At 64.3% G+C, this 56,756-nt stretch carries 52 protein-coding genes, 2 tRNA genes, 2 pseudogenes and 1 riboswitch (1 of these 57 running past the window's edge); of the genes and pseudogenes, 12 read left to right on the top strand and 44 right to left on the bottom strand.

Annotated elements, in window-relative coordinates; all coding sequences use genetic code 11:
* Positions 1–91, top strand: a 91-nt coding sequence (locus PQU96_RS04815) for an IS3 family transposase (protein WP_272771416.1), incomplete at its 5' end; no start/stop codon positions are given.
* Positions 92–159: 68 nt separating this feature from the next.
* Here PQU96_RS04815 and PQU96_RS15935 read toward each other — a convergent pair.
* Positions 160–276, bottom strand: a pseudogene (locus tag PQU96_RS15935) (type I restriction-modification system subunit M N-terminal domain-containing protein); the annotation flags it as partial.
* Positions 277–491: 215 nt separating this feature from the next.
* Here PQU96_RS15935 and PQU96_RS04820 point away from each other — a divergent pair.
* Positions 492–926 (top strand): KilA-N domain-containing protein, encoded by a 435-nt coding sequence (locus PQU96_RS04820; RefSeq protein ID WP_272771119.1) that lies wholly within the window; start codon positions 492–494, stop codon positions 924–926.
* A gap of 141 nt (positions 927–1,067) precedes the next feature.
* Here the strand turns inward: PQU96_RS04820 and PQU96_RS04825 are convergent.
* Both PQU96_RS04825 and PQU96_RS04830 read right to left on the bottom strand, forming a co-directional pair.
* A tRNA-Ser gene (locus PQU96_RS04825) sits at positions 1,068–1,158 on the bottom strand.
* A gap of 48 nt (positions 1,159–1,206) precedes the next feature.
* Positions 1,207–1,297 (bottom strand) — tRNA-Ser (locus PQU96_RS04830).
* A 145-nt stretch (positions 1,298–1,442) separates the two neighbouring features.
* Between PQU96_RS04830 and PQU96_RS04835 the strand changes: the two genes are divergently transcribed.
* The gene (locus PQU96_RS04835; protein WP_272771120.1) at positions 1,443–3,035 is read left to right on the top strand and encodes an NAD+ synthase; all 1,593 of its coding nucleotides are present in this window, start codon (positions 1,443–1,445) and stop codon (positions 3,033–3,035) included.
* Between the two features lie 64 nt (positions 3,036–3,099).
* Positions 3,100–3,702, top strand: coding sequence for an outer membrane lipoprotein periplasmic chaperone LolA (gene lolA / locus PQU96_RS04840; RefSeq protein WP_120811147.1), 603 nt, complete (start codon positions 3,100–3,102; stop codon positions 3,700–3,702).
* Between the two features lie 74 nt (positions 3,703–3,776).
* Here lolA and rraA read toward each other — a convergent pair whose 3' ends face one another.
* From rraA to pcnB, 7 genes are all read right to left on the bottom strand, one after another.
* On the bottom strand, positions 3,777–4,256 hold the full coding sequence (gene rraA, locus PQU96_RS04845; RefSeq protein WP_255908459.1) for a ribonuclease E activity regulator RraA: 480 nt from the start codon (positions 4,254–4,256) through the stop codon (positions 3,777–3,779).
* Positions 4,257–4,339: 83 nt separating this feature from the next.
* Entirely contained in the window at positions 4,340–4,720 is a 381-nt protein-coding gene (gene panD, locus PQU96_RS04850; RefSeq protein WP_120811143.1) for an aspartate 1-decarboxylase, read from the bottom strand.
* 37 nt (positions 4,721–4,757) lie between these two features.
* Positions 4,758–5,591 carry a pantoate--beta-alanine ligase gene (panC, locus tag PQU96_RS04855; RefSeq protein ID WP_272771121.1) on the bottom strand — a complete coding sequence of 278 codons (834 nt, stop codon included), beginning with the start codon at positions 5,589–5,591 and terminating at the stop codon, positions 4,758–4,760.
* 7 nt (positions 5,592–5,598) lie between these two features.
* Positions 5,599–6,390, bottom strand: coding sequence for a 3-methyl-2-oxobutanoate hydroxymethyltransferase (gene panB / locus PQU96_RS04860; RefSeq protein ID WP_272771122.1), 792 nt, complete (start codon positions 6,388–6,390; stop codon positions 5,599–5,601).
* Between the two features lie 113 nt (positions 6,391–6,503).
* A complete protein-coding gene (locus PQU96_RS04865; RefSeq protein ID WP_272771123.1) occupies positions 6,504–7,142 on the bottom strand; it encodes a deoxynucleoside kinase in 639 nt (212 codons plus the stop codon).
* A gap of 37 nt (positions 7,143–7,179) precedes the next feature.
* Positions 7,180–7,665 carry a 2-amino-4-hydroxy-6-hydroxymethyldihydropteridine diphosphokinase gene (gene folK / locus PQU96_RS04870; protein WP_272771124.1) on the bottom strand — a complete coding sequence of 162 codons (486 nt, stop codon included), beginning with the start codon at positions 7,663–7,665 and terminating at the stop codon, positions 7,180–7,182.
* A complete protein-coding gene (pcnB, locus tag PQU96_RS04875; protein WP_272771125.1) occupies positions 7,662–9,020 on the bottom strand; it encodes a polynucleotide adenylyltransferase PcnB in 1,359 nt (452 codons plus the stop codon). Before pcnB ends, folK begins: the two co-directional genes overlap by 4 nt.
* A gap of 154 nt (positions 9,021–9,174) precedes the next feature.
* A riboswitch (SAM riboswitch) is annotated at positions 9,175–9,251 on the top strand.
* 167 nt (positions 9,252–9,418) lie between these two features.
* On the opposite strand from pcnB, the gene PQU96_RS04880 reads away from it, so the two are divergent.
* The 3 genes from PQU96_RS04880 to murB all read left to right on the top strand — a co-directional run bounded on the left by PQU96_RS04880 (position 9,419) and on the right by murB (position 12,195).
* On the top strand, positions 9,419–9,706 hold the full coding sequence (locus tag PQU96_RS04880) for a hypothetical protein (protein WP_272771126.1): 288 nt from the start codon (positions 9,419–9,421) through the stop codon (positions 9,704–9,706).
* A gap of 73 nt (positions 9,707–9,779) precedes the next feature.
* Positions 9,780–11,168 (top strand): MATE family efflux transporter, encoded by a 1,389-nt coding sequence (locus tag PQU96_RS04885; protein WP_272771127.1) that lies wholly within the window; start codon positions 9,780–9,782, stop codon positions 11,166–11,168.
* A 10-nt stretch (positions 11,169–11,178) separates the two neighbouring features.
* Positions 11,179–12,195: a UDP-N-acetylmuramate dehydrogenase gene (gene murB, locus PQU96_RS04890; RefSeq protein WP_272771128.1), complete on the top strand. Its 1,017-nt coding sequence runs from the start codon at positions 11,179–11,181 to the stop codon at positions 12,193–12,195.
* A 76-nt stretch (positions 12,196–12,271) separates the two neighbouring features.
* Here murB and PQU96_RS04895 read toward each other — a convergent pair whose 3' ends face one another.
* Positions 12,272–12,652 carry an MAPEG family protein gene (locus PQU96_RS04895; RefSeq protein ID WP_272771129.1) on the bottom strand — a complete coding sequence of 127 codons (381 nt, stop codon included), beginning with the start codon at positions 12,650–12,652 and terminating at the stop codon, positions 12,272–12,274.
* Between the two features lie 16 nt (positions 12,653–12,668).
* A complete protein-coding gene (locus PQU96_RS04900; RefSeq protein WP_272771130.1) occupies positions 12,669–13,328 on the bottom strand; it encodes an energy-coupling factor ABC transporter permease in 660 nt (219 codons plus the stop codon).
* A gap of 102 nt (positions 13,329–13,430) precedes the next feature.
* Between PQU96_RS04900 and nadC the strand changes: the two genes are divergently transcribed.
* A complete protein-coding gene (gene nadC, locus PQU96_RS04905; protein WP_272771131.1) occupies positions 13,431–14,270 on the top strand; it encodes a carboxylating nicotinate-nucleotide diphosphorylase in 840 nt (279 codons plus the stop codon).
* A gap of 105 nt (positions 14,271–14,375) precedes the next feature.
* Here nadC and PQU96_RS04910 read toward each other — a convergent pair whose 3' ends face one another.
* The 12 genes from PQU96_RS04910 to PQU96_RS04965 all read right to left on the bottom strand — a co-directional run bounded on the left by PQU96_RS04910 (position 14,376) and on the right by PQU96_RS04965 (position 26,182).
* On the bottom strand, positions 14,376–15,134 hold the full coding sequence (locus PQU96_RS04910) for a competence/damage-inducible protein A (protein ID WP_272771132.1): 759 nt from the start codon (positions 15,132–15,134) through the stop codon (positions 14,376–14,378).
* Positions 15,131–15,913: a YdcF family protein gene (locus PQU96_RS04915; protein ID WP_272771133.1), complete on the bottom strand. Its 783-nt coding sequence runs from the start codon at positions 15,911–15,913 to the stop codon at positions 15,131–15,133. The genes PQU96_RS04910 and PQU96_RS04915 overlap by 4 nt, the downstream gene beginning before the upstream one ends.
* Before the next feature lie 56 nt (positions 15,914–15,969).
* Complete coding sequence (locus PQU96_RS04920; RefSeq protein ID WP_272771134.1) at positions 15,970–16,680, bottom strand: ABC transporter ATP-binding protein; 711 nt, start codon at positions 16,678–16,680, stop codon at positions 15,970–15,972.
* Entirely contained in the window at positions 16,677–17,447 is a 771-nt protein-coding gene (locus PQU96_RS04925) for an ABC transporter ATP-binding protein (protein ID WP_272771135.1), read from the bottom strand. The genes PQU96_RS04920 and PQU96_RS04925 overlap by 4 nt, the downstream gene beginning before the upstream one ends.
* A gap of 3 nt (positions 17,448–17,450) precedes the next feature.
* Entirely contained in the window at positions 17,451–18,515 is a 1,065-nt protein-coding gene (locus tag PQU96_RS04930) for an ABC transporter permease subunit (RefSeq protein ID WP_272771136.1), read from the bottom strand.
* Positions 18,516–18,534: 19 nt separating this feature from the next.
* A complete protein-coding gene (locus PQU96_RS04935; RefSeq protein WP_272771137.1) occupies positions 18,535–19,464 on the bottom strand; it encodes a branched-chain amino acid ABC transporter permease in 930 nt (309 codons plus the stop codon).
* A gap of 240 nt (positions 19,465–19,704) precedes the next feature.
* On the bottom strand, positions 19,705–19,926 hold the full coding sequence (locus tag PQU96_RS04940; RefSeq protein ID WP_272771138.1) for a hypothetical protein: 222 nt from the start codon (positions 19,924–19,926) through the stop codon (positions 19,705–19,707).
* Between the two features lie 46 nt (positions 19,927–19,972).
* A complete protein-coding gene (gene astB, locus PQU96_RS04945; RefSeq protein WP_272771139.1) occupies positions 19,973–21,322 on the bottom strand; it encodes an N-succinylarginine dihydrolase in 1,350 nt (449 codons plus the stop codon).
* Positions 21,319–22,779, bottom strand: coding sequence for a succinylglutamate-semialdehyde dehydrogenase (gene astD / locus PQU96_RS04950; RefSeq protein WP_272771140.1), 1,461 nt, complete (start codon positions 22,777–22,779; stop codon positions 21,319–21,321). Before astD ends, astB begins: the two co-directional genes overlap by 4 nt.
* Positions 22,780–23,811: an arginine N-succinyltransferase gene (astA, locus tag PQU96_RS04955; protein ID WP_272771141.1), complete on the bottom strand. Its 1,032-nt coding sequence runs from the start codon at positions 23,809–23,811 to the stop codon at positions 22,780–22,782.
* Positions 23,808–24,848 carry an arginine/ornithine succinyltransferase subunit alpha gene (aruF, locus tag PQU96_RS04960; protein ID WP_272771142.1) on the bottom strand — a complete coding sequence of 347 codons (1,041 nt, stop codon included), beginning with the start codon at positions 24,846–24,848 and terminating at the stop codon, positions 23,808–23,810. The genes astA and aruF overlap by 4 nt, the downstream gene beginning before the upstream one ends.
* Before the next feature lie 113 nt (positions 24,849–24,961).
* The gene (locus PQU96_RS04965) at positions 24,962–26,182 is read right to left on the bottom strand and encodes an aspartate aminotransferase family protein (protein WP_272771143.1); all 1,221 of its coding nucleotides are present in this window, start codon (positions 26,180–26,182) and stop codon (positions 24,962–24,964) included.
* Positions 26,183–26,516: 334 nt separating this feature from the next.
* Between PQU96_RS04965 and PQU96_RS04970 the strand changes: the two genes are divergently transcribed.
* Complete coding sequence (locus PQU96_RS04970; RefSeq protein ID WP_272771144.1) at positions 26,517–27,707, top strand: NnrS family protein; 1,191 nt, start codon at positions 26,517–26,519, stop codon at positions 27,705–27,707.
* 277 nt (positions 27,708–27,984) lie between these two features.
* On the opposite strand, the pseudogene PQU96_RS04975 reads toward PQU96_RS04970, so the two are convergent.
* From PQU96_RS04975 to PQU96_RS05005, 7 genes and pseudogenes are all read right to left on the bottom strand, one after another.
* Positions 27,985–29,028, bottom strand: a pseudogene (locus tag PQU96_RS04975) (IS110 family RNA-guided transposase).
* 163 nt (positions 29,029–29,191) lie between these two features.
* Complete coding sequence (gene speA / locus PQU96_RS04980) at positions 29,192–31,072, bottom strand: arginine decarboxylase (RefSeq protein WP_272771145.1); 1,881 nt, start codon at positions 31,070–31,072, stop codon at positions 29,192–29,194.
* 451 nt (positions 31,073–31,523) lie between these two features.
* Entirely contained in the window at positions 31,524–32,825 is a 1,302-nt protein-coding gene (locus PQU96_RS04985; RefSeq protein WP_272771146.1) for an NAD(P)/FAD-dependent oxidoreductase, read from the bottom strand.
* 145 nt (positions 32,826–32,970) lie between these two features.
* A complete protein-coding gene (locus PQU96_RS04990) occupies positions 32,971–33,825 on the bottom strand; it encodes an ABC transporter permease subunit (RefSeq protein WP_272771147.1) in 855 nt (284 codons plus the stop codon).
* Complete coding sequence (locus tag PQU96_RS04995) at positions 33,818–34,735, bottom strand: ABC transporter permease subunit (protein ID WP_272771148.1); 918 nt, start codon at positions 34,733–34,735, stop codon at positions 33,818–33,820. The genes PQU96_RS04990 and PQU96_RS04995 overlap by 8 nt, the downstream gene beginning before the upstream one ends.
* An 11-nt stretch (positions 34,736–34,746) precedes the next feature.
* A complete protein-coding gene (locus PQU96_RS05000) occupies positions 34,747–35,871 on the bottom strand; it encodes an ABC transporter ATP-binding protein (protein ID WP_272771149.1) in 1,125 nt (374 codons plus the stop codon).
* Between the two features lie 485 nt (positions 35,872–36,356).
* Positions 36,357–38,162: a GGDEF domain-containing protein gene (locus tag PQU96_RS05005; protein WP_272771150.1), complete on the bottom strand. Its 1,806-nt coding sequence runs from the start codon at positions 38,160–38,162 to the stop codon at positions 36,357–36,359.
* A gap of 136 nt (positions 38,163–38,298) precedes the next feature.
* On the opposite strand from PQU96_RS05005, the gene PQU96_RS05010 reads away from it, so the two are divergent.
* The gene (locus tag PQU96_RS05010; protein ID WP_272771151.1) at positions 38,299–39,087 is read left to right on the top strand and encodes an alpha/beta fold hydrolase; all 789 of its coding nucleotides are present in this window, start codon (positions 38,299–38,301) and stop codon (positions 39,085–39,087) included.
* Positions 39,088–39,350: 263 nt separating this feature from the next.
* The gene (gene astE / locus PQU96_RS05015; RefSeq protein ID WP_272771152.1) at positions 39,351–40,364 is read left to right on the top strand and encodes a succinylglutamate desuccinylase; all 1,014 of its coding nucleotides are present in this window, start codon (positions 39,351–39,353) and stop codon (positions 40,362–40,364) included.
* Positions 40,365–40,481: 117 nt separating this feature from the next.
* Here astE and PQU96_RS05020 read toward each other — a convergent pair whose 3' ends face one another.
* The gene (locus tag PQU96_RS05020) at positions 40,482–41,870 is read right to left on the bottom strand and encodes a D-2-hydroxyglutarate dehydrogenase (RefSeq protein WP_272771153.1); all 1,389 of its coding nucleotides are present in this window, start codon (positions 41,868–41,870) and stop codon (positions 40,482–40,484) included.
* A gap of 79 nt (positions 41,871–41,949) precedes the next feature.
* Between PQU96_RS05020 and serA the strand changes: the two genes are divergently transcribed.
* Positions 41,950–43,179 carry a phosphoglycerate dehydrogenase gene (gene serA, locus PQU96_RS05025; protein WP_272771154.1) on the top strand — a complete coding sequence of 410 codons (1,230 nt, stop codon included), beginning with the start codon at positions 41,950–41,952 and terminating at the stop codon, positions 43,177–43,179.
* 82 nt (positions 43,180–43,261) lie between these two features.
* Here the strand turns inward: serA and accD are convergent, their stop codons facing one another.
* The 12 genes from accD to leuD all read right to left on the bottom strand — a co-directional run.
* Positions 43,262–44,137 carry an acetyl-CoA carboxylase, carboxyltransferase subunit beta gene (accD, locus tag PQU96_RS05030; RefSeq protein ID WP_272771155.1) on the bottom strand — a complete coding sequence of 292 codons (876 nt, stop codon included), beginning with the start codon at positions 44,135–44,137 and terminating at the stop codon, positions 43,262–43,264.
* A 79-nt stretch (positions 44,138–44,216) separates the two neighbouring features.
* Positions 44,217–45,011: a tryptophan synthase subunit alpha gene (gene trpA, locus PQU96_RS05035; protein ID WP_272771156.1), complete on the bottom strand. Its 795-nt coding sequence runs from the start codon at positions 45,009–45,011 to the stop codon at positions 44,217–44,219.
* A gap of 96 nt (positions 45,012–45,107) precedes the next feature.
* Positions 45,108–46,307, bottom strand: coding sequence for a tryptophan synthase subunit beta (trpB, locus tag PQU96_RS05040; protein ID WP_272771157.1), 1,200 nt, complete (start codon positions 46,305–46,307; stop codon positions 45,108–45,110).
* 52 nt (positions 46,308–46,359) lie between these two features.
* Entirely contained in the window at positions 46,360–46,983 is a 624-nt protein-coding gene (locus PQU96_RS05045) for a phosphoribosylanthranilate isomerase (protein ID WP_272771158.1), read from the bottom strand.
* Between the two features lies 1 nt (position 46,984).
* Positions 46,985–47,773 carry a tRNA pseudouridine(38-40) synthase TruA gene (gene truA, locus PQU96_RS05050; protein ID WP_272771159.1) on the bottom strand — a complete coding sequence of 263 codons (789 nt, stop codon included), beginning with the start codon at positions 47,771–47,773 and terminating at the stop codon, positions 46,985–46,987.
* A complete protein-coding gene (locus tag PQU96_RS05055) occupies positions 47,770–48,381 on the bottom strand; it encodes a hypothetical protein (RefSeq protein WP_272771160.1) in 612 nt (203 codons plus the stop codon). Before PQU96_RS05055 ends, truA begins: the two co-directional genes overlap by 4 nt.
* 2 nt (positions 48,382–48,383) lie before the next feature.
* A complete protein-coding gene (locus PQU96_RS05060; protein WP_272771161.1) occupies positions 48,384–50,471 on the bottom strand; it encodes a type IV pilus assembly protein FimV in 2,088 nt (695 codons plus the stop codon).
* Positions 50,472–50,490: 19 nt separating this feature from the next.
* Positions 50,491–52,620 carry a motility hub landmark protein FimV gene (locus tag PQU96_RS05065; RefSeq protein ID WP_272771162.1) on the bottom strand — a complete coding sequence of 710 codons (2,130 nt, stop codon included), beginning with the start codon at positions 52,618–52,620 and terminating at the stop codon, positions 50,491–50,493.
* A gap of 194 nt (positions 52,621–52,814) precedes the next feature.
* Positions 52,815–53,831 (bottom strand): aspartate-semialdehyde dehydrogenase, encoded by a 1,017-nt coding sequence (locus PQU96_RS05070; RefSeq protein ID WP_272771163.1) that lies wholly within the window; start codon positions 53,829–53,831, stop codon positions 52,815–52,817.
* 68 nt (positions 53,832–53,899) lie between these two features.
* Positions 53,900–55,006, bottom strand: coding sequence for an aspartate-semialdehyde dehydrogenase (asd, locus tag PQU96_RS05075; RefSeq protein WP_272771164.1), 1,107 nt, complete (start codon positions 55,004–55,006; stop codon positions 53,900–53,902).
* Between the two features lie 156 nt (positions 55,007–55,162).
* Complete coding sequence (gene leuB / locus PQU96_RS05080) at positions 55,163–56,227, bottom strand: 3-isopropylmalate dehydrogenase (protein WP_272771165.1); 1,065 nt, start codon at positions 56,225–56,227, stop codon at positions 55,163–55,165.
* Between the two features lie 64 nt (positions 56,228–56,291).
* Positions 56,292–56,756, bottom strand: partial view of a 3-isopropylmalate dehydratase small subunit gene (leuD, locus tag PQU96_RS05085; RefSeq protein ID WP_272771166.1) — the 3' portion only. 174 nt of this gene lie beyond the right edge of the window; 465 of the gene's 639 nt are visible here — the last part of the coding sequence; its start codon lies off the right edge, out of view; its stop codon occupies positions 56,292–56,294.

Below are 56,756 nucleotides of genomic sequence, written 5' to 3' on the forward strand. Positions count from 1 at the left end.
CATTCGCTGGTACAACGAAAAGCGAATCAAGCTTTCCCTAGGGGCACGCAGCCCCCTAGAGTATCGGGAAAGTCTTGGTTTGGCAGCATAAACAAGTCCAAGATTTTGTCCGCACCCCCACCTGGTCACTTTTGCACGCTGTTTTACAGCATAACGAAGGAAAATCAGCCCGAGTACTGGATTCGAGAACTCGGAAGGCTTCAGGCCGGTGTTGGCCCAAAGTTGATCTGCGGCAGACCACAGACGGGATTCAATCTGGCTTAGGTTCGATGACATGTTTGCTGTTACTTCTAGCGCAAGGCCGTAAATATTTATATGGGATTCTAATGGTTCTTGGTTATCTCAGGTAGCTATCTGAAAGTTCGATCCACTCCGAGCTGCGTAAGGACGAACCGGCCAGAGTCCGTCAGGACGTACAACGCTACGCCTTCTACTCCATGCCGACCACCGAGCGTGTGAAGTTCAAGCATCTGAGCCGCTAAGGGGGTGTCATGGAGAATCTGATCACCAAGGAATACCAAGGGATGCCGTTCGTCTTCCGTGAGGACGGCTACTTCAACATGACCAAGGCGGCTGAGAAGTTCGGTAAGCGTCTGGACAAGTTCTTCTCTACCGACGAGACCCGTGAATACATCGAGGCTCTGGATTCGATCTCAAATACCACCGAAAGGGGGGAATTGATCCAGACCCGCCGTGGGAACGGTGGCACTTGGGCACACCCCAAGCTGGCTATCCGCTTCGTCCAATGGCTGGACGTTCGCTTTGCCGTCTGGTGCGACTCGATCATCGAAGACATCCTGACCAAGAAAGCAGACCTGACCATCACCAAACCTCAAGAGTCGGCCACCGTTGCCGCGAGTCAAGCAGGGTTTGGTCTGGAAAGTGCCGTCTATGTGGTCGTTTTCCTGTGGGAGTCACCGCGTTAAGCAGCGAAAGGACAGGCAGGAAGAGTCAGAATTGGCAAAAACACCACTGATCATACGTGTGGTAAAAGCGTGTGGTAAATGGAAAAAGCCAGAATTCTGTAACCCATTGATTAGGTTAAGAATTCTGGCTTTTTTGAATGCTGGCGGAGAGGGGGGGATTCGAACCCCCGTTAGGGTATTACCCTAAACACGCTTTCCAGGCGTGCGACTTAAACCACTCATCCACCTCTCCGTGAGGTGTACTGCAACATCACGTCGCGCTGGCGACACAATGAAAATCTGGCGGAGAGGGGGGGATTCGAACCCCCGTTAGGGTATTACCCTAAACACGCTTTCCAGGCGTGCGACTTAAACCACTCATCCACCTCTCCAGATGGCCCGTTTGCCTGCGTTTGATCTCAAGCAATCGAGGAGGCGCATTGTATAAGCGAGTCGGCCGTTACGCAAGTTTTTTATGCGACATGTACGAGACGACGTTAAAATCGGCCGATCGATTCTCTACTGGTGGTTCTCCCGATGCGCATTGCACTTGCCCAGTTCAACCCGGTTGTCGGCGACATTGCCGGCAACACCCGCAAAATCCTCGAGCTGGCCAGAACGGCCATGGCGCAGGGTGCCGACGTGCTGGTCACGCCGGAGCTGGCGCTGACCGGCTACAGCCCGGAAGACCTGCTGCTGCGCGAACACTTCTACCGCGCCATTGCCACCGGCCTCGACGAACTGGAAATGCTGGACGGCATCACGCTGGTGATCGGCCACCCTGCCCGCCTCGGCAACGAGCGCTTCAATGCCGCCACCGTGCTGCGCGACGGCAACCGCTTGGGCCAGTACCACAAGATGCTGCTGCCCAACAACGAAGTGTTCGACGAGTGCCGCTACTTCACCCCCGGCGCCGCGCCGCTGGTGTTCGAGCAGAACGGCGTCAGGGTCGGCATCATCATCTGCGAGGACGGCTGGTCGATTGAGCCCGCGGCCGAAGCCGCCGATGCCGGCGCCGAGGTGATCGTGTCGCTGAACGCGTCGCCGTTCCACCGCAACAAGATCGCCACCCGTCACGAGGTGATGCGCTACCGGGTACAGGAAACCGGCCTGCCGATGGCCTACGTCAACCTCACCGGCGGCCAGGACGAACTGGTGTTCGACGGCGCCTCGTTCGCGCTGAACAAGGCCGGCCAAGTGGTGGCGCAGGCCGCCGCCTACGATGACGAACTGCTGCTGCTCGACGTGGTGGATGGCGACATCGTTGCGGCCAACCTTGCGTCGCTGCCGGATGAACTGGAGAGCGCGTACCGCGCGCTGGTGGTCGGCGTGCGCGACTACATTACCAAGAACGGCTTCCCCGGCGCGCTGCTGGGTCTGTCCGGCGGCATCGACTCCGCGCTGACGCTGGCCATTGCGGTGGATGCGCTGGGCGCCGACAAGGTGCACGCGGTGATGATGCCCTCACGCTACACCGCCGACATCAGCGTCGACGACAGCCGCGACATGGTGCAGCGCGTCGGCGTGAAGTACGACGAGATCGAGATCTGGCCGATGTACGAGAGCTTCATGAACGCGCTGGCGCCGTCGTTCGCCGGCCTGCCGATGGACACCACCGAGGAAAACCTGCAGGCGCGCATCCGCGGCACCCTGCTGATGGCGCTGTCCAACAAGTCCGGCAAGCTGGTGCTGACCACCGGCAACAAGTCGGAGATGACCACCGGCTACTGCACGCTGTACGGCGACATGGCCGGCGGCTTTGCCGTGCTGAAAGACGTGGCCAAGACGCTGGTCTTCGCGCTGTGCCGCTGGCGCAACACCCAGGGCGAGATCATCCCCGAGCGCATCATCACCCGGCCGCCGTCGGCGGAGCTGCGCCCGGACCAGAAAGACCAGGACAGCCTGCCGCCGTACGACGTGCTGGACGCGATCATGGAGCGCTACGTCGAGCACAACCAGTCCGCCGCCGACATCGTCAAGGCCGGCTTTGCCGAGGCCGACGTAGCCAAGGTGGTGCGCCTGCTGAAGATCAACGAGTACAAGCGCCGCCAGGCGCCGGTCGGCCCGCGCATCACCCATCGCGGCTTTGGCAAGGACTGGCGCTACCCGATTACCAACCGCTTCAGTTGAACGCGACCGCGACGCGGCGGTCCTAGCACTGCTGACGACCGTCCGCGCCTGTCAAAGGAATCACATGAAGAAAGCCCTACTCGGCCTGCTGCTGGCCGCCACGCTGCCGGTACACGCCGCCGCGCTGCCCCAGTTCAAGGCCTTTATCGCCGGCACCAGGACCCTGGCCGCCGATTTCACCCAGACGGTGAGCGGCAAGCAGCGCCAGGAAACCGCACACGGCACCATGCAGATCCAGCGCCCCGGCAAGCTGCGCTGGACCTACGCCCAGCCGTTCGAGCAGCTGATCGTCGGTGACGGCAAGACGCTGTGGCTGTACGACAAGGAGCTGGCCCAGGTCACCCGCCGCGACCAGGCCGGTGCGCTGGGCAACTCGCCAGCGGCACTGCTGGCCGGCAGCAATGCCATCGAGCGCGACTACCAGCTGCGCGAAGTCGGCAAGACCGGCAAGGTGGAATGGCTGGCCGCCAGCCCGAAAAAGGCCGACAACACGTTTGAATCGATCAAGATGGGTTTCAGCGCCAACCAGCTGGTGGAAATGGAGCTGGCCGACAGTTTCGGCAATGTCACCCGCATCCAGTTCAAGAACCTGCAGCGCAACGTCAAGGTCAACCCGGCGCAGTTCCGCTTCACCCCGCCCGCCGGCGTCGACGTGGTCGGCGAATAAGTCGCCCATTGCAAGAAAGCCGGGCCCGCGGTCCGGCTTTTTTACGCCTTGCGGCCAACGTTGGCCGCAAGGGCTTACAGCAGCGGCGTCGCCGACAGCAGCAGCCCGTCCTCGTCGACGTACAGCCAGTGGCCGGGTACGAATTCCACCGCACCGAAGGCCAGCACCAGGTCGCGCTGCCCTTCGTTGCGCTTCACGGTTTTCTTCGGGTTGGTATCCAGCGCGCGCACGCCGATGTCGAGCGCGTTGATGGCCACCGAATCGCGGATGCAGCCGTAAATCACCACGCCCTCCCAGCCGTTCTTCACCGCCAGCTCGGCAATCTGGTCGCCCAGCAACGCGCAGCGTTTGGAGCCGCCGCCATCGACCACCAGGATCTTGCCCTGCCCCGGCTCGGCCAGCACTTCGCGCACGCGGGTATTGTCCTCGTACACCTTCAGCGTCACCACCTGGCCGGCAAAGCGGGCGCGGCCGCCGTAGGCGCGGAACATCGGCTCCACCACCGCCACGCGGCCCTCGTTGGCATCGTAGAGGTCGGTTGTCAGGAAACTCATGCTTTCTCCTTTTCTCGTTTGTGTTCAGACAATAAAAAGCCGCCTCTACGGGCGGCTTGGTTCGAACGAGTCACACGGCAGCATCAGGCCGGCTGCACCGGCGTCAGCGACGCCAGCTCGGTCATCTGGTTGCGCTCGTCGACGAACACCAGCTTCGGCGTGTGATTCGCCAGCTCGCTGTCTTCGTAGGCAGCGAACGAGGCGATGATCAGCAGGTCGCCGGGCGCGGCGCGACGCGCGGCGGAACCGTTGACCGAGATCACGCCGGAGCCGCGCTCGGCACGGATGGCGTAGGTGGCGAAACGCTCGCCGTTGGTCACGTTCCAGATCTGCACTTCTTCGTATTCCTTGATGTCGGCCGCTTCCAGCAGGTTTTCATCGATGGCGCAGGAGCCGATGTAGTGCAGTTCGGCGTGGGTGGTGGTGACGCGGTGAAGCTTGGATTTCAGCATGGAGCGCTGCATGGTTCGGTCTTCCTGTTGTTGCTTGCGGCGCGGCGGGTCAGCGCGCCACTTCGATATTGTCAATCAGCCGGGTGCGACCCAGACGGGCCGCCGCCAGCACCACCAGCCGCGCCTCGCCGACATGGGCGATCTCCAGCGTGTCGGCCTGGCGGATCTCGACGTAGTCCACGCGCCAGCCGTGGCCATTCAGCTCGTCGCAGGCGGCCTTCTCCAGCGCCGCGTAATTGCTGTCGCCGGCCTGCAGCGCCGCGCGGATGGCGGACAGCTGGCGGTACAGTCGCGGCGCCTCGGCGCGTTCTTCGGCGCTGAGGTAGCCGTTGCGCGACGACAGCGCCAGGCCGTCATCGGCACGGCCGGTGTCTACCGGCACAATCTCGATCGGCATGTTGAGGTCGTCGACCATGGCACGGATCACGTGTAGTTGCTGGAAGTCCTTCTTGCCGAAGCAGGCGACGTCCGGCTGCACGATGTTGAACAGCTTGGCGACCACAGTGGCCACACCTCGGAAGTGCCCCGGACGGAAGGCGCCGCACAGCTCGTTCTGGATATGCGGCGGCTCGACGTTGAAGTCCTGCTTGATGCGCGGATACAGCTCGCGCTCGTCCGGGAAGAACAGCACCGCAACACCGGCGGCGCGCAGCTTGTCGCCGTCGGCTTCGAAGGTGCGCGGGTAGGCGTCGAAATCCTCGCCCTGGCCGAACTGCAGGCGGTTGACGAAGATGCTGACCACCACCTGTTCCGCGTGCTGATGCGCGGCGGCGACCAGTGCCAGATGGCCTTCGTGCAGGTTGCCCATGGTCGGGACGAAGGCGACACGGCCGGCGGTTTTGCGCCAGGCACGCAGTTCGGCGATGCTACGGATGATTTGCATGCTGACCTCAGAAACAGTGTTCGGGAGCCGGAAAGGAACCATCCTTCACCGCGCTGACGTAGCCGGCCACCGCACCCTGGATGCTTTGTGCCTCGGCCATGAAATTCTTCACGAAACGGGCTTTCTTGCCCGGGTACACGCCCAGCACGTCGTACAGCACCAGCACCTGGCCGGAGACATCGCGGCCGGCGCCGATACCGATGGTCGGCACCCCGCACTCCTGACTGATGCGTGCTGCCAACGTTGCCGGCACGCACTCCATCAGCACCAGCGTGGCGCCGGCTTCGGCCAGCGCGCGGGCATCGGCCAGCACGCGCTCGGCGTCGCTCTCGCTCTTGCCCTGCACCTTGTAACCGCCAAAGGTGTTCACGAACTGCGGCGTCAGGCCGATGTGCGCGCACACCGGCACGCCGCGCTGCACCAGAAAGCGCACGGTGTCCGCCATGAAGGCGCCACCCTCGATCTTGACCATGTGCGCGCCGGCCTGCATCAGGCGCGCGGCATTGGCAAACGCCTGGGCCGGGCTTTCCTGGTAGCTGCCGAACGGCATGTCGGCCAGCACCATGGCGCGCTTGGCGCCGCGTGCCACGCAACGGGTGTGATACTCCATTTCCGGCATGGACACCGGCAGGGTCGAGTCTTCACCCTGCATCACCATGCCCAGCGAATCCCCTACCAGCAGGATGTCGACACCGGCTTCGTCCAGCAGGGTGGCGAAGCTCGCGTCGTAGCAGGTCAGCATGCTGATCTTGTGACCCTCGGCCGCCATGGCCTGCAAAGTATTAACGGTTATTTTCATGTTCTGTATTTCCTCGTTGCGTGCAGCTGCGACCGGGGTGCGGGTGACCACCCGGGTACGCAGGGACGGCCGCGGCGCGGAACTGATGGCTCCGCCTTCCGGCCTGACAGGGTTCAGATACCCTTGTTGAAGTAACTGCGTTGGCCTCGCATCTCGCTGATGCAGCGCAACAATAGCCCGAAATCATCATCACCTTCAACCAAATCAAGATGATCGGTGTTGACGATCAACAGCGGCGCGCCCTCGTAGCCATGGAAAAACGTGCTGTAGGCGGCGTGGACACGCTGGACATAGCCCTCCGGCAATGGCGGCAGCGTCCCGCTGGCCACCGCGCGATCAAGCCGCTGCTGCACCGTTTCCGGCGACGCCTGCAGGTAGATCACCAGGTCCGGCACCGGATGGGAGCGCAACACCGCCGGCGCGATGCGGCGGTACAGCGCCAGCTCGTCGTCTTCCAGCGTCAGCTCGGCAAACAGCGCGTCCTTCTCGAACAGGAAGTCGGACACCAGCGGTGTCGCCAGCAAGTCACCGTTGAGCATGTCATGGGCGGCATCGGCACGCTGCAACAGGAAGGACAGCTGGGTGGCGAGGCCGTGATGCGGAGGGTTGCGGTAGAAACGTTCGAGAAACGGGTTCTGTGCCGCACTCTCCGTCAGCAGGCGCACCGACCAGTGCTCCGCCAGCCGGCGCGCCAGGTCGGCCTTGCCGGAAGCGATGGGGCCTTCCACCACGACATAGCGCAGTTGCGTCATCACATACTCCTTGGAGGGGCAGCCCTGCTGCCGGGGTTCAGTTACTGCGCGGCAGGCGACTGACGCCGCTACCGTCGAGCGCGGCGGCGATGTCGCCGACCCGGCCCTGCGGCAACAGCCGCTCTGGCGCCATTTCCGCCAGCGGCAGCATCACGAAGGCACGCTCGTGCATGCGCGGATGTGGCAGGGTCAAAAACTCGCTGTCACGCGTGACGCCGTCCATCAGCAGCAGGTCAAGGTCCAGCACTCGCGGCGCATTGCGGAAGCTGCGCACGCGGCCGAAGTCCTGCTCCAGCTGCAGCAGCTGCGCCAGCAGCGCGTCGGCATCCAGCGCGGTGTCCACCTCGCACACCGCGTTGATGAAATCGGGTTGATCGGCGTAGCCGACCGGCGCGGTGCGATAGCAGGCGGAACGGCGCACCAGCCGCGTGGACGGCAATGCGGCCAACCTTTGCAGTGCCGCCTCCACCTGTTGCACCGGATTTTCCAGATTGCTGCCCAGCGCAATCACCGCCAGGGTCACGCCGGCTCCCCGCCACCGGCGGCGGCAGACGGCTTGCGACGGCGACGGCGCTTCTTGCGCTCCGGATTGGCCGCTTCACCGCCGCTGTTGCGCACGTCGTCGACCAGCTGCTGGCGCTCGGCGGTATCGCCGTTCTGGAAGTCTTCCCACCACTGCTGCAGCTCGCGCGGCACCTCGCCGGCATCGGCGCGCAGGCAGAAGAAATCATAGGCGGCACGGAAGCGCGGCTGCTCGACGAAGCGGAACGGGCGCTGGCCGGCGCGGCTCTCGAAGCGCGGCTGCAGGAACCAGATCTCGCGCATGGTGGCGGAGAAGCGCTTCGGAATGGCAAAGTCGTTGTCCTGCAAGGTTTCCACCTCCGCCATCGCCTCGACCAGCGCCGCGATGTCGCGCTCACCTTGCTGCAGCCGCTGCTGCCAGCGGTTCCGCACCTGCGCCCACAGCATCGCTGCCAGCATGAAGCCGACCGAAACCGGCTTGTCGGCGCGCACGCGCTCGTCGGTGTTGGCCAGCGCGTTCTTGAGGAAGGTCTCGCCACCCGGCTCGTCCATCACCGCGTCCAGCAGCGGGAAGGTACCCTGCGACAGGCCTTCGTCGCGCAGCATCTTCAGGCAGGCGTAGGCGTGGCCGGAGTGCAGCAGCTTCAGCAGCTCGTCGAACAGGCGCGCCGGCGGCTCGTTGCGCAGCAGCGCAGCGTTGGCCGCAATCGGCTTGCGGGTATGCTCGTCGATGGTGAAGTCCAGCTTGGCGGCCAGACGGACCGCGCGCAGCATGCGCACCGGGTCTTCCTGGTAACGGCGTGCCGGCTGGCCGATCATCACCAGCTTCCGCGCGCGCAAGTCCTTCACGCCGTGGTGATAGTCGATGATGGTTTCGTCGGTCGGGTTATAGAACAGCGCATTGACGGTGAAGTCGCGACGCAGCGCGTCCTCGACCTGGTTGCCGTAGGTGTTGTCCGCCATCACGCGACCGGTTTCGTTCTTGTTGGCGACTTCGCCGCCACGGAAGGTGGTCACCTCGATGGTTTCCGGTCCCATCATCACGTGCACGATGCGGAAGCGGCGGCCGATGATGCGCGAGCGACGGAACAGGTGGTGCACCTGCTCCGGCGTGGCATTGGTGGCCACGTCGAAATCCTTGGGCGTGACGCCGAGCAACAGGTCCCGCACCGCGCCACCAACGACAAAGGCGGAGAAACCGGCATCCTGCAACCGCGAGACCACGCGCAGCGCGGCATGGCTGAGTGCGTCACGGCGCACGCCGTGCTGGGCCAGGGCAAGCACACGCGGCTTGCTCTTGTTGCCGGCCAGGCTGGCAGGCAAGTCGAAGATTCGACTGATGAGTTTACGGATCATCGGGGCTACACAGAAAAAGAAAAAAAGGACACAAAGTCCGCGTTCAGGCGGCGGATTATAGCGCGATTCGCAAAACTGGCTCCAGCGGCCTGCCAATACCGCCGCCGGCCGCGCACACCGCGGCGGCTTGACAAGCGGCGGCGGCATGCCGTAACGTTGCTCTTGCGCCGATTTGATATCAGCTTGCGGGCGCGTTAAAAATGCCAGCTAAAGCGCCAGATCAAACGATCCGCTGCAGCCACTGGCCAGCGGATTTTTTGTTTTCTGCTGCCGCAAAGCCGTACCCCGCGTGAAAACGCATGGCGCCGAGTTAATCGACAACTTGCAGGGCGCCGTTAAACCAACTCTGCTAAAGCGTCGCTCGGGTAGTCCGGGCGACCGACAAGGAAACCGAGACCATGTACGACTGCGAACAAGACCGTTACACCGAGTTTGCCACCTCCCCTGCCCGCACCACCCCATCGCTGCGCGGCGAATTGCGCGCCATCCACCTCGGCGACCACGCCGGCGCCCGCCAGCTGACCACGCTGCTGGCCTGGGCCAGCGAACGCGGCCTTGCCGCCAGCCTGCAACAGGGCAAGCTGCTGCTGCAGGATGTCGATGTCGAGCAGGCGCTGCAGATCAACCGCCTGTTCGGCAACGCGCTGATCATCAGCTGCCACCTGCGCCGTCCGGGCGTCGCCTGAGCCCGCTGCGCGGCACGGGCGCCGCGCACCCGATCCGGCTATAATCGGCGGTTTGCTCCCGAGCTGGATTCACATGCTGTTTAACCTTGACCAGGCCGGCTGGCCGCGCCTCCGCGCAGAAAGCCGCGCGCTGAGCCACCTGGCGCTACCGATGATGGTGGCGCAAATCGCCCAGGTCGCGACCGGATTTGTCGACACGGTGATGGCCGGCCGCGTCAGCACCGACGATCTGGCGGCGGTGTCGCTGGGCGCCAGCATCTTCATTACCGTCTACGTCACGCTGATGGGCGTCGTCAGCGCACTGAACCCGATCCTGTCGCACCAGTTCGGCGCCGGCGAGACCCGCAGCATCGGCGAAACCACGCGCCAGGGGCTGTGGTTCGGGCTGTTGCTCGGCTGCCTCGGCGTGATCCTGATGCTGGCGATCCAGCCGCTGCTGCGCCAGTGGCTGAACCTGCCGGAGGCGGTGGAAGACAAGGTGATGCTGTACATCGACGGCGCCGCTTTCGGCATGCCGGCGGCGACGATGCACCGCGCACTGCACGCCTTCGCCTCCAGCCTCAACCGCCCGCGCCCGATCATGGTGGTGAGCCTGATCGCGCTGCTGCTGAACATCCCGCTCAACTACATGCTGATCCATGGTCTGTACGGCCTGCCGCAACTGGGCGGCGCCGGCTGCGGCTGGGCCACCGGCATGGTGATGTGGTTCAACGCCATCACGCTGTTCGTCTACCTGGCCCGCAACCGGGCACTGGCCGGCTACGGCCTGACGCAGCGATTCAGCTGGCCGCAATGGTCGCGCTTTCCGGCGATGCTGAAGCTGGGGCTGCCGATCGGGCTGTCGTTCTTCGTCGAGGTCAGCCTGTTTTCCTTCATCGCGCTGCTAATCGCGCAGCTGGGCACCCTGGTGGTGGCCAGCCACCAGGCGGTACTGAACTTCTCCAGCCTGATCTACATGATTCCGCAGAGCATCGCCACCGCGCTGACCATCCGCGTCGGCCAGAGCATCGGCCGTGGCGACTACCAGCAGGCACGACTGATCAGCGGCCTCGGCATCGCGCTCAGCATCGCCGCCGCCACGCTGACCATGCTGCTGGTGCTGCTGTTTCGCCACCAGATCATGGCCATGTACAGCCCGGACCCGGCGGTGGTGGCGCTGGGCAGCACGCTGATGCTGTTCGCCGCCTTCTACCAGCTAACCGACGCGATGCAGACGGTGGCCTCCGGTGCGCTGCGCGGCTACAAGATCACCACCCTGCCGATGGTGATCCACATCGTGTCGTTCTGGGGCCTCGGCCTTGGGCTTGGCATGGTACTGGGCCTGACCGACTGGCTGGTGCCGCGCATGGGCGTACACGGCTTCTGGACGGCGCTGGTAGTCAGCCTCAGCGTGGCTGGACTGGCACTGGTCAGCTACCTTTCCCATACCAGCAGGCAGCGCCTGCATCGTCAAACCTTGTGAGGCCCGCTTCGTGACCATCACCTTCCAGCAGCACGTTTCGCTGCAAGCGTTCAATACCTTCGGCATTGCCGCCAGCGCACACCGCTACACCCAACTCCAGCAGCTGGACCAGCTGCCGGCCCTGCTGGCCGAACTGGACGGCCCGGTGCTGTGGCTGGGCGGCGGCAGCAACCTCCTGCTGCGCGACGACTACCCCGGCACCGTAGTGCGCATCCTGCTCAAGGGCATCCGCCTGCTGGCCGACGACGGCGACAGCGTGATCGTCGAGGCCGCCGCCGGCGAAAACTGGCACGACTTCGTCTGTCACACCCTGCAGCAGGGCTGGTGCGGGCTGGAAAACCTCAGCCTGATCCCCGGCACCGTCGGCGCCAGCCCGATCCAAAACATCGGCGCCTACGGCGTGGAAGTGAAGGACTGCATCACGGAAGTGGTGTGCGCCGACCTGCAGCACGGCGGCGCGGCGGTGACGCTGGCCAATGCCGACTGCCGCTTCGCCTACCGCGACAGCGTGTTCAAGCAGCACGCCGGCCGCTATCTGGTGACCGCAGTGCGCTTTCGCCTGTCGCGCCATGCGCACAGCAAGACCGGCTACGGCGACATCGCGCAGCAACTGCAGGCGATGGGCATCAGCGGCACGCCGACGGCGCAGGAAGTCAGCCGCGCGGTGATCGCCATCCGCCAGAGCAAGCTGCCGGACCCGGCGCAGCTGGGTAATGCCGGCAGCTTCTTCAAGAATCCGATCGTCGACAGCGAGCAGGCCGCGGCGCTGCTGGCGCGCTTCCCGGCGCTGCCGCACTACCCGGCCGGCGAGGGCAAGGTGAAGCTGGCGGCCGGCTGGCTGATCGACCAGGCCGGACTGAAGGGCTACCGCGACGGCGACGCCGGCGTACACGCCAAGCAGGCGCTGGTACTGGTCAACTACGGCCACGCCAGCGGCCGGCAAATCGCCGCCTTGGCGGCCAAGGTGCAGGCCACGGTGCTGGCCCGCTACGGCGTGGCGCTGGAAGCCGAACCGATCATGCTGTAACTGGCAACAGGCCATCGCCAAAGCAATGCGGCCAACCTTGGACAAGGTTGGCCGCATTGCTTTCCAGCCACCGGCTTCACAGCAAATGCGCGGCCGCCAGGAACAGGTACACCACCGCGCCAAAGCCCGCCGTCCAGCACAGCGAGCGCAGCGTGGCCCAGTCGGCGACGTAGCACACGCCGTAGCCGAGGCGCGCCACGATGAACACCGCGGCCGCCGCATCCAGCTGCTGCGGCGTCACCATCATCAGGTAGGCGACGATGACGGCGGCGGCAAACGGCGCGAACGCCTCCCAGGAATTCTGCTGCGCCCACTGCGCACGCTGGCGCCAGCCATGCAGGCCGGCGAGATACAGCCGCGGCTGGTGATTGTCGAAACCCGGCCCGCTTTTGGCCAGCACCGCCCACAACAACGGCATCGTCGCGGCCAGCAGGATGGCCCAGAACGCAAACTGCATCACACTCCCCTTTCAGTCATCGCGCCAGATAGCGCGCGTCATCGAAACTGCTTACCCACTGCGGCCGGTACACCACCATGATCGACAGCACCAGACCGCTGGTAAACGCCTCCGACCACGACAGCAGGAAATAGAACGGCAGCGCGTTGTCCAGCAGGTAGGGCCCGTCGTACACCCCCAGCAGCCACAGCAGCGCCATGCCGCTGGCGGCGGCGACAATCAGGCTCAGCCCGCCGGCGAGAAAGGCGTTGACGAACACATAGACGAACAGGTGCGCCGGCAGATAACGCTGCGCCAGACGCAGCGCGAGCGTCGTCACCGCCACCGCCGGCAGCAGCGTGACGCAAAAATTCAGCCCCACTGCCAGCCAGTCGAGCTGCCCCGCCACCACCTGCAACAGCAGCACCAGCGCCAATGCCAGCAGCGCCAGCGCCGGCCCCATCAGCAGGGTGAAGATCACCGCGCCCAGCAGGTGAAACGACAGACCCGGCTGCAGGCCGGCCTTGACCAGCCACATCATGGCCAGCAGCACGCAGGCCGCCGACCAGGCGCTAACCGCGCCGTGTGGCAGCGTGCGCCACGGCACTCGCCACGCCGCCCATGACAGCAGCAGCAACATCAGGCCGGTGGCAGCCCACAACAGCGGCGGGGAAAACAGCGTATCGGGAAAATTCATCGGCGGATCAGGACGGGCGACAGAACTGCATCATAGCAGAGCGCCCCACCGCCACGCCAAAGCGGGGTAAAATCGCGCTCTTTGCCCCGGACCCAGACCATCATGCCGACCTTGCCCGCCCAGCACCTGATCGCCCACTCCGTCAGCCTTGCCCTAGCCGAAGACATCGGCGACAAGGACTGGACCGCCGCCCTGTGCCCGAACCTGCCGGGCGAGGCGCGCATCGTGGCGCGCGAGACGGCGATACTGTGCGGCCAGGCGTGGCTGGAAGAGTGCTATCGCCAGATCGACGCGCGCTGCCAGGTGCAGTGGCACGTCGCCGAAGGCGCCAGCATCGCCAATGGTGACGTGGTGTGCACCCTCAGTGGCCCGGCGCAGGCGCTGCTCACCGCCGAGCGCAGCGGTCTGAACTTCCTGCAGACGCTGTCCGGCGTGGCCACCGAAACGCGCCGTTATGTCGACACCGTCGCCGGCACCCGCGCCATGATCCACGACACCCGCAAGACGGTGCCCGGCCTGCGCCTCGCGCAGAAGTACGCCGTCACCGTCGGCGGCGGCGCCAACCAGCGCGTCGGCCTCTACGACGGCATCCTGATCAAGGAAAACCACATCATCGCCAACGGCAGCATCACCGCGGCGATCGCCGCCGCGCGCGCCATCGCACCGCCGCACGTAACGCTGCAGGTGGAAGTGGAAAACCTGGCCGAGCTGGACGAGGCGCTGGCCGCCGCCTGCCCGCTGATCCTTCTCGACAACATGTCGCTGGACGAGATGCGCGAAGCCGTGCGCCGCAGCGCCGGCCGCGCGCAGCTGGAAGCCTCCGGCGGCGTCGACCTGGACAGCGTGCGCGCCATCGCCGAGACCGGCGTCGACCGCATTTCCGTCGGCAAGCTGACCAAGGACGTGCGCGCGATCGACTTCTCGATGCGCTTCGTCAACTAGACCCCGGCTGCCGGCGGCATCCGGCAAGGTCGCGCACAAGAACAAAAGGTTGGCCGCAAGCATTGCTGCTTGCGGCCAACCTTTTTCCTGTACCGATGCCGGCGGCTAGGCGGCCGGCTTGTCGCGCACCTCGTAGCCCTTGGCCAGCAGCGCCTTGCGCCACTCGTCCAGCGCGATCGCCACCAGCGCCGGCTGGCCACTGAAGCCGAACTCGATGTGCATCTGAGGGATGGCGTCGGTGCCGAAGTTGGGCAGGCTGGAGAAGCGCAGCGCCGGATAACGCGCGACGAACTCCTGCATCAGCGTGATCAGGTCGCCCTCGCGCGCATCGATGGCGATGCAGCCCTGCTCCACGTCCGGGTGATCAGAAAACAGCGCGCGGTACTGCGAATCCAGCACCCACGCCACCATCGGCCACGCCATATTGGGGAAGCCCGGCACGAAGTGCACATCGCCGCAGGAGAAGCCGGGCATCTGGTTGACCGGATTGGGGATCAGCCGCGCGCTGGCCGGCAGCGTGCCCATATTGATGCGGTGCGGATAGGCGTCGGCGCCAAAGCGGCCCTCGATCAGCAGCTTCGCCTCGGGATGCACCTGCAGCGGCTCGTCCAGCGCTCGCGCGGCGCAGGCGCGGGTGTGGTCGTCCGGCGTCGCGCCGATACCGCCGAAGCTGAACACCAGGTCACCGCTGGCGAAGGCACGCCGCAGCGCCGCCTCGATGCGTGCCGGATCGTCGCCGAGATACTCGGCCCAGGCCAGCTTCATGCCGCGTTCCGCCAGCAGGCGGATCAGCGCCTGCATGTGCTTGTCCTGGCGTTTGCCGGACAAAAGTTCGTCTCCGATGATCAGTGCGCCGGTCTTCATATCGTCAATCCTGTGATGAGGGAACGCAGGCGATAATACAACAGCCCCAGCCATTCGCGCTCCGCCTGGTAAACCTCCTGCATCGCGCGCCCGCTCGGCAGCCAGTGCTGAAGCCAGATGCCGTCATAACGGCTGTAGCCGGTCGGCGCCGCCACCACCTGCAGGCCGGCGGCGCTAAATGCAGGCAGTGCACGCGGCATGTGCCAGGCCTGCGTCACCAGCGTAATGCGGCCAACCCTGGCCTCGCGCAGCAGCGCGGCGGACAGGCGGGCATTGTCGGCGGTGGTTTCTGCGGCGGCTTCCACCCAGCGCGCGGTGATGCCGTAATCCTGCTGCAGCGTACGCGCCATCACCACGGCCTCGGCCTCGCCGCCATTGGGCGCGCCGCCGGTCAGCAGCAGCGGCAGGCCGCTGGCCCGCGCCAGATAGGCGCCATAGCGCAAGCGCGCCAGGCTGTCGCCGGACGGCACGTTGGCCGCATACTCAGGCGCCGGCCGCTGGCCGCCACCGAGCACCACGATGGCGCCGGTAGTGCGTACCTGTGCCAGCGTGGCCGGCGCAAACGTTTCCAGCGCGCCGTTAAGCCGCATCGCCAGCCACGGCGTCGCCTGCAGATAACTCAACAGCAGCGCCAGCAGCAACAGATAACGGCCGGCCACCGGCGCACGCCGCTGCCAGCCGAGACCGGCCAGCAGCAGCAACAGCCCGTTGAGCGGCGGAAAAAACAAAGCCCCGAGCGCCTGCCGGAGCAGGACATCGGGGCTGAGGGTGTCAAGCATGGTTATTGTTCTCGCGACACGGGGTGGCCGGCTGGCCGCCCCGTGTCCGGACGGAGTTAACCGCCGAGGTAGGCGTTACGCACGCGCTCGTCGTCCAGCAGTTCCTTGGCCGGGCCGCTCATGCTGATCTTGCCGCTTTCCATCACGTAGCCGCGCTGCGATACCTGCAGCGCCAGCTTGGCGTTCTGTTCCACCAGCAGCATGGTCACGCCTTCGGCGGCCACCATCTGGATGATCTCGAAGATCTTTTCCACGATCAGCGGTGCCAGACCCATCGACGGTTCGTCCAGCAACAGCAGTTTCGGCTGCGAGATGATCGCACGCGCCATCGCCACCATCTGCTGTTCGCCACCGGACAGGGTGCCGGCCAGCTGCTTCTGGCGCTCTTTCAGACGCGGGAACAGCTCGTAGCCGCGCTCGATGTCGCGCTGGATGCCATCCCTGTCGTTACGATGGAAACCGCCCATTTGCAGGTTTTCTTCCACCGTCAGCTTGCCGAAAATGCCGCGGCCTTCCGGCACCATCACCAGACCGTTACGCACGAAATCGTGGGTGGCGATGCTGGTGGTGTCCTTGCCGTCAAAGCTGATGCTGCCGCCGGCGATCTTGACCATGCCGACCAGGGTTTTCAGCGTGGTGGTCTTGCCGGCGCCGTTGGCACCGATCAGGGTCACCAGCTCGCCCTTGTTGATGTGGAAGTCGATGCCCTTGACGGCCTGGATGCCGCCGTAGGAAACCTGCAGGTTCTTGACGTCTAGAATGCTCATTCGTGTGCCACTCCCAGATAAGCCTCGATCACTTTCGGATCTTTACGTACCACTTCGGGCACACCTTCCGCAATTTTCTTGCCATAGTCGAGCACGGCGATACGGTCGCACAGGCCCATCATCAGCTTCACGTCATGCTCGATCAGCAGCACGGTGACGCCACCGTCGCGGATCTTTTCCATCAACGCCTTCAGCGATTCGGTCTCGCTCGGGTTCATGCCGGCGGCCGGTTCGTCCAGTGCCAGCAGCTTCGGCTCGGTAGCCAGCGCACGGGCGATTTCCAGACGACGCTGGTGACCGTAGGACAGGTTCTTGGCACGCTCGTAGGCGACATCGTCGATGCCGACATAGCGCAGCAGCTCCCAGGCCTTGGCCTCGATCGCCGCTTCCTCGTCGCGGGTGGACTTGTTGCGCAGCACCGCGCCCAGCGCGTTGGCACTGGAGCGGATGTGGCGGCCAACCATCACGTTTTCCAGCGCCGTCATCTCGTGGAACAGACGGATGTTCTGGAAGGTACGCGCGATACCGGTCTTCACCACCACGTGCGGAGGCGCGCGGAACAGGTCGTTGCCGTCGAAGGTGAAGCTGCCCTCGTCCGGGGTGTACAGGCCGGTCAGCACGTTGAACATGGTGGTCTTGCCGGCGCCGTTAGGACCGATCAGGCCGTAAATCTCACCCTTGTTGATGTGCAGGCTGACATTACTCAGTGCGTGAAGGCCGCCAAAACGCTTGTTGATGCCTTCGATTTTCAGCAAAACTTCAGACATGGCTTAACCTTTCTTCGCATCTTTGAATTCAGCAGCACGACGCTTGGACGGCCACATCCCTTCCGGACGAACCAGCATCATGATCACCATCGCTGCGCCGAACAGCAGCATCCGTGCGTTTTCCGGGTCGACAATCATTTTGCCGAAGGTATGCATCTGCAGCGGGCCGATCACGTCACGCAGGACTTCCGGCGCAATGGTCAGTACCACGGCACCCAGGATCACGCCAGGGATGTGACCCATGCCGCCCAGTACCACCATGGCCAGGATCATGATCGATTCCAGCAGGCCGAACGATTCCGGCGAGATGAAGCCCTGGAAGGTTGCGAACAGGCCACCGGCCACACCACCGGACAGCGCACCCAGCGCAAAGGCCAGCAGCTTGATGTTGCGGATGTTCAGGCCCATTGCCGCCGCCGCGATCGAGTCTTCACGCATCGCCACCCAGGCACGACCGATACGGGAGTGCTGCAGGCGGTAAACCATGATCACCACCACCACGGTCAGGAACAGGAACACGTAGTAGTACATGTGAACCGGGTTCAGGCTGAAACCGAATACCTCGATGGCCTTGCCCAGCGACACGCCGCCGACCTGGATCGGATCGATCAGGTTGATACCCTGCGGCCCGTTGGTGATGTTCACCGGGGCGTTCAGGTTGTTCATGAAGATCCGTACGATTTCACCGAAGCCCAGCGTCACGATCGCCAGATAGTCGCCCTTCAGCTTCAGCACCGGGGTGCCCAGCAGCAAGCCGAACATCGCGGCCAGACCGGCGCCCAGCGGGATCGAGATGTAGAACGGCAGGTGAATGTCGAAGTGCGGCGAGCCCAGCAGCGCGAAGGTGTAGGCACCGACGGCGTAGAAGGCGATGAAACCCAGGTCCAGCAGACCGGCAAAGCCGACCACGATGTTCAGACCCAGCGCCAGCATTACATACAGCAGCGCGAAGTCGATGGTGCGCACCCAGGAGTTACCCAGGGTATTGCCGACCACGAACGGCAGCACGGCCAGCACGATGGCGGAGGCAATAAAGACCGCCAGTTTTTTGTTGGTATCCATAGTCATGCTCACTTGTCTCTCCCTATTAGGCGCGATCGGCCATTTTCTCGCCCAGCAGGCCAGAAGGACGGAAGATCAGAACGACGATCAGCACAGCGAAGGCAAAGATGTCCTGATAGTGCGAACCCAGGAAACCACCGGTCAGGTCACCAATATAGCCGGCACCCAGACTTTCGATAATGCCCAGCAGGATGCCACCGGCTACCGCACCACCCAGGTTGCCGATACCGCCCAGCACCGCGGCGGTAAACGCCTTCAGGCCGATCATGAAGCCCATGTAGTAGTGAGCCTGGTCATAGTTGGTGGCGACCATCACACCGGCGATGGCACCCAGCGCCGAACCCATTACGAAGGTCGCGGAGATGATGGTGTTGACGTTGACACCCATCAGGCTGGCAACGGCCGGGTTCTGGCTGGTGGCGCGCATCGCGCGGCCCAGCTTGGTCTTCTCGACCACAACCAGCAGGCCGATCATCAGCAGCAGACACAGGGCAACGATACCCAGTTGCAGCTTGGTGATGGTGGCACCGAAGATCTCGATGGTTTCGTGATCCAGGATGGCAGGGAACGGAATGTAGTTACGACCCCAGATCAGGATGGCAACCTGCTGCAGCACGATGGACAGGCCGATCGCGGTGATCAGCGGCGCCAGCTTGGGAGCATTGCGCAGCGGGCGGTAAGCCACGCGCTCAATGGTATAGCCCAGCAGCATGCAGGCGGGGATGGCGACCAGCAGACCGATCAGCACCAGCATCGGTCCCGGCAGCGCAACACCGGCATTCATCAGGGTAGTAACAACGGTGATGGTAACCATGGCGCCAAACATCACGACTTCGCCGTGGGCGAAGTTGATGAGGCCCATGATCCCGTACACCATGGTGTAGCCAAGTGCGATCAGGGCATAAATACTACCCAGCACGAGGCCGTTCAGGATCTGTTGCAGAAAAATGTCCACGGTGGGATCTCCTAAGGATGGTTGTCCCGACGATTTATATGGGGTTTAGCCTCTTTTACCGTCTTCTGTGCAAAGGTTGGCAGTTGGTTTCAATCCGACAAGCCGAGCGGATTATGATAGCGTATCCAATCGACTGTCAATCCGAAAAACTTGAGAAATTCAGGTTTTTTCACTGTTTTTATAACAAACTCCAAGTTATTGATTTTATTGAAAAAAACAGCAAAAAATCTTGCCTGCAAATCAATGTTGCGTTGCAACCAAAGGCTTTTTTTGATGTTCTTTTTCGCGCGCATTACTTTTAAAAATTTTCCTTTCTTTTCGCAAACGAACCATTTTTGTTTCAATTCGAATCACAACCGCATCACCCGCACACCAAATTCGCGCAAATAGAAAAAAGTGATTATGTATACAATCGATTTTATTTGTTTTTGCACTCACACATAAAAAAACCGCCTGCGACATGATCGCAGGCGGCCTGTATGCAAATGAGTTTTCCAGATGGATTTAATTACACCAACTGGAAGGGATATACCGAACCCAGCTTCAGGATGCCGCTCAATTCGTCCAGCGCGGTACGGCACTCGACGAGCAGTTGCGGATCGGCCAGATCGTCCGGCGACAGGCGGTCGCGATAATGACGGTCTACCCAAGCATTAAGCGTGCCAAATAATGCATCGCTCATCATCACGTTCGGATTGACCGCCGCAATCTCCGCCGCCGACAGCGCCACGCGCAGGCGCAGGCAGGCCGGGCCGCCGCCATTCTGCATGCTCTGCTTCAGGTCGAACACGCGCACCTCGTCGATCGGACCACCGGCACTGCTCATCTTCTGCAGGTAAGCCCACACCCGCTCGATATTGCGGCACTCTTCCGGCACCACGATGATCATCTTGCCATCCGGCTTGGACAGCAGCTGGCTGTTGAACAGATAGCTCTTCACCGCCTCTTCTACCGTCACTTCCGCCTCCGGCACCTCGATGGCGATGAAGTTGCCGCCGGCCGCGGCCAGCTTGCGATCCAGCTCGGCCAGCACCTCGGCCTGATGCAGGAAAGACTTCTCATGGTGGAACAGCACGTTGCGGTTACCGACCGAGATCACGTCGTTGTGGAACACGCCGGCGTCGATGGTATCCGGGTCCTGCTGCGCGTAGACCACACCCTCTTCTTTCAGACCGTGCAGGCGGGCCACCGCCTGGCAGGCTTCCAGCGTCTGTCGCGCGGGGAAGCGCGCCGGCTTGGGATAGCGGCTATCGAAGGCAGCAGCACCGAACACGAAGAACTCCACGCCTGCGCCGTCGTACTCATGGCAGAAACGGGTATGGTTGGCAGCGCCTTCGTCACCGAAGTGCATCTGCGCCGGCAGTGCCGGGTGCACCGCGAAGCGCGACTCGTCGGCAAACATCGCCTGCAGGATGCGACGGGTGGTCGGATGCTCGATGGAGCGGTGGAACTTGTTGTTCAGGTTGGCCGGCGTGAAGTGCACACGGCCGTCGGCGGTGTCGCCGGACGGGCTGACGGTGGCCGCGTTGGCGGTCCACATGCACGACGCAGAGGTAGCGGCCGCCAGGATTGCCGGTGCTTCCTTCGCGGCGCGGGCGATCACCTGCGCATCGGTGCCGCCAAAGCCCAGCAGGCGCAGCGAGGCCACGTCCGGGCGCTCGTGCGGCGCCAGCACGCCCTGCTTGAAGCCCAGGTCGTGCAATGCCTTCATCTTGGCCAGACCCTGCTTGGCAGCCAGTTTCGGGTTGGAGGCGGCATTCTGGTTGCCGGTGGAGGCGACGTTGCCGTAGGACAGGCCGCTGTAGTTGTGCGTCGGGCCTACCAGGCCGTCGAAGTTCACTTCAAAAGCGTTGCTCACAGTACGATCCCCGGAGAAAGTTGAGACGGAACGGTCAGGCTGTCGCATTCCAGCGATGCGACCGGCCACGCGCAGTAGTCGGCGGCGTAATAGGCACTAGGACGGTGATTGCCGGAGGCGCCGATGCCGCCAAATGGTGCAGCGCTGGAGGCGCCGGTCAGCGGCTTGTTCCAGTTCACCACTCCGGCACGGCTTTCCAACAGGTACCGCTCATACTGGCCGCGATCGTCGGACAGCACACCGCCGGCAAGGCCGAAGCGGGTGTCGTTGGCCAGCTCGATGGCCTGGTCGAAATCGCGGTAGCGGATGATCTGCAGCAGCGGGCCGAAGAACTCCTCGTCCGGACGCTGGGCGTGGGTGGAGTCGATGATGCCCGGAGACAGGATGGCGCCCACCTCGGACAAGCGCTTCATCTCCAGCAGCACCTTGCCGCCGCTTGCGGCCAACGTTGCCTGCGCCTTCAGCAGCGCATCGGCGGCAGCAGTGGAAATCACCGAACCCATGAACGGCTGCGGCTCGTCGTTATACAGGCCGACCTTGAGGTTGGCCGCAACCTCTACCAGGCGCGCGATGAAGGCATCGCCTTCGGCGCCCTCGGCCACCATCAGGCGGCGCGCGCAGGTGCAGCGCTGGCCGGCGGACACGAACGCCGACTGGACCACGTGATGCACGGCGGCGTCCACATCCGCAACATTGCCGACGATCAGCGGATTGTTGCCGCCCATTTCCAGCGCCAGGATCTTCTCCGGACGACCGGCGAAATTCTTGTGCAGCAGGTTGCCGGTGCCGGAGCTGCCGGTAAAGAACAGGCCGTCGATACCGTCGTGATTGGCCAGCGCGATACCGGTTTCGCGTGCACCCTGGGTCAGGTTGATCACCCCGGCAGGCAGGCCTGCCTCGTGCCACAGGCGCACGGTTTCCTGCGCGGTCCACGGTGTCAGCTCGGACGGCTTAAAGATCACGGTGTTGCCCGCAATCAGCGCCGGCACGATGTGGCCGTTGGGCAGGTGGCCGGGGAAGTTGTACGGGCCGAACACGGCCACGACGCCGTGCGGCTTGTGGCGCAGTACCGCCTGCGCGTCGCCCATAGCCGCGGCACGTTCGCCGGTGCGCTCGTTATAGGCTTTGATCGAGATCTCGACCTTGTTCACCATGGTGGTGACTTCGGTCTGCGCTTCCCACATCGGCTTGCCGGTTTCCTTGGCGATGATCTCCGCCAGGGACGCCTTGTTGCTGTTCAGCAGTTCGCCGAAGCGGCGTATCACGGCCAGACGCTCGTCCAGCGCGGTACGCGCCCAGCCCTTGAACGCGGCACGCGCAGCGCGCACGGCGGCGTCGACCTGCTGCGCATCGGCGGCCTGGCCTTGCCAGATCAGGATGCCGGTGGCCGGGTTGTTCTTCTCCAGCTGCTCGCCGTTACCGGACAACCAGCTGCCGTTGATGAATTGCGTTGCCATTTATGCAGTCTCCTTCGGCGACAGTGCCACCACGCGCACCACGTCACCCTGCTTGATATTCAGTGTTGCCGCCTGTTCCGCGCTCAGCGTCACGCTGTCCGCGCCAGGCGCCAGCTCGGCCAGCAGCACGCGGAAGCCATCGAAGCCGGTGTTGGACACCAGATAGAAGCCGGTCGCGTCGTCCGCGCTGTCGCCAACGTTGGCCGCAAGCAGGCGGCTGTCGCGTACCGCGCGGATGTCGCGGGTGTAGGCCTGTACCGTCGGGCCGGCGTCGAAGATGTCGACGTAGCCTTCGTAGCGGAATCCCTCGCTGTGCAGCATCGCCACCGCCGGGCGGGTGTTGTCGTGGGTCTGGCCGATCACCGCCTGCGCTTCCTGCGGCAGGAAGTCGATGTAGACCGGGAATTTCGGCATCAGCTCGGCGACGAAAGCCTTCTGGCCGACACCGGTCAGGTAGTCGGCCTGCGCGAATTCCATCGAGAAGAAGTGGCGGCCCAGCGCCTCCCAGAACGGCGAGTTGCCGGCGGCATCGGACACGCCGCGCATCTCTGCCACCACCACCTTGCCGAACATTTCAGGGAACTGCGCCAGGAACAGGAAGCGGCTCTTGGACAGCAGGCCGCCGTTCTTGTTGACGCGGAAATCCGGGTGCAAGAACAGCGTGCACAGCTCGGAGTAGCCGGTGTGGTCATTGGACAGGAACAGCGTTTCGTGACGGGTGTAGACGTCCAGCTCTTCCGAGGCGTGAACGATGGTGCCGACACGGTAGTTGTACCAGGGCTCTTTCAGGCCGACCGCCGCTTCCAGCGCGCAGATGCCGCCGACACGGCCGCTGGCGGTGTCCTCCAGCACGAACACGTAGCCGCGTTCGGCCAGATCGGCCTCGCCGCTGAAGCTCTTCTCGGAGCGGGCGATACGGGCGCTGAGGCGCTCTTCGTTCACCGGCAACGAGGTCAGACCCACGCCGGCGCTACGCGCCAGCTCCATCAGGCCGTCCAGGTCGGACGCCTTGACCGGGCGAATCACCATCATGCTGCAACCCTCCCTTGTTCTTCTTGCAATAGCGGTGCGATACAGGCGACCTGGCCGCTGCCAAGCGACAGCGCGCGCGCGGTATCCGGCGTAATGAACAGCACCTCGTCCACCAGGCTGGCGTGCGCCTGGGCCAGCGCGAACTGGTCGCTGCGGTGGTTGGAGATCACCATCTCTTCGGCACCTTCCGGCAGCACCGGCGACACTTCCACCTGTACACGGCGCTGGTGGCGCATGCTGAACAGCTGGTCGACCTCGGCGGTCAGCACCGCGCCGCCATCAAAGATGTCGATGTAGTTGTCGGCCTCGAAACCTTCGCGGCTGAGGATGTTGAACGGACGCTCGAAATCGGGGTGGATCTGGCCGATGGCGTTTTGCGCCTGATCCGGCAGCAGCGGCACGTAGATCGGGTAGGTCGGCATCAGCTCGGCGATAAAGGTCTTGCTGCGCTGGGCGAAGGCCTGCTCCACCTGCGGGAAGTCCATATTGAAGAAGCGGCGACCGATCGCGTCCCAGAACGGCGACTGCGCGTTCGTGTCGAGAATGCCCTGCATCTCGACCAGGATGCGGCGACCGAAACGCTCGCGCGCGGCCGCCATATAAAGGAGTCGCGAGCGCGACAGCAATTCCAGCGCGCGCAGCGACAGGTTGGGCCGGCAGTAGAAGCCGCACAGCTGCACCATGCCGGTCAGGTCGTGGCACATGTTCAGCACGTGGATGCGGTTGTTCACCTTCAGTGCGCGCGAGGCGTGCACCATGGTTTCACTGCGATAGCTGTAGAACGGCTCTTCAAAGCCGGCGGAGGCGCTGATCGACGCAGTGCCGACCACCTGGCCGTCGTCTTCCAGCACGAACATATAGTATTCACGGCCGGTGCCGGCCACCGCCTCGTGCTCGAAGGCGCCGAGCGAGGTCTGGATTTTTTCGTAGAGCTTTTCCCGATTGTTCGGCAAGCTGGTGACGCCAATCCCGCTGTCCACCGCCATTGTTTCAATGACTGGCAGATCGGAAATGCGTACTGGACGCACGATCAACATGGTTAATTCTCCCTCGTGGCGTTCCGGAACCGGGCGCAGCAAGCCCCGCTCCGCTGCCGTGGCGGCAGCGGAGTTCCCCAGAATGCAGATTGATTAGGTTCCGGAAACGGAAATCAGGCGCGGTTGGCGGCAACCAGTTCGGCGATGGCGGCATCGAAACGTGCCAGACCTTCGTCGATGTCTTTGTCTTCGATCACCAGCGATGGGGCAAAGCGCACCACCGACAGACCGGCGACCAGCACCATCAGCTGTTTGGCTTCGGCGGCTTTCAGGAATTCACGGGCGCGGCCGGCAAATTCGTCGGACACCACGGCGCCGATCAGCAGGCCCATGCCGCGGATTTCCTTGAATACGTTGTACTTGGCGTTGATCGCGTTCAGGCCGTCGACGAAACGCTGGTGCTTGGCGCGCACGCCGGCCAGCACTTCCGGACGGCTGACGATCTCGACCACTTTCTTGGCTACCGCCGACGCCAGCGGGTTGCCGCCGTAGGTGGTGCCGTGGGTGCCCACGCCAAAGCTCTTGGCGATGGCGCTGGTGGTCAGAATCGCGCCCACCGGGAAGCCGCCGCCCAGACCCTTGGCCGAGGACAGGATGTCCGGAGTCACGTTGTACTCCTGGTAGGCGTACAGCGAACCGGTACGACCGACGCCGGTCTGCACTTCGTCAAACACCAGCAGTGCATTGTGCTGGTTGCACAGTTCGCGCGCCGCGTCCAGGTAAGCCTGGGTCGCCGGCAGTACGCCGCCCTCACCCTGTACCGGCTCGATTACCACCACGCAGGTCTTGTCGGAGATGGCGGCCTTCAGCGCGTCGATGTCGTTGAACGGCACGTGGGTGATGCCGGCCGGGTTCGGGCCAAAACCTTCGGTGTACTTCGGCTGGCCGCCGACGTTGACGGTGAACACGGTGCGGCCGTGGAAGGAGTTGGTGCAGGAGATGATCTCGTGCTTGTCGGCGCCGTAGTGGTCGGCGGCGTATTTGCGCGCCAGCTTGAACGCGGCCTCGTTGGCCTCGGCACCGGAGTTGCACAGGAACACGCGCTCGGCGAAGGTGGTTTCGGTCAGCAGCGTGGCCAGTTCCAGTGCCGGCTCGTTGGTGAACACGTTGGACAGGTGCCAGACCTTGTTTGCCTGCTCGGTCAGCGTGGCGACCAGTTCCGGATGGCAGTGCCCCAGGGAATTAACCGCAATACCGCCTGCAAAATCGATGAACTCGCGACCTTGCTGATCCCACACGCGGGAGCCGGCAGCCTTGACCGGGATGAAACCGGCCGGTGCGTAGTTCGGGACCATGACCTGGTCAAAGGTATCGCGGGTAACGTTGGTGCTCATTGATAGTTCCTTATTGCAATCTGTACTGGATTTATTGTGTGAACAGCGTCTGTTACCGATTCTAATCCAATCATGGAAACAGGCCATATCCTCTTTGCGACATCCGTTTACACATTTCCCTGAAATGTCCAACAATGCACAAACACAATAAAATCACCTAAAATCAGACAGTTAGAAATATTTTTATAGATAGGCGCCGGATTTGTCCGGAAATTCGCCGCTTCCCGCCGCCGATACCGATCCGCCGGTGTGGCCGGTGCGCTTGATTCGCGTCATGGGCAGGGGCGTCAAGATTACCGACACTTGTGCTTTGCACCAAGCCAGGATTGCCAACATGACCACCCACCCCCTGCTACAAAGGTTGGCCGCCACTCCCCACCGCGCGGCCTTCTTGCCCGGCCTCTTCGCCGCCCTGCTGCTGCTGGCGGCCTGGAGCAGCGAGCTGCTACTGCGCCAGCACGGCGCCAGCCTGCACCGCGAGCTCAGCCCGCTGCAGGCACATGCGGCGCTGATGCTGTACGGCCTGTTTCCGTTTTTCATGACCGGCTTCATCCTCACCGCCGCGCCGCGCTGGCTGAACGCCGCCTCGCCGGCACGCTGGCGCTGCGTGCTGATCCCGCTGTTGTTGTGCGCCGCCCTACTCTGCGCATTGACGGCGCTGCCCGGCTCGCACTACTGGCTGGCCGCCGCCGCGCTGCTGTGGCTGGCAGCGCTGTCGCTGCTGGCGCAGACCATGCAGCAACTGCTGAGTCAAAGCACGGTGACCGACCGCCTGCACGCGCAGGCGGTACTGGCCGCGCTGCTGGCCGGCTGCGGCGGCCTGCTGGCGATGCTGTACTGGCTGCTGGCCGATGTGGCGACGGCGTGGTGGTGGATGCGCAATCTGGCACTGTGGGGATTCCTGCTGCCGGTGTTCCTTGCCGTCAGCCATCGCATGCTGCCGTTTTTCACCCAGAGCGTGATTGCACCCTACCAGGTGTGGCGGCCGCGCTGGCTGCTGCTGGCGCTGGTCGGCGGCAGCTGGCTGTACGGCGCTCTCGCCATTGCCCAGTTGCCGCTGTGGCCGGCCAGCCTGCTGCTGTGCGGCCTCAGCGCCACTTGCCTCTATCGCTGGCAGTCGTGGCGTAGCCGCAGCGTGCCGCTGCTGGCCATGCTGCACCTCGCCTTTGCCTGGCTGCCGCTGGCCTTCCTGCTGCTGACGCTGGCAGATTTCGGTCTGGTGTCGTCCTTGACCGGGCTGCACGCGGTGACGGTCGGCTTCTTCATCACCATGCTGGTCGGCTTTGCCTCGCGGGTGATGCTGGGCCATGCCGGCCATCCGCTGCAGGCCAGCCGTGGCCTGTGGTGGCTGTACCTGTTACTGCACGGCGTGGCGCTGCTGCGCGTCAGCGCCGACCTGCTGCCGGCCTTTGCCCTGCGCGGCTATGTGCTGGCGGCGCTGAGCCTGCTCGTGGGACTGCTCGGCTGGGCCTGGTTCGGCCTGCCGTTGCTGGCGAAAAAACGTGCCGACGGCAAGCCGGGCTGAACCGCAGCACGCCTGAATGAAAAATCTATGGTCAGCCCGAGTTTTGCAACCCCAGAAAACGGATCAATACTGACAAGAGTAGGCTTGCTCTAATCTATCCGGACTCTCGCTGGGCGCTGGCGCCCGGTCCATGATGTGAGCCGCACCTGACGGTCCTCAAAAAGGTTACAGCCTCGCCGACTGTTTTTCGTGCCAGGGTGTCCGTCAGGCCGATAGGCCGCTTGTCGTCATCCGTGTCTGTCGTCGCAAAAGCAGGCTTGCTACCACTGCCGGGCAGCTACCCGGCGGTTTTTACTTTCAGCTGCGGCGGATGCGGCTGATACTCGCCGCCTTGGGCGAGGATCGCCCACAGCACCCGCGCCAGCTTGTTGGCCACCGCACACGCCACCACGTTGCCATGCCGGCGCTGCATCAGCGCCGCCGTCCACTGCGCAATCGCGCTATCCCATTGCGTCGCGTGCTGCATCACCACGTGCGCGCATTGCACCAGCAGCCGGCGCAGCTGCTTGTCGCCGCGCTTGCTGATACCCAGCAGCTTCTGCCGTCCCCCGGTCGTGTGCTGTCGTGGCACCAGCCCCAGCGCGGCGGCAAAGTGGCGCGCACTGCCGTAGCCCTTGGCGTTGCCGGCGTCGGCCGCCAGCTGGCTGGCGGTGATGACGCCGATACCCGGCACCGTCATCAGCCGGCAGGCGACGTCGTCCTGGCGGGCCATGGCGGCCAACTCGCGATCCAGTTCGGCTATGGTTTGCTGCAGACGGTCGTGGTGCTGCAGTTGCGCCGCCAGCACCTGCCAGGCGACGGGTGGCAGCTCGGCCTGCCGCTCGGCCAGCAACACCCGGGCCTGCGACAGGCCACGTGCGCCCTGTGGCAGGGCCACACCGAACGCCAGCAGCAGTGCGTGAATCTGGTTAGCGGTCTGCACCCGCTCGCGAAGGCGGGCCTCGCGCAGACGGTGCAGCGCCGACAGAGCCTGCTGCTCGGGCGATTTGACCGCGACGTAGCGCATGGTGGGTCGCGAGGCGGCTTCGCAGATGGCCTGGGCGTCGAGGAAGTCGTTCTTGTTGCCGGTGACGAAGGGGCGCACGTACTACGGCGCAATGAGTGGTACCGAGTGGCCGAAGCTGGCGAGCTTGCGTGCCAGCCAGTGGGCGCCGCAGCAGGCTTCCATCACGATGCGGCACGCCGGCTGCCGGGCGAGAAAGTCGAGCAGTGTGTTGCGCCCGAACTGGTGCTTGAACAGTACATGCCCCTTGGCGTCATGGGCGACGAGGTGGAAGCGGTGTTTGCCGATATCGATGCCGATGAGGGTGACGGTAGCCATGATGACCTCCTGTGCAAAAAGGAAAACAGCCCTGCCAGCTTACGCCTGCAGGGCTGTTGGATCGGGCTGACCATCACATTAAGGTTGGCCGCAAGCGCAAGGCTTGCGGCCAACCTTTTGTACGCTGCCGTGCCGCGTCAGACGACGCGGCTCAGGCCGGCGCTCACACGTTCAGATACGACGACTGCTTCAGGCCGCGGCAGAACTCGGCGAAGTAGCTGGAACGCTCTTCCGCGCTCAGGCCGGCGGTGCGGGCCTTGGCTTCGTAGCAGTTGAGGATTTCCTCCGGCGACAGGTGCACGTAGCGCAGCATGTCCTCAATGGTGTCGTGCTCTTCCACGCCCTCGTACGACAGGCGACCGCCTTCGCGCACGTAGACGTTGACCGAGTCGGTATCGCCGAACAGGTTGTGCATGTCGCCCAGGATTTCCTGGTAGGCGCCGACCAGGAACACCGCGATCAGGTATTCCTCACCCGGCTTCACCTCGTGCACCGGCATGCTGGATTCGATGCTCTGCTCGTCCACGTACTGCTTGACCTTGCCGTCAGAGTCGCAGGTCAGGTCCTGCAGCACCGCACGGCGTGTCGGCTGCTCGTCCAGGCGGTGGATAGGCATGATCGGCAGCACCTGGTCGATGGCCCAAGTATCCGGCAGGCTCTGGAACACCGAGAAGTTGCAGAAGTACTTGTCGGCCAGACGGTCGGTCAGGTCGTCGAATACCTGGCGTTGCGAACGCTGGCTGGCGGTCAGTTGCGACAGCAGGCGGCGGCACAGTGCGGCGTGCAGCTGTTCGGCAACGGCTTTTTCCTTCAGCGTCAGGCGGCCTTCGGCGTACATGTCTGACACTTCCGACGCGAGGTGGCTGGCGCGGTAGTAGGTCTCGGTCACCATTTCGGCGTCGGTCAGGCTCATCAGCTCGAACAGCTTGGCCACCGGCTTGGCCAGCAGGCTGGCGTCGTCGATCTGCGGCATGGTGTCCGGCAGGCGCTCGACGTCGGTGACGTTCATCATCAGCACCGCGTGGTGCGCGGTCATCGCGCGGCCGGATTCGGACAGGATGCGCGGATGCGGGATGTCGTTCTCGGCGCAGAACTCGTGCAGCATCGACACGATCACCTGCGCGTACTCGTCCATGTCGTAGTTGATGGAACTGGCGTTGCGCGAGTGGGTGCCGTCGTAGTCGACGCCAAGGCCGCCGCCGACGTCGACGTGATCGACCGGCAGGCCCAGCGCGCGCAGCTCGGCGAAGTAGCGGATCGCCTCGCGGAAACCGGCGCGGTAGTCGGCGATGTTGGCGATCTGCGAGCCCATGTGGAAGTGCATCAGGCGCACGGTGTCGCCGTGGCCGGCGGCCACCAGCTTGTCCACCGCCGAGATCAGCTGGCCGGCGGACAGGCCGAACTTGCCCTTGTCACCACCGGTGTCCGCCCACTTGCTGGACGCCAGCGAGGACAGGCGCACGCGCAGGCCGATATTGGCCTTCACGCCCAGCTTCTGGCTTTCCTCGATCAGCAGGTCGACCTCGGACTCCTTCTCGATCACCAGGAATACCTGGTGGCCCAGGCGCTGGCCGATCAGCGCCAGGCGGATGTAGTCGCGGTCCTTGTAGCCGTTACAGATGATGGTGCAGCCCTTGGGCGCCAGCGCCAGCACCGCCATCAGTTCCGGCTTGGAGCCGGCTTCCAGGCCGATGGACACGTCCGGGGTGGCGATGATGCTTTTGACCACCGCTTCCTGCTGGTTGACCTTGATCGGGTAGATCGCGGTGTACTTATTGTCGTAGCCGATGCCGGCGATGGCGTTGTCGAACGCGCGGCACAGGCGGGTGACGCGGTCTTGCAGGATGTCCGGGAAACGCACCAGCAGCGGCATGTCCAGACCCTTGTCCGACAGCGTGTGTGCCAGTTCGTACAGATTGATTTCGCGCTGATGGTTGGCGTTAGGACGCACCTTGACGCAACCGCTTTCGCCGACGTTGAAATAGCCAGCCCCCCAATGCCGGATGCCGTAGAGGCTCCGGCTATCTGCCACAGTCCAAGCCATGAAAGGATTTCCTGCTGAAAATTTGGAAAAACTGCTCCTTAGTGCGCGGCTTTCGGGCTAAGAAAGCTTCATGTGGGCCTGGGATGTCGGAGCGCGCAATAAACGGCTGATCGCCGCAAAATGAGCGCGGATTTTAGCAACATCACGCGCTGTGACAAGCACAATTTTGGGCCGTCCATTTTAATCGACACGACACCGGCCACCCCTGCGGCCAACGTCCCAGTGTAGCCGCGTCATGTGAATGTTTTTTAACCGTTCCGCCGTCGCGCGGGCTCAGCTGCGAGCAGCCGCCGCGTCCATGATATTCAACACCGCGACTGCAGGCTGATGTCGCACCGCAACATGAGGCAAAACGCCGACGCCGTTGCACCGTTGTGGAGCACAGCCGGCGGCACGGCAGCAAAGCGTCATCGCCTCACTATAGCCACGCCGCACCAGGATGTTCACGATCTCAGAGGCGATCCTGCAGCCGGTACCAGGCCATGCCCAGCACCAGCGCCGGGGTGCGCAGCAGCTCGCCGCCGGGGAAGCGGCGGTGGCGCAAGCGCTCGAACAGCTTCAGGCGGCTGTCGTCGCCGCTGATCGCCTCGGCCAGCACCTTGCCGGCCAGCCCGGTGATGGCCACGCCGTGGCCGGAGAAGCCCTGCGCGTAGTAAACGTTGGCCGCAAGGCGGCCGAAATCCGGCGCCCGGTTCATGGTGATGTCGCAGAAGCCGCCCCAGGCGTAGTCGATCCGCGCGTCGGCCAGCTGCGGGAACACGCGCAGCATGTCGGCGCGCATGCTGCCGGCCAGATCGCGCGGCTCGCGCCCGGAGTAGCTGACCTTGCCGCCGAACAGCAAGCGATGGTCGGCGGACAGGCGGTAGTAATCGAGCACGAAATTGGTGTCGCACACCGCCATATTGTTGGCGATCAGGCCGCGCGCGCGCGCCTCGCCCAGCGGCTCGGTGGCGATGACATAGGTGCCGACCGGCATGATGCGGCGGTCGAGCGCCGGCACCAGCTTGCCGACGAAGGCGTTGCAGGCCAGCACCAGCTGCCGGCAGTAAACCTCGCCCTGCGCGGTGCGCACCCGCGGCCGGCCGCCAGTGTCGATACCGGTATCGATGCTGGTGACCGGCGAGTTTTCATGCAGCACCGCACCGGCGGCACGCGCGGCGCCGGCCAGACCCAGCAGGTAGTTCAGCGGATGGATATGGCCGGCCAGCGGATCGAACAGGCCGCCCTGATAACGCTCCGAGGCGAGGTTTGCGGCCAACGTATCCTTGTCCCACAACGTGTAGTGGCGGTAGCCGTAGAAGCTTTCCGCCTCGTGCTGCCACGCCAGCAGGTCGTCCAGGTGTGCCGGTTTCACCGCCGCGGTGCAGTAGCCGCGCGTCCAGTCGCAGGCGATGCCGTGCCGCTGCACCCGCTGCTCGATGATGTCGATCGCCTCCAGCGACATCTGCCAGAACACCTTGGCCAGCTCATCGCCGAGCTGCCGGCGGATGGTGTCCATTTCGCAGGCGTAGCCGGCGATCACCTGGCCGCCGTTGCGCCCGGAGGCGCCAAAGCCGATCTGCGAGCCTTCCAGCAGCACCACGCGCAGGCCGCGCTCGGCCAGATTCAGCGCGGCGGACACTCCGGTCAGGCCGCCGCCAATCACGCACACGTCGCAGTCCACCCGCCCCTGCAGAGCAGCCCCCGGCTCCCACGGCACGGCGGTGGCGGCGTAATAGGATGGGGCATGCGGCTGGTGGGCGTAATTGAGCATAAAGTCCTCGTTGGTGGTCAGGAAAACGGCAGGGCAAACGGCAAGATTCATCCCTTTTTGGCAAAAAATCACCCGTGACAGGCAAGAAAAACGGCGGAGCCTCGCAACTCCGCCGTCCGGGGGCGCCGGGCGGCGCCCGTCAGTGTCAGCCAGCGCTGCTTTCACGCATCGCCGCCGCCATCGCCCGTTCGCGCTTGCGCTGCGAATTCAGCATCAGGTAGTTGGCGACGATTACCAGCACGCCGACCACCAGCACGGTAATCGACGCCAGCGCGTTGATTTCCGGGTTCAGGCCGAGGCGTACCTTGGAGAAGATCACCTGTGGCAGCGTGGTGGAACCGGGGCCGGACAGGAAGGCGGTCATCACCAGATCGTCCAGCGACAGCGTCACCGACAGCAGGAAGCCGGAGGCGATCGCCTGCGCCACCAGCGGCAGCGTGATCACGAAGAAAATCTTCAGCGGGCGCGCGCCCAGGTCCATCGCCGCGTCTTCCAGCGACTGGTCGATTTCCAGCAGCCGCGAGCGCACCACCACCGCCACGTAGGCCATGCACAGCGTGGTATGGCCGACCCAGATGGTGAAGAAGCCGCGCTCCGCCGGCACGCCGATCAGCTGCTGCATCGAGATGAACAGCAGCAGCATCGACAGGCCGGTAATCACCTCCGGCATCACCATCGGCGCCGTCATCATGCCGGCGAACAGCGAGCTACCAGGGAAGCGCTTGAAGCGCGCCAGCACGAAGCCGGCGATGGTGCCCAGCGTCACCGCTGCGGTGGCGCTGGCCAGCGCGATCTGCACCGACAATTCCACCGCCGAGATGATCTGCTCGTTCTGGAACAGCGACGCGTACCACTTGGTGGAGAAGCCGCCCCACACCGTCACCAGCTTGGAGTCGTTGAACGAGTACACCACCAGGCTGACGATGGGGATGTACAGGAACAGCAGCCCCAGCAGCAGCATGGTCTTGAGGAAGGGGGACAGTTTGTGCTGATTAGTCATTGCCTTTTCCTTCCAGCTGGCGGGTTTCGAAGCGGTGCAGGAACGCGATCGGCACGATCAACAGCAGCACCATCACCGTCGCCACCGCGGCGGCCATCGGCCAGTTGTTGTTGTCGAAGAACTCGTTCCACAGCACCTTGCCGATCATCAGCGTATCCGGGCCACCGACCAGCTCCGGAATCACGAATTCGCCGACCGCAGGGATGAACACCATCATCGAACCGGCGATGATGCCGTTCTTGGACAGCGGCAGCGTGATGGTGAAGAAGGCCTTGATCGGGCCGGCACCAAGATCGCTGGCCGCTTCCAGCAGGCGGCCGTCCATCTTCACCAGATGCGAGAACAGCGGCAGGATCATGAACGGCAGGTAGGCGTACACCATCACCAGATACAGCGAGAAGTCGTTGTGGAACAGCATCAACGGCTCGTTGATGACGCCGATCGCCAGCAGGAAGCTGTTGATGAGGCCGTTTTCGTTAAGCAGGCCCATCCAGGCGTAGACGCGCAGCAGGAAGGAGGTCCAGAACGGCAGCATCACCAGCATCAGCAGCACGTTGCGGCGCGCCGGATCGGTACGCGCGATGGCGTAGGCGATCGGGTAGCCCAGCAGCAGGCACATCAACGTGGTGAACAGCGCGGTCTGCAGCGAGGACAGGTAGGTCTTGGCGTAGAAATCGTCGCTGAGGATGAAGTCGAAGTTGCCGAGGTTGAGCGTGAGGTGCAGCAGCCCGCCCTCTTCCAGGTTCATCAGACTGGTGAACGGTGGAATGGCGAGATCCTGCTCGGCGAAGCTGATCTTCAGCACGATGAAGAACGGCACCAGGAAAAACAGCAGCAGCCAGAAGTACGGGACCGAGATCACCGCACCGCGACCGGGCTTGAGGCGCTTGAAGAGGCGCTGGATATTCATGTCACGGCTCCTTAGCGGGTGAGCACAACCGGCATGTCGGCGCGCCAGCTGACGTAGACCTGATCACCCCAGGTCGGCGGCTCCAGGTTGGCCTCATGCCAGCGGTTGACCGGCACCATCGCCTTCAGCACCTTGCCGCTGCCGAGCTTGACGTGATAGACGGAATAGCTGCCGAAGTAGGCGATCTCTGCCACCGAGCCCTTGGCGGCGTTGGGACCGGCAGCCACCGGGTCGCGGTCGACGCGCACGTCTTCCGGCCGGATGCTGGCCCACACCTGCATGCCTTTCGGGCCGGTGATGCCGTGGTCGATCCAGATGCGTCCGCCCAGCTCGGCGGCCTCGATCTCGACCCGGTCCGGCTCGTCGACTACCACCGGGCCGGTGAACAGGTTGGTGTCGCCGATGAATTCGGCGGTGAAGCGGCAGTTGGGGTAGTCGTAGATCTCCGCCGGAGTGCCCACCTGCAGCAGCTGGCCTTCGCTCATGATGCCGATGCGGGTGGCCATGGTCATCGCCTCTTCCTGGTCATGGGTGACCATGATGCAGGTCACGCCGACGCTCTCCAGGGTGTTGACCAGCTCCAGCTGCGTCTGCTGGCGCAGTTTCTTGTCCAGCGCGCCCAACGGCTCGTCCAGCAGCAGCAGCTTCGGGCGCTTGGCCAGACTGCGCGCCAGCGCGACACGCTGCTGCTGGCCGCCGGACAGCTGGTACGGCTTGCGGTTGGCGTACTTGCGCATCTGCACCAGATCCAGCATCTCCGCCACGCGGGCGTCGATCTCGCCCTTGGGCATCTTGTCCTGCTTCAGGCCGAAGGCGATGTTGTCCGCCACCGACATGTGCGGGAACAGCGCGTAGCTCTGGAACATCATGTTGATCGGGCGGTCGTACGGCGCCAGCTTGGTAATGTCCTGGCCGTCGAGAATGATCTGACCGGCGGTGGGCCGCTCCATGCCCGCCAGCATGCGCAGCAGGGTGGACTTGCCACAGCCGGAGCTGCCGAGCAGGGCAAAGATTTCCTTGCGCTGGATGTCCAGCGTCACGCCATCGACGGCGGTGGTGTCCCCGAATTTCTTGACGATATTGGCAATCGACAAATAAGGCTTTTCGCTAGCAGACTGCTTTGCAGCATCAACCATGATTGTTTCCCCTGAAGGACGAGGTATGTCCCAGTGATATTTTCGTACGTCTTCGTCATCATGATGCGATAGACGTAGCGCCATTCAATAAAAAACCGACACCCTACTTGCGGCCAACCTTGCAGGCAATATCTGCGGCCTTCGACATTTACCGCCAGGCCACGCCAAAACGGCGTTCATGTACCGCACCGGCACTGCTCACGACACACTCCGGCTCGCCAAACGCAGGGCAAAGACAGTGCAGGCCACGGCAGCGACAGCAGCCAGTGACCGCTCCCTGCTGCGCTGTACGCACAAGCGCGGCCACCCGTCGAAAAAAGAGTAGCGTACGTTTAATAAAATTGACAAGAAAAAACGGGAAAGCCGCCAGAAAAGCAGCAGAATAAAAAACGGACGCCAATCATGGACTTAATTATCAATATCATGCTGCTGCGCAGCATGATCGGCGGCAATGGCAACAACCCTCACGGCAGCTGTTTAATTCCTCAAACGGCCAGCGCCGTTGGCCGCACCAAAACGGGGAATTCACGCACTTCGACAAACAGGCTGCTACCCTCCTGTTTTTTCGCCATTTTTTTGGCCTGTGTCGCCGCCGCCGCCACTTCGTAGTGCGAAAGAAAGCGCCCCGGCAACACCGGCAGCACCCCGATGGACACACTGGTCAGCGGGAAGAACTGCATCTGACCACTGCGGTCAGCGATGTGATAGCCACCGGCATGGCGCGCTGCGGCACAAAAGAAGGCCTGCACCCGCTGATCGAACAGGTGGATGATGTCCTGCAGCCGCTGCCGCCAGTTGCAACTCTGCAACAACAACACGAAGTCGTCGCCACCAATATGGCCGGCAAAATCCAGCGTCATGTCCAGCTGCGACAGCAGGATCCGCCCCAGCTCGCGGATCAGGTCGTCGCCGGCGCCGTAGCCGTAGTGGTCGTTGAACGGCTTGAAGTGGTCGAGATCCACATAGGCGACCACGAACGGACGCTCGCCCTCCAGCAGCCGCTGCACCTCCTCTCCGATCGGCACATTGCCCGGCAGCCCGGTCAGCGGGTTGGCGTAACGCGCCGCCGACAGCTGCATCTCGCTGATCAGCCGCATCAGGTCGTAGCCGGTGCCCATCCCCAGATAGGCACCGTCCTCGACGAGGATGAAGCCGTCGACCAGGTAGCGCTGCTCCGCCTCCACCACCCGCCCGGACAGCGACTGGATGTCCATCTCCGCCGACACCAGCAGCGGCCTGGCGTCGGCCAGCGCCATGCACGGCTTCTTGGCGAACAGCTCGCGGTTGAACGGCTTGGCGAAGGTTTCCAGCACGTGGTGCCGGGTCAACAAGCCCACCGGACGCCGCTCGTGCAAGACCGGAATGGCAAAACGCTGCAGCGAGGCGGCAAACATCTGGTAGGCCTGTTCGCAGTTGTGCGCAGTAGTCAGGTAGGGCACCTCCTGCAGCAGGTCGCGCGCCACCGGCCGGCGCCGGTCGCCACCGTGTTGCGGCGCCCGCGGCAGCGGGTAGTGGCGGGCGCCCCCCGGCTCCGCCTGCGGCCGCGCGATCAGGTAGCCCTGCCCCATCGCCACCCCCAGCTCGCGCAACACGCGCAGCTCTTCCGCCTGCTCCACCCCTTCGGCCACCAGCAGCGCACCGGAGGCGCGCGCCATGTCCACCAGCGAGCGCACGAACTGCGCCTTCAGCGGGTCCGCGTGAATGTTCTGCACGAAGTACTTGTCCAGCTTCACCACGTCCGGGCGCAGCTCCGACCACAGCCGCAGATTGGAGAAACCCTCGCCAAGGTCGTCCAGTGCCAGACGCAGCCCGGCGTCACGCAGCTCGTCCGCCACCTGACACAGCACCGGATAACCGGCACTGGGCCGAGTTTCGGTCAGCTCCAGCACCACCCGCTGCGGCGATAGCCCATACAGCTGCAGCAGGCCAAGCAGCGCCTCAGCCGAGACATCGGCGCTAAGCAAGGTATCGGGAATGACATTGATGAACAGGGTGCCGGGCAGCTGGCTGCGCGCAAACTGGCGCAGGATCGCCGCAATGCAGACCTGATCCAGCACCCCGGACAGGCCGGCGCGCGCCGCTTGCTCGAACAGCATCACCGGCGAATGCAGGATGGAGCCGGATGGCCCGCGCACCAGCGCCTCGTAGCCGTACAGCTCGCCGTCCGCCAGCTGCACGATGGGCTGGAACACCACCTGCACCTGCCCCTGACGAATGATCTGTTCCAGCTGCGCCTGATGCGCCAAGGGTGGCGCGACGCTGATGGTGACGGTTTCCAGCATGGTTTCCATTGCACGAGTCCATTTCCAAGAACGGAAATGCTAGCGCCACAATATGACAAACAGTCGATGGCGGCTGCCGCCGCTATTGCGGGGCGACGCTTCCTGCACCACACTGACATGAACCGCACCCGACAAGGAGGATGCCATGCCCATGCTGCAGCACGACGGACGCCAGCTGTATTACGAAGTCACCGGCCACGGCGAACAGCCGCTCTTGCTGTTCAACGGGCTGACCATGAGCACCGCCGCCTGGACGCTGATGGCGCCGCTACTGGAGCCGCGCTTCAAGCTGATCCGCCTCGACTTCCAGGGCCAAGGCCAGAGCGAGCGCCGGGTGCTGGACAGTTACCCGCTGACGCAGCAGGCGGACGACGCCGCCGCGCTGCTTGATCACCTCGGTATCAAGCAGTGCTACCTCGCCGGCCTGTCCTACGGCGGCATGGTGGCACTGCACTTCGCCCGCCGCCATCCGGCGCGGCTGTCGCGGCTGCTGCTGGCCTCGACGCTGGCGTGGTCGGATGCGGCCAACGTTTACATCGCGCAGAGCTGGAGCGCGGCGCAACAGGCCGGCGGCCCCGGACTGCGCTTCGACATCAGCCTGCCATGGCTGTTTTCCAGCCGTTTCTTCGTCAGCTACGCACAGATGCTGCCAGACCTGCGCACCATCGCCGCGACGGTGGACTGGCCGGGGGTGGAGCGCATCCTGGCCGGCATCCGCGAACACGACGCGCGCAGCTGGCTGGACGAGATCAGGGTGCCGACCCACATCATCGTCGGCAGCGAAGACCGCCTCACTCCGCTGTACCAGTCGGAACTGCTGCACCAGGGCATCGCCGGCTCGACGCTGACGGTGCTGCCCGGCGCCGGCCACGCCATCCATATCGAGGCGCCGGCCGCCTTCGCGCAGCAGATCAGCCGCTTCGCCGACGCCTGAGAACGTGTTCACGGTCTCGCACGCTCACGCGAGACAAGGCGAAAACGGCTGAAGAAGCGGCGTTTATCCAGATATCAACCAGCATGCCGAAGCCGTTTTTAACGCGGTATCGCCCTATTGATATCAGTCGCAACAGATCGTGAATAGGCTCTGAGGCGGCGAATGTCCGGTTTGCGCCACTTTCGGACAAGGCGGTGACAGCCGCGTTGGCGGCGGCGGGCATTTGATTAGAATGGGGCAACACCACAAGCACAGGACACCCCATGACGCCGTTTGCTCCCGCCCGTGATTTTCTGCACGCCACGCTGGAGGGCCACTTTGCCGGCCCCCGCCAGTGGCAGACCGCGACCCTGAGCCTGCAGTGGCAGGCCGAAGGCGTGCTGGCACTTACGCCGCTGGACGCCGCCGACGCGCTGGACCACGTGCTGCTGTCCACCGGCATCCACGGCAACGAGACCGCCCCGATCGAGGTGGTCAACAGCATCGTCAACGACCTGCTCGCCGGTGCCATGCCGCTGCGCTGCCGGCTGCTGGTGATGCTGGGCAATCCGGTGGCGATGCGCAGCGGCGCGCGCTTTACCGATTACGACATGAACCGGCTGTTCAACGGTGCCCACATCAGCCAGCCAGAGGCACAGGAAGCGCGCCGCGCCGCCGAGCTCGAGCAGCTGGCCGCCGACTTCTTCCGCGCCGCGCCGGCCGGCGTGCAGCGCCTGCACTACGACCTGCACACCGCCATCCGCGGCTCGGTGTTCGAGAAGTTTGCCATCTACCCGTATACCGACGGCCGGCCGCACAAGCGCGAACAGCTGCTGTGGCTGGAAAGCGCCGACGTCAGCACCCTGCTACTGCACAGCAAGCCAGCGGCCACCTTCAGCTACTACACCAGCCACCATTTCCATGCCGACGCGCTGACGCTGGAGCTGGGCAAGGCGCGGCCGTTCGGCGACAACGACCTTTCCCGCTTCGCCGGCATCGACCGCGCGCTGCGGCGGCTGGTCTCCGGCAGCACCCCGCCGCTGCCGGCCTACGACGCCAGCCGCTTCGCGGTGTTCCACGCCAAGTACGATCTGGTGAAGCACAGCGAGCAGTTCAAGCTGCACCTGGCCGATAGCGTGGAGAACTTCACCGCCCTTCCGCATGGCATGACAATTGCCGAAGATGGCGATATCCGCTATGTCGCTGACGGCGGCGAGGAACGCATCCTGTTCCCCAATCCCAAGGTCGGTGTCGGCCTGCGTGCCGGCATCGTGATCAGCCCCTGCCAACTGGATTAGACGCTTATCCACAGCAAAACGGGGAAAAAGCTGTGGATAAGCTGTTGAAAGCCAAAAAAAACAGCGCGGCGTCAGCAGTTTGCTGACGCCGCGCATTTTTCGGGCATCGTCTGCCGCTTACACCAGCTTGCCCGGGTTCATAATGCCATCCGGATCAAAAAGCGATTTCATCGCTTTCATCAAGCGGATTTCGGCATGACTGCGGCTTACGTCAAGATAGTCGTGCTTGAGCAGGCCGACGCCGTGCTCGGCCGACATGCTGCCGTTGAAGTCGCGCACCAGCTCGAACACGTACTTGTTGACCTGCTCGCAGGCGCGGCGGAAATCGTCGATGGCCAGCGCCTCCGGCTTCAGCACGTTGATGTGCAGGTTGCCGTCGCCGATGTGGCCGAACCACACCACCTCGAACTGCGGGTACTCGCGCGCCAGGATCTCGTCCAGCTGCGCGACAAAGTCCGGCACCTTGCTGACCACCACCGCGATATCGTTCTTGTAAGGCTTGTACGGGGTGATGGACTCGCTGATGTCCTCGCGCAGGCGCCACAGCTCCGCCGCCTGCTGCTGCGACTGCGACAGCACGCCGTCGACCAGCCAGCCCTGCTCGGCACAGTACTCGAACAGCGCCAGCGCCTGCGTCTCGGTGTCCGGCGCGATCTTCTCAAATTCCAGCAACACGTAGTACTCGGCCGCCTCGTCGAACGGCCGCTGCACCGTGCCGCGCGCCAGCACGTGACGCAGCGCCTGCTCGGAGAAGAACTCGAACGCGGTCAGGTCCAGCTTGTCGCGGTAGGCGTTGAAAATATTCATGATGTCGGCAAGATTCGGCACCGCCAGCACCATCACCGCCAGCTCCGCCGGCGGCCGCGCCAGCCGCAGCGTGGCCTCGACGATGAAGCCGAGCGTGCCCTCCGAGCCGATGAACAGGTGACGGAAGTCGTAGCCGGTATTGTTCTTGGCCAGGCCGTGGTTCAGCTCCAGCACCTCACCCTCGCCGGTCACCACTTTCAGCCCGACCACCCATTCGCGAGTCATGCCGTAGCGCACGACCTTGATGCCGCCGGCGTTGGTGGCGATATTGCCGCCGATCTGGCTGCTGCCGCTGGAGGCAAAATCCACCGGGTAGTACAGGCCGTTGGCCAGCGCGAACTCCTGCAGCGCCTTGGTGATCACCCCCGCCTGGCAGCGCACGGTGCGGCCAACCTTGTCCAGCTCCAGGATGGCGTTCATGCGCTCGAACGACACCACCAGCTCGCCGTTGCGCGCCACCGCGCCGCCGGACAGGCCGGTACGGCCGCCGGACGGCACCAGCGCGAACTGCTCGCGCTGTGCCCAGCGCACCAGCGCCACCACCTCGTCCACCGTCTTCGGGAACAGTACCGCCGCGGCGTCGGGCGTGAAATAGCGCGTCCAGTCCAGGCCGTAGCGCGTCAGGGTATCGGTATCGGTGGCCACGCGGTCGGCGGCCAGCAGGCGGCCCAGTTCGGCCAGCTGTTGCGGTGCAAGCATGTGCGCTCTCTCTAGTCAAAAAACGGCAATCAGGGTCATAATACCCGAGAAATTTAGTCAACAAAGGGCCATTCGCATCATGCAAACCGTATCGCTCGCCAAGGACAAGATCAAGGTATTGCTGCTGGAAGGGGTGCACCAGAGCGCCGTCGACACCTTCCGTGACAATGGTTACCACAACATCGAGTATCACAAGAAGGCGCTGCCGGATGCAGAACTGAAGGAGCGCATCGCCGATGCCCACATCGTCGGCATCCGCTCGCGCAGCCAGCTCACCGATGACGTGCTGGAGGCGGCGAAAAAGCTGATCACCGTCGGCTGCTTCTGCATCGGCACCAACCAGGTCGACCTCGCCGCCGCCACCCGCCGCGGCATCCCGGTGTTCAACGCGCCGTTCTCCAACACCCGCTCGGTAGCCGAGCTGGTGATCGCCGAGACCATCATGCTGATGCGCGGCATTCCGGAAAAGAACGCCCTCGCCCATCGCGGCGGCTGGCTGAAATCGGCGGAAGGCAGCTTCGAGGTGCGCGGCAAGACGCTGGGCATCGTCGGCTACGGTCACATCGGCACCCAGGTCGGCGTGCTGGCAGAGAGCCTGGGCCTGAAAGTGGTGTTCTACGACATCGAGAACAAGCTGCCGCTGGGCAACGCGCGCCAGATCGGCAAGCTGCACGATCTGCTGGCCGAGTCCGACGTGGTCACACTGCACGTGCCGGAAACGGCGCAGACCAAGGACATGTTCGGCCCCGCCGAGCTGGCGGCGATGAAGGCCGGCAGTCACCTGATCAACGCCTCGCGCGGCACGGTGGTGGTGATCGAGGCGCTGGCGGCCTCGCTGGCGAGCAAGCACCTGGCCGGCGCCGCCATCGACGTGTTCCCGGTGGAGCCGGAGGGCAATGGCGAGGAGTTCCTGTCGCCGCTGCGCGAATTCGACAACGTGATCCTGACGCCGCACATCGGCGGCAGCACGCTGGAGGCGCAGGCCAATATCGGCGGCGAAGTGGCCGCCAAGCTGGTGAAGTACAGCGACAATGGCTCGACGCTGACCGCGGTCAACTTCCCCGAGGCCTCGCTGCCTGCGCACCACGGCAAGTGCCGCCTGCTGCACATCCACAAGAACCAGCCCGGCGTGCTGGCGCGCATCAACGACGCCTTCTCCACGCTCGGCATCAACATCGCCGCGCAGTACCTGCAGACCAGCGACGAGATCGGTTACGTGGTGATCGAAACCGACAGCGCCGCCAGCCAGCCGGCGCTGGAGGCACTGCAGCAGATCCCCGGCACCCTGCGCTGCCGCGTGCTGTACTGAGCACCAGCTTGCGGCCAACGTTGGGCCGCACACGCAAAAACGCCACGGCTAGCCGTGGCGTTTTGTCTGGCAGCAGCGAAGATCAGGCGCTAAGCGGCTGCGCTTCCTTCATCAGCATCGCCACCAGCGTCGCGACGCGCAGTTTCAGCTCGCGGCGGTCGACGATCATGTCCAGCGCGCCTTTTTCGATCAGGAACTCCGAGCGCTGGAAGCCTTCCGGCAGCGTCTCGCGCACGGTCTGCTCGATCACGCGCGGGCCGGCAAAGCCGATCAGCGCGCCCGGCTCGCCGATCACCACGTCACCGAGGAAGGCGAAGGAGGCGGACACGCCGCCCATGGTCGGGTCGGTGAGGATGGAGATGAACGGCAGCTGATGATCGGACAGCAGCTGCAGTGCGGCCGAGGTCTTGGCCATCTGCATCAGCGAGTTCAGGCCTTCCTGCATCCGCGCACCACCGGAGGCGGCAACGCAGATGAACGGCGCGCGCGCCTCTACGGCTGCCTGCACGCCGCGCACGAAGCGCTCGCCGACCACCGAACCCATCGAGCCACCGATGAAGCGGAACTCGAAGGCGGCCACGACTGCCGGCATGTTGTGGATGCTGCCCTGCATCACCACCAGCGCGTCATCCTCGCCGGTGCTTTCTGCCGCGGCAACCAGCCGGTCGGGATACTTCTTGCTGTCCTTGAACTTCAGGATGTCGATCGGCTTGACGTCGGCGCCGATCTCGCGACGGCCTTCCGCATCCAGCAGCATGTCCAGCCGCTCGCGGGCATTCAGCGAGTGGTGATGGTCACACTTGGGACATACCTGCAGATTGGCCTGCAGATCGGTGTGGTACAGCACCGCCTCACACGCGGGGCACTTGCTCCACAAACCTTCCGGTACCGCCGACGCCTTGTTCGAGCGCGGATCGCGCTTGATCTTCGGCGGCAGGAGTTTATTCAACCAGCTCATTGCTGACTCCTTGAATCAATACGTTGCGGCCAACGGTAAGGTTGGCCGCAGGGTGCTGGCACGGGTGCCCAGCATTGTTCTAACGGATGGCATCCTTCAGCGATGCCACCAGACGGGTAAGCTGCTCTTTGGCAGTTTCGGGTGTCGCCGCTTCGATTTCCTGCACCAGGCGACTGCCGACCACCACCGCATCCGCGGCGGTGGAGATGGCGCGCGCCGTTTCGGCATCGCGGATACCGAAGCCGACACCGATCGGTACTTCGATAAATTCTCTAAGGGCGGCAATTTTACGCGCTACGTCGTCAATGTCCAGATTTCCGGCACCGGTCACGCCTTTAAGTGACACATAGTAGACATAACCGCGTGCCAGCGCGGCGATTTGCTTGACCCGCGCCAGCGGCGTGGTCGGTGCGATCAGGAACACCGGATCCAGTTTGGCGGCGATTAGCGCCGCCGACAGCTCGGCCGCTTCTTCCGGCGGGCAGTCCACGGTCAGCACACCGTCGACACCGGCGGCAGCGGCTTCCTGCGCGAATACCTCGTAGCCCAGTACGTGCACCGGGTTGAGGTAACCCATCAGCACCACCGGGGTCTGCTGGTTGCTGCGGCGGAATTCGCGCACCATGTCCAGCACGTTGCGCAGGCCGACCTTGTGCCGCAGCGCGCGCTCGCTGGCGCGCTGGATCACCGGGCCGTCGGCCATCGGGTCGGAGAACGGAATGCCCAGTTCGATCACGTCGGCACCGCCCTCCACCAGGCCGTGCATCAGGCTGACGGTCAGGCCGGGATCGGGATCACCGGCGGTGATGAACGGGATCAGGGCTTTTTCGCCGGCGGCTTGCAGGCGGGTAAAGGTTTCAGCAATACGGCTCATCACGCGTTTCCTTGCAGCCGGCCTGACAGTCAGTCAGGCCGGTATCATCGGGGAGCGGCAAAGGTTGGCCGCAGCGCGCGGCCAACCCTGGCCACCTTACAGGGTCAGGCCCATCAGAGCGGCGACGGTGTTGATGTCCTTGTCGCCACGGCCAGACAGGTTGACCAGAATGATCTGGTCCTTGCCCATGGTCGGCGCCACCTTGGCGGCGTGCGCCAGCGCGTGGCTGGACTCCAGCGCCGGGATGATGCCTTCCAGATGGCAGCAATCCTCGAACGCCTTCAGTGCCTCGTCGTCGTTGATGGCCACGTACTCGGCACGGCCGATGTCCTTCAGCAGGCTGTGCTCCGGGCCAACGCCCGGGTAGTCGAGACCGGCGGACACCGAGTGGGTCTCGATGATCTGGCCGTTCTCGTCCTGCATCAGGTAGCTGCGGAAGCCGTGCAGCACGCCCGGCTTGCCGGCCGTCAGCGGCGCCGCGTGGCGACCGGTGGCCACCCCGTCACCGCCGGCTTCGACGCCGACCAGGCGCACGCCGTCCACGTCCACATAGGGATGGAAGATACCGATGGCGTTGGAGCCGCCACCGACGCAGGCCACCACCATGTCCGGCTGGCGACCGACCATTTCCTGCATCTGCTCCTTGGCCTCGATGCCGATGATGCGCTGGAAGTCGCGCACCAGCATCGGATAAGGGTGCGGGCCGGCGGCGGTGCCGAGGATGTAGAAGGTGCTGTCGATATTGGTGACCCAGTCGCGCATCGCCTCGTTCAGCGCGTCCTTCAGCGTCTTGGAGCCGGATTCCACCGGCACCACGGTGGCACCCAGCAGCTTCATGCGGAACACGTTCGGCGCCTGGCGCTTCACGTCTTCCGAGCCCATGTACACCACGCACTCCATGCCATAACGGGCGGCAACGGTGGCCGAGGCCACGCCGTGCTGGCCGGCGCCGGTTTCGGCGATCACGCGCTTCTTGCCCATGCGCCGCGCCAGCAGCGCCTGGCCGATGGTGTTGTTCACCTTGTGCGCGCCGGTGTGGTTGAGGTCTTCGCGCTTGAAGTAGATCTGCGCACCGCCGAGCTGTTCCGACCAGCGCTTGGCGTGGTAGACCGGGCTTGGCCGGCCGACAAAGTGTTTCAGCTCGTAGTGATATTCCTGCCAGAACGCCGGATCAGCCTTGGCACGGGCGTACTCGGCATTCAGCTCGTCCAGGGCTGCCATCAATGTTTCCGCTACATAGACACCGCCGTACGGGCCGAAGTGACCGCGTGCATCGGGGAAGTCATAACTGCTCATGGAATGCTCCTGATGGTTTGATGATGGTAGCGGCACGCCGTGGCGCGCCGTGTTAATTCTGTGCCGCCCGCACCGCGGCGACGAAATCTGCCACCCGCTGCGGGCTCTTGATGCCCTTGCCGGCCTCGACACCGCTGGACACGTCGACCGCCGCCGGGCGCACACGGCGCACTGCGTCGGCGACATTGTGCTCGTCCAGGCCGCCGGACAGGATCAGCGGCAAGGGCAGCTGCGCCGGGATCAGCGTCCAGTCGAAGGTCTTGCCGGTACCGCCGTGCGCGCCCTCGACAAAGGCATCGGTCAGCAGGCCGCGTGCGTCGTGGTACTGTGCGGCCAACGTTTGCAGATCGGTGCCCGGCTGCACGCGTACCGCCTTCAGGTACGGGCGGTGAAAACTGCGGCAGAACGCCGGCGACTCTTCGCCGTGAAACTGCAGCACGTCGATCGCGCACTGCGCCAGCACGGCCTCGATCTCCTCACGCGTCGCATTGACGAACAGTGCCACCACGGTCACGAACGGCGGCAGCGCGGCGATGATGGCCTGCGCCTGCGCGATACCGACGTGACGCGGGCTCTTGTCGTAGAACACGAGGCCGATGGCGTCGATGCCAAGCCTGGCCGCCGCCACCGCATCCTCGACGCGGGTAAAGCCACACACCTTGATGCGAACGCTCATCTTATCTCCACAAGGTCAGGCGCGCGGCCTGGGCCTGCGATGGCAAATCGAACTGCTCAGGGTAGCCCACCCCGGTCAGGTACAGGCCATCGGGCATGAAGGTTGGCGGCGCCTTGGTGCGATCCGCCGCAGCCAGCAAGGCCGCCATGCCGGCAGTATCGAGCTTGCCGCGGCCAACATACAGCAATGCACCGACGATATTGCGCACCATGTGGTGCAGGAAGGCATCGGCGGTCAGATCGAAGCGCAGCAGCCCGTCCACTTCGCTGATGTCCAGCTGCTGCAGGTCTTTCTGCGGCGACTTGGCCTGGCACTCGGCCGCGCGGAAGCTGGAAAAATCGTGTCGCCCCAGCAGCACCGCCGCCGCCGCGCGCATCGCATCCACGTCCAGCGGCTGGTGGTACCAGCCGACGCGGCCGGCGGTCAGCCCGGGGCGCACCGGATGCGTCAGCAGGAAATAGCGGTACGAGCGGGAAAACGCGGAAAAACGCGCATGAAATTCGTCACTGACTTCCCGCGCCCACACCACGGCAATCTCGGGTGGCAGGTGGGCGTTGACGCCGCGCACCCAGGCGTTGAGCGGGCGGACGGCATCACTGTCGAAATGCACCACCTGCATCAGCGCGTGCACGCCGGCATCGGTACGCCCGGCGGCGAGAGTGGTCACCGGATGACCGGCAATACTCGACAGCGCCAGGTTCAGTTTGTCCTGCACGGTGTTCCCACCGGGTTGCGTCTGCCAGCCGGAAAACGCACGGCCGTCATACTCCACACCCAACGCAACTCTCATTGTCCCACTTTCACGAGTAAGCCGGACAACAGCAACAGCAGCAACAAGGCCAACGTGTCACGCATGGTCCACGGCGAAAAGCCTAACTTTACCTCATCCGCCGGGGCTTGTGTCAGTTGCGCCGCCAGCGCCGCCCGCCACGCCGCCAGGCTCAGCGCCGGTGAATGCTGCAACCAGTGCTCGGCGTAAAACAGCGTCAACCCCAGCCGTAGCAGCAAGCGTTCCAGCGGCAGACCGAGCCACGCCAGCGGCTGCATTAGCCACGCCAGCGCCTGCAACATGCCCTGCTGTCCCAGTTGCAGCCAGATGCAGCGCAGGCTCGCCATCAGCAACAGCAGTCGCAACTGCTGCTGCAGCGCCAGCGCCAGCCCCTGCCGCGACGGCGACCACGTAGCAACGAACAGCGCGTCACCCGGCACCGACCAGGCGGTGACCAGCAGCAGGGTCAGCAGCAGCCAGCGCATGCGCCGCAGCGCGATGTACAGCTGGCGCCATAACAGGGGGAGACAGATCAGAAACAACAGGGACAGCGCCGGCCAGGACCAGGCTTGCAGCACCAGCACCAGCAGCAACCACGCCACCAGCGCCAATGCGGGATGGCCGCGCACGATCAGAAACCGCCCACCGCTTCTTTGGGCGCGTCCAGCAACCCGGCATCGCGCAACAGGGTATCGGCCATCTCGCTGTCACCCATCTCGCGGTACAGCTGCGCCAACTCGGCAATGGCCGCCTGCTCCGACAGCTCGCCCGCCACCGACACCGGTTGCGGGTCGTTGGCGGCAAAGTCGACGGCGCGACGCGTGACGACCGGCTCCGGAACGGGTTCAGGGATCGGCTTCGGGGTGGGATCTGCCAACGCTGGCAAGACATCTTCTGCCGCAGGCAACGGCACCTCGGGCGCCTCGACCTCGGCCGGCGCCGACGCCAGCACCACGGCCTCGCCCATCGGCCGCTCGATGGCGCGATACAGCGGATTGTCCGCGTCCAGCGTGGCGCCCAGCTGCTGCACCCGTACCCACAGACTGCTCAGCGGACCGAATACCGCCAGCACGTCCAGCGCCAGCGACTCGAACTCGCCGCGATTACCCTGCGCAGCGATCAGGTCGAGCAACTTGATGCGCAGATCCTCGCGCTCCGGCGCGGCATCCAGCGCGTTGCGCAGCAGCGCCTCGGCAGCCTCGCGTCGCTCATACGCCAGCAACACCTCCACTTCGGCCAGCACGTCGACCGTGTCGAGCCGGATCCCGTCGGCCGGCGGCGAAGCGGGTTCGACCGCTGCGACAAGCGGCGGCGGCGCGACCGACGCCGGGCTCGTTTCCGCGACGGCGAACGCCGGTTTCTGCTTGCGACGCCGCAGCAACATCCAGGCCAGCAGGCTGGCCACGGAAACGCCGCCGACACCGGTCAGCACCCACTCCGTCAAGCGGCCATCAAGAAACGCCGCTTCACCCTCCGACAAGGGCGGCATCGCGGGTGCGGCGCTGGCCGGTGCCGGGCTGGCCTCCAGCCGGCTGATCTCCGCCTCCAGCCATTTCATGCGCTGTTGTGCCGCTTTCAACTGCTGGTCGATCTGCCCGGATGGCACCGGCGCCACCGCCGAGGGCGCGGAAGCGGCCGGGGCCGGCGCTGCGGCCTTGACCTTGGCTGGAGCGCTCGCCGGCGCGTCTTGCTTGCCGGTAGCACCCGCGGGCTTGCCGTCCGGGAATACCAGCCAGGCACCGGCGAACAGCAGGTCGCGGTCACCGCCGGCAAAGGCCTGCGGGTTGCGGGCCAGCACTTCCGCCATCCAGGCCTGCCGTGTGGCCGGAGCGTAGCGCTGCGCCAGCCGGTTGAGACTATCCCCCGCCTTGACACGGTAGCCATCCACCGGCAAGGCCTGTGCCGACGGGGCCACATGTTTGCGATAGCGCTGGCCGGCCTTGGGCACGGCCACACTGAAACGGCGCACCACCTCGGTCTCACCCAGGCGTGCCTGCAGTTCGAAACCGATGCGGCTGGCCGTGACCGGTTGCGGATGATGCACGCGCAAGAACTGGCGACCGCCGCGGCTGCGCAGCGTAAAGCGTGTCGCTTGCTCGTCCCCCAGCCCGTGCAGCGCCGCCAGCTGGAACTGGCTGGCGTGCTCAGCCACCGGCCAGTCGCCCAGCAGTTCGACCTCCATGCGCAGCGGCAGTCCGCGCACCGACAGCAAGCGTCCGGCACCGAAGGCCGGCATGCCGGCACCGCTGATAAGGGTCGGTTTTTCCGCCGGCAAGGCGTTATGCGACAGCGGTTTCTTGCCTGGTGCCACCGGCCACTGTCCGGATGGAGGCAGCTGGTACTCGCGAATGGCGCGGCCGGATGGCCATGACAACTCAAGGGCAAAGCGCAGACCCTGCTCGCGGGGCAGCACCGGTCCCGACAAGGTAATCAGGTAGCGGCCGGGCGAGATCTCGCTGGTACGGATCGCCAGCTGGCGCACCACTTCGGCGTAAGGACCCAGCATCGGGTAACGCTCCAGCGATGCCAGTGCCGCGCTTGGCGTACTGAGCCCCGCCTCCGGCTCGACCGCCACCTCGGCATAAAAGGCCTCGTCGGCCGCCGACAGCACCCGCAACGCGCCCAGGCCGGCCCAGGCCGGCAGCACCGTACAGGCGGCCAGCAAGCCGGCCAGGACCGGACGTAGGGCAAAGCCTGGCTGACGGGGATTCGTTTTCATTGACGGGCCAGCAGCAGGATCAAAGCGAGGACAGCAGGTTGGCGGCTTCCTGCTTCAGCGAACCGTCAGCCTCGGCCACCAGCTCTTCCAGCACTTCGCGTGCGCCGTCCTTGTCCCCCATGTCCAGATAAACACGCGCCAGATCCAGTTTGGTCGACAACGGATCGTCCGACACCGACAGGCCGGCGGTGCTGACGGCCGGCGTTTCCGCGCCCAGGCCGTCCAGGCTGAAGTCGAAATCGATACTGTTGGCATCGGGCTCGGCTGCGGCCAACGTTTCCAGCGGACTGGCTTCGCTTACCGGTTCGTCAAGCTGGAAGTCGAAGTCCAGCATGTGCTTGTTTTCTTCCGCGACCGGTTCGGCCGGTACCGGCTCCGCCACCACCTGCTCGGCATCGGCCAACAGGCTCTCGATGTCCAGCTCCGGTGCCAGCGCCTTGGGCGCTGCATCCGCACCAAACGGATCGTCCCCGAGCAGCGCGGCACGCAGCGGATCATCGTCCACCGCGCCTGCCGCCGCGGCAACCGGTTCCGCTAGCGTGGCGGCGGCCGGCATACTGCCCATCAGTTCGTTGTCGAGGTCGATATCCATCGCGGAGGCCACGATGGCATTGTCGGCCACCGCTTCTGTGGCTACGGCGACACCGCCATACAGCGCATTGGCAGGATCGATGCCGCGCCCCAGCTTGGCGATCTTGTCCCACAGCGTACCCTGCCCGTCCAGCGCGTCATGCAGCGCTCTGGCGTGCGGTTCGAAGGCGGAACGATCCTGGCGTGACGCGTAGATTTCCAGCAGTTTAGCCCGCACATCGTGCAGGGTCGGGTCTTTTGCCAGGGCTTCCTTCAGGATTTCCTCGGCTTGCTGATCGCGACCGTAAGCGAGATAGACTTCGGCTTCGGCGATCGGATCGACATCGCCGGCCTCGGCGCCACCGATGCCGTTACGGGTGAAGTCGGTCAAGAAAGTATTGCCGGCGACCAAGGGTTCGGTATTGGACTGCTGCAGGGGCTGCTTGCGCAGGGTGCTGGCCGCGCCAGCGTGGCCCGTCCCCGCGGCACGACGGCGGCGCAGCATGATGATGGCCGCCAGCCCCAGCAATACCGCGGCCAACGCACCGCCAATCAGCGGCAAGTAGGCCATGACTTGATCCAGCAGCGGTTCGCCACGCTCCTCTGCCGGTGGCGCCGTTTGGGGCGCCGCTGCCGCCTGCAGTGCGTTGAGGCGCTTTTCCAGTTCGGTGATTTTTTGCTGCGCCTGCTGCAACTGCAGTGCCTGCTCGGAAACCACGGCGGAGGCGTCAACCGCCGGCACCGAGGCCGGAGCGGTGACCGGCTCCAGCTTCACCAGCTGCTCCGGCGCAGGCTCGGCCTTGGCGGGCACGGCCGGCACGGTAGCGGGTGCCGCAGCCGGTGCAGCGGCGGTAGCCTGTGGGGCACGGCCGGCGTCGAGAATACTGTTGCTGCGCTCGCGCCCCAGCGTGCGAATTTTCGACAGCGGCGGCACCTTCAGACGTGCACCGGCACGCAGCTGGTCGGGATTACCGGCGACGAAGGCCTGCGGATTCGCCTCCAGCAGCGCGGCCATCACCTGGCGCAGCGATACATCGGGCAGCGCCAGCGACGCCGCCAGCTGGTTCAGGGTCTGCCCCGGATGCACGCTGATACGGTCCGGTGCGACGCGCGGGAGCACGTCGCGCTCGGCGCGCGGCACTGCCGGCAGTCTTGGAGCGGGGGCCGGCGTCAGCCGTTCGCCCTGCGGCCGGACGGCGGCAGGCGCCGGACTGGACGGCAGCGCGTAGTCGACCGGATCCAGCAGCACGGTATATTCGCGCACCGAACGGCTGCTCGACATTTTCGCTTCCACCACAAAGCGCAGATAAGGTTCGCTGATCGGCGCCAACGACGTGACACGGATATACGGCCGGCCGTTGGCACGCTGCGCCAGCGTGAAGCGCAGGCTGCTCAGCAACGGCGCGTAATCGACTTTCAACTCGCGAAAGGTATCCAGGGCGGCCAGGCCGACCCGCTGCACCTCGCCATCCGAGCCGCTCAGCTCGATTTCGGCACGCAACGGTTCGCCAAGATTGGACTTGACGACGACTCCCCCCAAACCCGCCCAGGCTGCAGAAGAAAATGCCACTGACAGCATTAATACGCTCAGTTTTTTCTTGGCCAGCATTCTTTTTGCTACCTTTCGGTGTGTTGTTTTGCTTTAACGCCACTGCCGCTCATTTATCCACCATTTGCATAAGCGTGGTACCGGCCGATTTTTAAACCGGCCTGACAAATCTTGCAAGCGGATAGCCAGATCAGTATAGCGACATACTACCTTGAGATTCCTGCTCAGGCAAAATAGCCACGCTTCATCAAGGCTGCAGCCAGCGCCACGCAAGGCTCTGCGGCGCCGGCGCGGACATTGTCGGCCGCCAGCCAGAACGACACGGTGCCGCCCGCCGTCTGCCGCACGCGGCTGACCCAGACCGCCTCGTTACCGGACGCTTCCAGTGGCGTGACATAAGGCAGCTCACCACGCGGATCGTCGACGATTTGCAGGCCGCCGGCAGCCAGCAGCTCGCGCGCCTTGTCCGCAGTCAGCGGATCGCGGGTCTGCAGCGTCACTGCCCAGCCGTGACCGAAGAACACCGGCACCCGCACGCAGCTGGCTTCGACGCGCAGCTGTGGCTCGGCCAGCACCTTGTGCAGCTCGTCGACCAGCGACTGCTCTTCTTCGCTGATGCCCTGCTCGTCCACGTCGCCGATCTGCGGCAACACGTTGAAGGAGATACGCTTCGGGTAGACCTCCAGCTCGACGTCGCGCGCACCAAACAGCGCGGTGGTCTGGTTGGCCAGCTCTTCCAGCGCGGCGCGGCCGGTGCCGGACACCGACTGGTAAGTGGCGACGGTGACCCGCTCCAGGCCGCAGGCCTGCAGTGCGGCCAACGCCTTGGCCACCGGCGTCACCGTGCAGTTCGGCACCGCCAGCAACAGACCTTCACCGAGATCGTCCAGCGCGGCGTCGTTGATACCGGGCACCACCAGCGGCACGTCTTCGGACAGGCGATACACGGCGCTGAAGTCGATCACGGCGCAACCGGCGTTGCGCGCTTCCGGCACGAAGCGGCGCGACAGCTCGCTGCCGCCGACAAAGATCGCCAGCGAGGCATTGGCAAAGTCAAAATCCTCCACCGAGGCCACATCCAGCTCGAGATTGCCCAGCGACACGGTCTCGCCGTCCTTTTCCGCCACATCCAGCGCGAACACGCGACCGATAGGCAGCGCGCGTTCGGCCAGCAATTCAAGCACGGCTTCGCCAACCAGCGAGGTGGCACCAACAACAGCAATACGCAGGGTTTCAGACATTCATTTATCCAGTTCTAGAAAACAGAAAGGGCGCCGCTGGCGCCCTTGGCTAACAGTATCGCACTATTTTAGCGTTCAATCAGGATCCGCAACATACGGCGCAGCGGTTCGGCCGCGCCCCACAGCAGCTGGTCGCCGATCACGAAGGCCGACAGGTACTCGCCGCCCATGTTCAGCTTGCGCACACGGCCGACGCCGATCTGCAGACCGCCGGTGATGGCTGCCGGTGTCAGTTCCTTGACGGTGATGTCGCGGTCGTTCGGCACCCACTTCACCCAGTCGTTGCCGGACTTGATGATGGCTTCGATCTCTTCCAGCGGCAGGTCTTTTTTCAGTTTCACGGTCAGTGCCAGGCTGTGGCAGCGCATGGCGCCGATGCGCACGCACAGACCGTCAACCGGAACGGTCGCCGTGTTGCCGAGGATCTTGTTCACCTCGGCCTGGCCCTTCCACTCTTCCTTGGACTGGCCGTTGTCCAGCTGCTTGTCGATCCACGGGATCAGGCCGCCGGCGAGCGGCGCGCCGAAGAATTCGGTCGGCACGTCTTCGCGGATGGCGGCGGCCACCTTGCGGTCGATGTCCAGAATGGCGGACGATGGTGTGGCCAGTTCGTCGGCCACGGCATCATGCACGACGCCCATGCCCTTCAGCAGTTCGCGCATGTGGTTGGCGCCACCACCGGAGGCCGCCTGGTAGGTCATCGAGGACACCCACTCCACCAGGCCTTCGCGGAACAGCCCACCCATGCCCATCAGCATGATGGAGTTGGTGCAGTTACCGCCGATGAAGTCCTTCACGCCGTTGGCGAGGCCCGCTTCGATCACGTTGCTGTTGACCGGGTCGAGCACGATGATGGCGTTGTCTTCCATGCGCAGGGTGGAGGCGGCGTCGATCCAGTAGCCGTTCCAGCCCGCCTCGCGCAGCTTGGCGTACACCTCGGTGGTGTAGTCGCCGCCCTGGCAGGTGACGATGGCGTCCATTGCCTTCAGCTCGTCGATGTTACGCGCGTCTTTCAGCGGTGGTACGTCGCGGCCAACGTTGGGAGCGGCGCCACCGACATTGGAGGTCGTGAAGAACACCGGTTCGTCGATAACGGCAAAATCATTCTCTTCCAGCATGCGCTGCATCAGCACGGAACCGACCATGCCGCGCCAGCCAACAAAACCTACTCGCACGATAATTCTCCTGAATGTCTTGGGTGTTTGAAACTGTCTCGCCAGCCATCTCTTGACAGACCGGCTTTATGTAGTGATCAACCCCATTGTGCAGGGCAACAGCGGCACGCACAATGGGGTTGATGTTTTTTATTCAAACAACATTAAATATGCAAATTACAGGGCAGCCACCACCGCGTCACCCATGCCGGAGCAGCTGACTTTCTCGCAACCGGCTTCAAAAATATCTGCAGTACGGTAGCCCTGCGCCAGCACCGTTTTCACCGCGTTTTCCACGCGCTGGGCGGCGGCTTCCTGGTTGAAGGTGTAGCGCAGCATCATCGCCGCCGACAGGATGGTGGCCAGCGGGTTGGCCAGGTCCTTGCCGGCGATATCCGGTGCCGAGCCGTGGCTAGGCTCGTACAGGCCCTTGTTGTTCTGGTCCAGCGACGCCGACGGCAGCATGCCGATGGAGCCGGTCAGCATCGAGGCTTCGTCGGACAGGATGTCGCCGAAGATGTTGCCGGTCACCATCACGTCGAACTGCTTCGGATTGCGCACCAGCTGCATCGCGGCGTTGTCCACATACATGTGGCTCAACTCCACCTGCGGGTACTCGCGCGCCACGTCGATCATGATTTCTTTCCAGAACTCGGTGGTCTCCAGCACGTTGGCCTTGTCCACCGAGCACAACTTCTTGTTGCGCTTCATCGCGATGCCGAAGGCGACATGGGCGATGCGACGGATTTCGCCCTCGCTGTAGCGCATGGTGTTGTACGCCTCGCGCTCGCCCAGCTCGTTGACGGCGATGCCGCGCGGCTGGCCGAAGTAGATGTCGCCGGTCAGCTCGCGCACGATCATGATGTCGAGGCCGGACACCACTTCCGGCTTCAGCGTCGACGCGTTGGCCAGTTCCGGATACAGGATCGCCGGACGCAGGTTGGCGAACAGATTCAGATCCTTGCGGATCGCCAACAGGCCGCGTTCCGGGCGCAGCGCGCGCTCCAGATTGTCGTACTGCGGGCCGCCGACGGCGCCGAGCAGCACCGCGTCGGCATCGCGACACAGGTTCTGCGTGAACGACGGATAAGGATGGCCGAACTCGTCGTAGGCGGCGCCACCCAGCGGCGCCCGCTCCATCTCGATCGGCAGGCCGTCGCTGCGCAACACTTCCAGCACGCGCTGTGCCTGGGCAATGATTTCCGGACCGATGCCGTCACCCGGCAAGACTGCAATTTTCATGATCTTCATCCCGTAGCGTGGAGGACAAGGTTGGCCGCACTGCGGCCAACCTTTGAGGGTGGGTTCAGGCAAACAGCCACGGCTGCGCCGCGCGGTGCTTGCTCTCGAAGGCCTTGATCTCGGCTTCGTGCTTCAGCGTCAGGCCGATTTCGTCCAGGCCGCCGAGCAGGCAGTGCTTGCGGTGCTCTGTGACGTCGAAGGCGAACACCTTGCCGCACGGCGTGGTGATGGTCTGCGCCGCCAGGTCCACGTTCAGGCGGTAGCCTTCATTGGCCTCGCACTCGCGGAACAGCTGGTCGACCACTTCGGCCGGCTGCACGATGGGCAGCAGGCCGTTCTTGAAGCAGTTGTTGAAGAAGATGTCGGCGAAGCTCGGCGCGATGATGACGCGGAAGCCCTGGTCTTCCAGTGCCCACGGCGCGTGTTCGCGCGAAGAGCCGCAGCCGAAGTTCTCGCGTGCCAGCAGCACCTGCGCGCCGGCGTAGCGCGGGAAGTTCAGCACGAAATCCGGGTTCAGCGGACGCTGGCT

The sequence above is a fragment of the Vogesella margarita genome (genome assembly GCF_028548475.1).
In the GTDB taxonomy this organism is placed as follows: Bacteria; Pseudomonadota; Gammaproteobacteria; order Burkholderiales; family Chromobacteriaceae; genus Vogesella; species Vogesella margarita.

What these genes read in the sequence shown, in the direction of transcription:
- PQU96_RS04820 (WP_272771119.1), top strand. Translation starts at nt 492, where the DNA reads ATGGAGAATCTGATCACCAAGGAATACCAAGGGATGCCGTTCGTCTTC.
- PQU96_RS04835 (WP_272771120.1), top strand. Translation starts at nt 1,443, where the DNA reads ATGCGCATTGCACTTGCCCAGTTCAACCCGGTTGTCGGCGACATTGCC.
- lolA (WP_120811147.1), top strand. Translation starts at nt 3,100, where the DNA reads ATGAAGAAAGCCCTACTCGGCCTGCTGCTGGCCGCCACGCTGCCGGTA.
- rraA (WP_255908459.1), bottom strand. Translation starts at nt 4,256, where the DNA reads ATGAGTTTCCTGACAACCGACCTCTACGATGCCAACGAGGGCCGCGTG.
- panD (WP_120811143.1), bottom strand. Translation starts at nt 4,720, where the DNA reads ATGCAGCGCTCCATGCTGAAATCCAAGCTTCACCGCGTCACCACCACC.
- panC (WP_272771121.1), bottom strand. Translation starts at nt 5,591, where the DNA reads ATGCAAATCATCCGTAGCATCGCCGAACTGCGTGCCTGGCGCAAAACC.
- panB (WP_272771122.1), bottom strand. Translation starts at nt 6,390, where the DNA reads ATGAAAATAACCGTTAATACTTTGCAGGCCATGGCGGCCGAGGGTCAC.
- PQU96_RS04865 (WP_272771123.1), bottom strand. Translation starts at nt 7,142, where the DNA reads ATGACGCAACTGCGCTATGTCGTGGTGGAAGGCCCCATCGCTTCCGGC.
- pcnB (WP_272771125.1), bottom strand. Translation starts at nt 9,020, where the DNA reads ATGATCCGTAAACTCATCAGTCGAATCTTCGACTTGCCTGCCAGCCTG.
- PQU96_RS04880 (WP_272771126.1), top strand. Translation starts at nt 9,419, where the DNA reads ATGTACGACTGCGAACAAGACCGTTACACCGAGTTTGCCACCTCCCCT.
- PQU96_RS04885 (WP_272771127.1), top strand. Translation starts at nt 9,780, where the DNA reads ATGCTGTTTAACCTTGACCAGGCCGGCTGGCCGCGCCTCCGCGCAGAA.
- PQU96_RS04895 (WP_272771129.1), bottom strand. Translation starts at nt 12,652, where the DNA reads ATGCAGTTTGCGTTCTGGGCCATCCTGCTGGCCGCGACGATGCCGTTG.
- PQU96_RS04900 (WP_272771130.1), bottom strand. Translation starts at nt 13,328, where the DNA reads ATGAATTTTCCCGATACGCTGTTTTCCCCGCCGCTGTTGTGGGCTGCC.
- nadC (WP_272771131.1), top strand. Translation starts at nt 13,431, where the DNA reads ATGCCGACCTTGCCCGCCCAGCACCTGATCGCCCACTCCGTCAGCCTT.
- PQU96_RS04910 (WP_272771132.1), bottom strand. Translation starts at nt 15,134, where the DNA reads ATGAAGACCGGCGCACTGATCATCGGAGACGAACTTTTGTCCGGCAAA.
- PQU96_RS04915 (WP_272771133.1), bottom strand. Translation starts at nt 15,913, where the DNA reads ATGCTTGACACCCTCAGCCCCGATGTCCTGCTCCGGCAGGCGCTCGGG.
- PQU96_RS04920 (WP_272771134.1), bottom strand. Translation starts at nt 16,680, where the DNA reads ATGAGCATTCTAGACGTCAAGAACCTGCAGGTTTCCTACGGCGGCATC.
- PQU96_RS04925 (WP_272771135.1), bottom strand. Translation starts at nt 17,447, where the DNA reads ATGTCTGAAGTTTTGCTGAAAATCGAAGGCATCAACAAGCGTTTTGGC.
- PQU96_RS04930 (WP_272771136.1), bottom strand. Translation starts at nt 18,515, where the DNA reads ATGACTATGGATACCAACAAAAAACTGGCGGTCTTTATTGCCTCCGCC.
- PQU96_RS04940 (WP_272771138.1), bottom strand. Translation starts at nt 19,926, where the DNA reads ATGTCGCAGGCGGTTTTTTTATGTGTGAGTGCAAAAACAAATAAAATC.
- astD (WP_272771140.1), bottom strand. Translation starts at nt 22,779, where the DNA reads ATGGCAACGCAATTCATCAACGGCAGCTGGTTGTCCGGTAACGGCGAG.
- astA (WP_272771141.1), bottom strand. Translation starts at nt 23,811, where the DNA reads ATGATGGTGATTCGCCCGGTCAAGGCGTCCGACCTGGACGGCCTGATG.
- aruF (WP_272771142.1), bottom strand. Translation starts at nt 24,848, where the DNA reads ATGTTGATCGTGCGTCCAGTACGCATTTCCGATCTGCCAGTCATTGAA.
- PQU96_RS04965 (WP_272771143.1), bottom strand. Translation starts at nt 26,182, where the DNA reads ATGAGCACCAACGTTACCCGCGATACCTTTGACCAGGTCATGGTCCCG.
- PQU96_RS04970 (WP_272771144.1), top strand. Translation starts at nt 26,517, where the DNA reads ATGACCACCCACCCCCTGCTACAAAGGTTGGCCGCCACTCCCCACCGC.
- speA (WP_272771145.1), bottom strand. Translation starts at nt 31,072, where the DNA reads ATGGCTTGGACTGTGGCAGATAGCCGGAGCCTCTACGGCATCCGGCAT.
- PQU96_RS04985 (WP_272771146.1), bottom strand. Translation starts at nt 32,825, where the DNA reads ATGCTCAATTACGCCCACCAGCCGCATGCCCCATCCTATTACGCCGCC.
- PQU96_RS04990 (WP_272771147.1), bottom strand. Translation starts at nt 33,825, where the DNA reads ATGACTAATCAGCACAAACTGTCCCCCTTCCTCAAGACCATGCTGCTG.
- PQU96_RS04995 (WP_272771148.1), bottom strand. Translation starts at nt 34,735, where the DNA reads ATGAATATCCAGCGCCTCTTCAAGCGCCTCAAGCCCGGTCGCGGTGCG.
- PQU96_RS05000 (WP_272771149.1), bottom strand. Translation starts at nt 35,871, where the DNA reads ATGGTTGATGCTGCAAAGCAGTCTGCTAGCGAAAAGCCTTATTTGTCG.
- PQU96_RS05005 (WP_272771150.1), bottom strand. Translation starts at nt 38,162, where the DNA reads ATGGAAACCATGCTGGAAACCGTCACCATCAGCGTCGCGCCACCCTTG.
- PQU96_RS05010 (WP_272771151.1), top strand. Translation starts at nt 38,299, where the DNA reads ATGCCCATGCTGCAGCACGACGGACGCCAGCTGTATTACGAAGTCACC.
- astE (WP_272771152.1), top strand. Translation starts at nt 39,351, where the DNA reads ATGACGCCGTTTGCTCCCGCCCGTGATTTTCTGCACGCCACGCTGGAG.
- PQU96_RS05020 (WP_272771153.1), bottom strand. Translation starts at nt 41,870, where the DNA reads ATGCTTGCACCGCAACAGCTGGCCGAACTGGGCCGCCTGCTGGCCGCC.
- serA (WP_272771154.1), top strand. Translation starts at nt 41,950, where the DNA reads ATGCAAACCGTATCGCTCGCCAAGGACAAGATCAAGGTATTGCTGCTG.
- accD (WP_272771155.1), bottom strand. Translation starts at nt 44,137, where the DNA reads ATGAGCTGGTTGAATAAACTCCTGCCGCCGAAGATCAAGCGCGATCCG.
- trpA (WP_272771156.1), bottom strand. Translation starts at nt 45,011, where the DNA reads ATGAGCCGTATTGCTGAAACCTTTACCCGCCTGCAAGCCGCCGGCGAA.
- trpB (WP_272771157.1), bottom strand. Translation starts at nt 46,307, where the DNA reads ATGAGCAGTTATGACTTCCCCGATGCACGCGGTCACTTCGGCCCGTAC.
- PQU96_RS05045 (WP_272771158.1), bottom strand. Translation starts at nt 46,983, where the DNA reads ATGAGCGTTCGCATCAAGGTGTGTGGCTTTACCCGCGTCGAGGATGCG.
- truA (WP_272771159.1), bottom strand. Translation starts at nt 47,773, where the DNA reads ATGAGAGTTGCGTTGGGTGTGGAGTATGACGGCCGTGCGTTTTCCGGC.
- PQU96_RS05060 (WP_272771161.1), bottom strand. Translation starts at nt 50,471, where the DNA reads ATGAAAACGAATCCCCGTCAGCCAGGCTTTGCCCTACGTCCGGTCCTG.
- PQU96_RS05065 (WP_272771162.1), bottom strand. Translation starts at nt 52,620, where the DNA reads ATGCTGTCAGTGGCATTTTCTTCTGCAGCCTGGGCGGGTTTGGGGGGA.
- PQU96_RS05070 (WP_272771163.1), bottom strand. Translation starts at nt 53,831, where the DNA reads ATGTCTGAAACCCTGCGTATTGCTGTTGTTGGTGCCACCTCGCTGGTT.
- leuB (WP_272771165.1), bottom strand. Translation starts at nt 56,227, where the DNA reads ATGAAAATTGCAGTCTTGCCGGGTGACGGCATCGGTCCGGAAATCATT.